Here is a 55,927-nt window from a genome sequence, read left to right as displayed (position 1 = left end):
AACTCAAGCCCTCTCGCGGTGGACCTCGGCTCCCCGTGACGACCGAGTTGAGGAAGAATTCCTCGCCGAAGGGTGCGCAGGCATGACTGGTTGTGGACGGGCAGACGGCAGGGCGGCGATGAGCCGGGCGGCCTCGCGATGATCGCGCTTCATACATCGACGGGCGAGGTGCGCGAACTTCACGCCGCCGGCCCCGGACCGCGACAGGAAACGCGCACCGAAACGCTCGATCCCGCCATCGTCTGGATCGATATGCACAGCCCCACCAAGGCCGAGGATACGCTGGTTGAAAGCCTGCTCGGCATTTCCGTGCCGACGCGCGAGGATCTGAAGGACATCGAGCCCTCGAGCCGCCTTTACACGGAGAACGGCGCCGTCTTCATGACCGCCTCCATCCTCTGCGGTGCCGACCGCGACCGCCCGACGCTGACCGACGTCGCCTTCGTGCTCACGGCAAGCCGCGTCGTCACGGTGCGCTACGACGATCCGCGCGCCTTTTCCCTCTTCAAGGCGGCGCTGAAGCGCAGTCCGCAGGGCTGCGCCACCGGCATCGGCCTGCTGCTGCGCCTGCTGGAGACCATCACCGACCGCACGGCCGAAATCCTCGAACACGCCGCGATGAAGCTCGACGATCTCTCGCACCGCGTCTTCGACACCCCGCCCGGCAGCCGCCGCCGCGATCCGCATTATCTGGAAGAGCGCTTGCGCGAGGTCGCCGCCCAGCACCGGCTGGTGGCCCTTGCCCGCGACAGCCTGAGTTCGCTCGGCCGCCTGCTGACCTTCCTCTACACCGTGCCGGACACGCAAGCCGATCACGACATGAAGGAACTGTCGCGCACCATCTCGCGCGATGTCCAGTCGCTCTCCGAGCACGCCGCCTTCATCTCCGGCAACATCGCCTTCCTGCTGGATGCCTCGCTTGGACTCATCAATGTCGAGCAGAACGCCATCATCAAGATCTTCTCGATCGCCTCGGTTGTCTTCCTGCCGCCGACGCTGGTCGCCTCGCTCTATGGCATGAACTTCCGCGTCATGCCGGAACTCGACTGGACCTTCGGCTATCCTTTCGCGATCGTCCTTATGGTCGTTTCCGCCATTATCCCCTATCTCTTCTTCCGCTGGAAAGGCTGGCTGTGAGGCGCTCGATGATCGAGTGCCCGAAACGCCGCTAGGAGCATCCATGGGTCACGCAGCAGACCATTCCCACGTCAGCAGCCATAACAAGCTGAAACGTTTTCTCATTCTGGCCCTTGGCTCCGTCGGCGTCGTCTATGGCGATATCGGCACCAGCCCGCTCTATGCCTTCCGCGAAGCCATGCGCCCCATCGCGGCCGATGGCGTGGCCCGCGAGGAGGTCGTCGGCCTCATCTCGCTGATGATCTGGACGCTGACGATCATAGTGACCCTCAAATACGTGCTCTTCCTGCTGCGCGCCGACAACCACGGCGAAGGCGGCACGCTGTCATTGCTGGCCCTGCTGATGAAGAAGGGCGGCGCCCATATGCCGCTGCTTTTCTTCATGGGCATTGCCGGAGCGGCGCTGTTCATCGGCGACGCCATGATCACGCCGGCGCTCTCGGTGCTCTCGGCCGTCGAGGGCCTGAAGCTCGTCACGCCGCATCTCAGCGAATATGTGGTGCCGATCACCGTCGTCATCCTTGTCGGCCTCTTCGCCGTGCAGTCGCGCGGCACGGCGGCGGTGTCGAATTTCTTCGGCCCGATCACGGTCGTCTGGTTCCTGGTGCTGGCCGCCGGCGGCATCAGCCATATCGGCGATGATCTCGCCATCCTCTCGGCCTTCAATCCCTTCCACGCCGTGCATTTCATGATCATCGAGGGCTATCTCGGCATCATCGTGCTCGGCGCCGTCTTCCTGACGGTCACCGGAGCGGAAGCGCTCTACGCCGACCTCGGCCATTTCGGCCGCCGGCCCATCCAGTGGGCCTGGATCTGCCTCGTCTTCCCCTCCTTGACGCTGAACTATCTCGGCCAGGGCGCGCTGGTGCTGAAGCACCCGGAAACGCTCTCCGACCCCTTCTACCTGATGTTCCCGGAATGGGCGCTGCTGCCGGTCGTGCTGCTTGCCACTGCCGCCACCATCATCGCCAGCCAGGCCGTCATCACCGGCGCCTTCTCGCTGACGCGCCAGGCCATTCACCTGGGCTTCCTGCCGCGCATGGCCATCGTCCACACATCCGAGACCCACACCGGCCAGATCTACCTGCCGAGCGTCAACACGCTGCTGCTCTTCGGCGTGATGCTGCTCGTCTTCGTCTTCGGCTCGTCGGAATCGCTCGCCACCGCCTATGGCATCTCGGTCACCGGCGCCATGGTCGTCACCACCGTGCTCGCCTTCGCGTTCGTGCGCACGCGCTGGAACTGGCCGATGTGGCTCGCCATCGTCGTGCTGGTGCCGCTCCTGGCGCTGGAACTCGTCTTCCTCGGCGCAAACCTCCTGAAGATCCACGACGGCGGCTACGTGCCGGTGATGATCGCGCTCGCCTGCGTCGTCATCATGTGGACCTGGCGCCGCGGCACGGCGATCCTGCACGAAAAGACCCGCCGCACGGATATCCCGCTCGAGACCTTCGTCAAATCGGTGGAGCGCAAGAGCGAGCATGCCCCGGTCGTCGTGCCCGGCACCGCGATCTTCCTGACCAGCGATCCCCACTCGACGCCGGCCGCGCTGATGCACAACATCAAGCACAACCACGTGCTCCATCAGCAGAATTTCATCCTGACGATCCGCACCGCCAATACGCCGCGCGTGCGCAAGGAAGACCGCGTCTCGGTCCAGCCGCTGTCGGAACGCTTCCAGATTCTCGAAATGACCTTTGGCTTCATGGAGACGCAGAACGTGTCCCAGACGCTGGGGCTCTTCAAGAAATCCGGCCTGAAGTTCGACATCATGTCGACCTCCTTCTATCTCGGTCGGCGCAAGCTGGTGCCGGACGCCCAGTCCGGCATGCCGCACTGGCAGGACCTGCTCTTCATCGGCCTCGCCAACGCCGCCATCGACCCCTCCGACTATTTCCGCCTGCCCACCAACCGCGTGGTCGAACTGGGCTCCCACGTCATCATCTGACGCAGCCATCAAGGGGGAATTGAGCCCGCCGGAACGCCGGCGGCTCTCCGGGGTCGGGCCGCCATGCGGATCAGCCCCAGGGCATGTCTTCGCGATCCGGGACACGCCTCGACCGTGGGCCTGATCCCATCCGGCATCACGCATGGACGCGGTCATCGAAGGGGCAGGCGGGATCGCGCGCCCAGTCCGCCTTCGGGATCTTTGCTATCAGCCGCCCTTCAGCGGCTTGAACGTCATCCGGTGCAGGCCTGAGGGGCCGAGCGTGCAGATCGCCTCCAGATGTGCAGCCGTGCCGTATCCGGCATGCTTTGCAAAGCCGTAGCCCGGAAAGCGTGCGTCCGCCGCCGCCATCATCCGGTCGCGGGTCACCTTGGCGACGATGGAGGCCGCAGCGATGGAGAGGGAGCGGGCATCGCCCTTCACCACGGCGCGCCCGGGGCAGGGCAGGCCGGGCGGCACGTCTCGACCGTCGACGATGGCCGCGGCGGGCGACACCGACAAGCCGCGCACCGCGCGCGCCATGGCCGCGAGATTGGCCTTCAGCACGTCGGTCCGGTCGATCTCGGCGGGCGACGCACTCGCCACGCAAACGGCGACCGCCTTCTCGAGGATCAGCGAAAACAGCGCCTCTCGCTTGGCCGCCGTCAGCTTCTTGCTGTCGTTCAGGCCCGGCGGCACATGGTCGGGATCAAGGATCACCGCCGCCGTCACCACCGGCCCCGCCAGCGGCCCGCGCCCCGCCTCGTCCACGCCCGCCACCGGCCACAGTCCCTCGCGCCGCAAGCCGTCCTCGATGGAAAAATCGGGGGCGAGGATAACGGGAAAGAGATCCGGTATTGCGGGCGGTGTCTTCTTGCGGGCCATGACGTGGATGTGCCATGCGGGACGCGCAAACGGCAAGGGGGATGGCGGCTGCTGACCTCTCAGCCCCGCCGTTGCAGCACCTTCTCCGGATTCATGATGCCTGCGGGATCGAAGGCCGCCTTGATCCGCTGCATCAGGTCGATCTCGATCGGCTCGCGGATGGCGGCCAGTTCGTCGCGCTTCAGCTGGCCGATGCCGTGCTCGGCGGAAATCGAGCCGCCGTGGGCCCGCACGATCGCATGCACGCGGTCGCTGACCTCGTGCCAGCGGTCGAGGAAGGCCTGTTTATCGGCTCCGGCGGGCTGGGAGATGTTGTAGTGGATGTTGCCGTCGCCCATGTGCCCGAAGGCGCAGATCCGGGCGCCGGGCATCATCGCCATCACCGCCGCATCGGCTTCGGCCATGAAGGCCGGGATGGCGGCGACCGGTACGGACACGTCGTGCTTGATCGAGCCGCCCTCCGGCTTCTGGGCCAGCGACATGCTCTCGCGCATGTGCCAGAAGGCGCGCCGCTGCGTCTCGTTCTGGGCGATCACCGCATCGGCGACCAGTCCCTCCGACAGTGCTTCTTCAAGGATCCCGGTGACGATCGCTTCGGCGCTCTCCTGTCTGTCGGCGCTCGAAATGTCGATCAGCACATACCAGGGCTGCGGTGTTTCCAGCGGCTCCCGCACACCCGGAATGTGCCGCACGGTGAAGTCGATGCCGATCCGCGCCATGATCTCGAAGCCGGTGAGCGCCGGCCCGCCGCGCCGCGTGGCGATGGAAAACAGTGTCAGCGCCGCCGCCGGATCGGCAACGCCGGCCACCGCCACCTGATGGCCTGCCGGGCGGGGGAAGAGCTTCAGCACAGCAGCGGTAATGACGCCGAGCGTGCCTTCCGCGCCGATGAAAAGATCGCGCAGGTCATAGCCCGTATTGTCCTTCTTCAGGCGCCGCAGCCCGTTCCAGATCTCGCCGGTCGGCAAAACCACTTCGAGCCCCAGGCACAGCTGCCGCATGTTGCCATAGGCGAGCACGGCCGTGCCGCCGGCATTGGTTGAAAGATTGCCGCCGATCTGCGCCGTCCCCTGCGAGCCGAGCGAAAGAGGAAAGAGCCGGTCGACCTTCTCCGCCGCCGTGTGGATATCGGAAAGGATGGTGCCGGCCTCCGTCACCAGCACATTGCCGACCGGGTCCACGTCGCGGATGCGGTTCATGCGCTCCAGCGACAGCACGAAGTCGTTGAGCCCAGTGCGCGGCACTTGTCCGGCCACATGGCCGGTATTGCCGCCCTGCGGCACGATCGGGGTTGCGGTGTCGCTTGCCAGCTTCAGGATCGCCGCCACCTCGGCCGTCGAGCCCGGTTTCAGGATCGCCGGTGTCTGGCCGGTGTAAAGCCCGCGCGTGTCGTGGATGTAGCGCTCATGCTCGGCCGTGTCCGTCACCACGTTGCGCGCGCCGAGAATGGCGCGGAAGCGGTCGATCAGGGCGTCATCGGTCATGGTCCATGTCCTTGCTGGGAAAGCGTCGCTGTCAGGGCCGGGGGGCTGCAGCCCGTTCGATGCGGTCGTGAATGGCCTCGCCAAGCCCGTGGCGCGGAATGGGCCCGAAGGCGATGCGCCGCGCGCCGGTCGCATCCGCCTGCTTCATCACGTCGAAAAGGCTGGCCGCCGCCTCGCGGAGATTGCCGCCGGGGCTGAGGTTGAACACGGCATGCGCGTGCTCTTCCCCCGCTATCGGCTCCGGCCCGAAGCGGATCAGCGCCTCGCCGGGCTCCACGTGGCTGGCCTCCAGCCGGACGGGCGCATCCGGCGCGTAATGCGAGGCGAGCATGCCGGGCGCGACGATGGCCGCGCCCGCCGTTTCCGGCCGCTCGACGGCCATCCCCGTCACCGCCTCGATCTCGGTGGCGTCGAGGCCGCCGGGACGCAGCAGGCGGATCCGGCCATCCTCCACCTTCACGATGGTCGATTCGAGCCCGACCACGCACGGGCCGGCATCGAGGATCAGCGCGATGCGGGAGCCGAGATCGGCGTCCACATGCGCAGCACTCGTCGGGCTGATCCGGCCCGATGTATTGGCGCTCGGCGCCGAGAGCGGCCGTCCAAGGGCCGCGATCACCCGGCGCGAAAAGCCGTCCGGCATGCGCATGGCAACGGTGTCGAGTCCGGCCGTGGCGAGAGGATGGATCGTGCTGGTTTGCGCAAGCGGCAGAACCAGAGTCAGCGGTCCCGGCCAGAAGCGCTCGGCAAGCTGTCGGGAAAGCGGATCGAACACGGCATGCTGCTCGGCCATGGCGAGATCGGCGACATGGGCGATCAGCGGATTGAAGCGCGGCCGGCCCTTCACCTCGTAGATCCGGGCGACAGCCTCCGCCTCCGTCGCATCGGCTGCCAGCCCGTAGACGGTCTCGGTGGGAATGGCGACCGGCAGCCGGCGGCCGAGCACGTCGAGCGCGGCGGCAATCGCCTCGTCCGGGTCGCGTCTCACATCGATGATCCGTGCCATGCGTCGCACCTGCTAGGCTTCAAGGGGCGGGCGCCGGAAAGCGCGTCCCCGGTGGCATCGGCGTCTGCAACCCGCACTCCGCAGCGCGAACCCCTCTGCCGTCAGCGGCGCCAATCGCCACCGTCGTCATCCTCGGGCTTGCCCCGAGGATCCACAGCCAGGGATGCGGACGCCGCGTGGACCCTCGGAACAAGCCCGAGGATGACGGAGAGAGCGGATGCAGAGCGCACCAATCGGGGAGCACCGCAAGGCGCCCTTTGCACCATCACCTAGCGCATTCGAGGACAAAGAAAAATGCCAAAGACTGAAAAGGGAGCCATCCGCTCCGCACCGCCCGCGGGCGGGTGCGAGGCAATTTCACAGCGCCTTGACGATCTTGCGCAGTTCCTCGTTGCGGGCGCCGAGCAGCAGCACGTTCTTCAGCGCTTCCTTGGGGTCGTGGGTGCGGAAGAGCAGGCCGTTCGGCCGGAACCGGCGATTGATCGTGAAGTCCTTGCCGGTCTCGCTGGCCTCGGTGGCCACGGCGAAATACATGCGCGAATAGGAGAGGCTGACGCGGCGGAAGAACTGGTCGTCGGCCTCGCCGATATCGGCGAAGAAATTGGCGAGGTAGAAGGACCAGGTGATGTCGCCGGCGCTGCCGGGAAAGCGCGTGCGCGCCGCCGTCACGTGGCAGTAGCCCAGGTGCGGACTGTCGGCCAGCGTCCGGTGAAAGATGATCTTCGGAAAGCGGATCGCCTTGTGAAAGCCGTTCAGCCGCGCACAGGTGGTCTCGCCGGCCGTTTCCAGCCGCTTTCCGGTGCGCGCCGCCACTTCGCTATGGGTCAGGTAGCGGCGTTCCTGATGGTTCCAGTCCTCCGGCGCGCGGTCAATGCGGCCGGTGCGCAGGAACTCGGTATAGATGGCGCGGCCAACCCGCGCGGCCTTCGACTTGGAGGCGTTGTCGTAATATCTGAGCTTGCTCATGCTCGTCGTCATCCACAACCACCGGCCGCATTCCGTCGGCCACGATGCTCCAATGTTAGAAGATGCAAATTAACGAGGCCTTGCCAGCCGCCCCGCGCGGCTGTGGTAACGTCAGTTGGCCATCACCCAATCATGCGGGCATGGTCCGAGGCTTGCGTGGCAGCCGCGGTGCCGCGTCACATGGCAGGACTATCGTCGCAATCGGCTGTTTCTGCGGCATATGCCCATCTCTTGAGCGCGACCTTGCCCGCCGCGTGCGCAGCGGAAAAAACCCGCCATTTGAACCGGTTAGCCGTGGCGATCAAACATCTCGCAGCCTGTCGTCAAAAGCGTTGGGCTTGGCGCAATCAGGATATTGCGACGCCTGCCTCTGCGATTAGATGGAGCCATTCGAGGTGCCGCCCCGAGGGAGGGCGGAGAATTGGGAAGCCGGTCAAAAATCCGGCGCTGCCCCCGCAACGGTAGCAGAGCACGACGAACGGCAGGAGGCCACTGGGATCCCCGCAATCAGCGGATGACCTGGGAAGGCGCCGTCCGGGTCCCCACGAAGGGACGGCTCTGGAGCCCGGAAACCAGCCTTGAAGCGAAACGACCGGCTGCGGTGGGCGGCTGGAGCGGCGGATGCTCCATGCCCGGAGCCATCCCACTGCTCCGCCTTCCTCCAGGCCAAGACGAAGAGATCACGCCCCGGACCGGCCCGTGCCGTTTCCGCCGGCCAGCGAGGAATGACGACATCATGACGATCCGCGGCGACATGCTCCAGCGCCTCAAGGGCCGCAAGCCTGGCTACAGCCTCGAACAGGCCTTCTACACCGATCCCGATTTCTTCAAGATCGATCTGGAAGAAGTCTGGTACAAGGACTGGCTCTTCGTCGGCCATGACTGCGAGGTCGCCAAGCCCGGCTCCTATTTTACCCTCCAGGTCGGCGAATACCCCGTCGTCATCGTCCGCGACCGTCAGGGCGTGATCCGCGCGTTGCACAATTCCTGCCGCCATCGCGGTTCGCGGGTCTGCACCCAGAAGAAGGGTACCTCGGCCAAGCTCGTCTGTCCCTATCACCAGTGGACCTACGAACTCGATGGCAAGCTCCTGTTCGCCCGCCAGATGGGCGAGGATTTCGACAAGACCACCCACGGCATGAAGCCGATCGCCTGCGAGACCGCCGGGGGCTACATCTTCATCAACCTTTCCGAACGTCCGATGGATTTCGCGCCGATGCGCGAGATGATGGAGCCCTATTTCGCGCCCCATAACCTCAAGGACACCAAGGTCGCCTTCGAAAGCACCATCATCGAGAAGGGCAACTGGAAGCTCGTCTGGGAAAACAACCGCGAGTGCTACCACTGCGCCGCCAACCATCCGGAACTCTGCCGCACCTACCCGGAAGCCCCGACGGCCACCGGCGTGCAGGGCGCCAAGGACGATCCGGTGATTGCCGAGCACTGGGCGAAATGCGAGGCCGCCGGCCTGCCGAGCGAATTCCGCATGCACCCGACCGGCCAGATGCGCGTTGCCCGCATGCCGCTGATCAATGATGCGGAAAGCTACACCATGTCCGGCCGCCCGGCCGTCCGCCGTCTGATGTCGGATCAGGTCACGCAGAGCCACATCGGCACGCTGCTGCTCTTCCACTACCCGACGACCTGGAACCACGTTCTGACCGACCACGCCATCACCTTCCGCGTGCTGCCGCTCGGACCCGAGCTGACGGAAGTCACCACCAAGTGGCTGGTCCACAAGGATGCCGTCGAGGGCGTGGACTACAATCTCGAGGAACTCACCCACGTCTGGACCGAAACCAACGACCAGGATCGCCAGATCGTGGAGGAAAACGCTTTCGGCATCCGCTCCCCGGCCTACGAGCCCGGCCCTTATTCGCCGGAACACGAAGGCGGCGTCATGCAGTTCGTCGAATGGTACACGACCTTCATGACCCACCGCCTGCAGGGCGAAACCACCTCCATCGCACGGGTTGCCTGACCATGACGATTGCGTCGACCTTCCGCCATTTCGACGAACTCCAGCCGTTCAACGATCGCCAGCACCGGCTGGAATGCATCGCCGTGACGGCGGAAACGGCCGACGTGATGACCTTCGTGTTCAAGGCCGACAAGCCGGGCTGGTTCCGTTACCTGCCCGGCCAGTTCGTGACGCTGGAACTGCCCGTCGGCCCAGAGCCGGTCATGCGCACCTACACGCTCTCCTCCACGCCCTCGCGGCCCTTCACGGTGGCGGTGACGGTAAAGGCTCAGGCGGGCAGCATCGGCACGCGCTGGATGTTCGAGAACCTGAAGCCCGGCATGTCGCTGAAGGCCTTCGGCCCGCTCGGCGACTTCACCTTCGCCCGCCATCCGGGCGAAAAGTACCTCTTCGTCTCCGCCGGTTCCGGCATCACGCCGATGATGTCGATGACCCGCTGGATGGCCGATTGCGCGCCCTTGAGCGATGTCGCCTTCCTCACCTGCGCCCGCACGCCGGGCGATATCCTCTTCCGCTCCGAGCTCGAAAGCCTCTCGGCCAACATGCCGAACCTCTCGCTCGGCTTCGTGGTCGAAGGCCACCAGCCGCGTGATGGCTGGCACGGCCTGCGCGGCCGCATCGATATCGAGAAGCTGAAGCTGCTCTGCCCCGATTTCCGGGACCGCACCGTCTTCTGCTGCGGCCCGGAGCCCTTCATGCGCGGCGTCAAGGGCGCGCTGGAAGCGAACGGCTTCGACATGGGCCGCTACCACGAGGAAAGCTTCCAGCCCGCAGCCCCCGAGCCCGTCGTGCTGCCGGAAGGCGAGCCGGGCGCGCCCGCCGCCATCGTCAGCTTTTCGCTGGCCGGCAAGGACGTCGCCTGCGCGCCCGGCCAGACGATCCTTCAGGTCGCACGCGCCCATGGCGTGCGCATCGGCGCGGCCTGCGAAGGCGGCATCTGCGGCACCTGCCGCGTGATGAAGCTCTCCGGCGAGGTCGAGATGAACCACAATGGCGGTATCCTCGATGACGAGATCGAGGAAGGCTACATCCTCGCCTGCTGCTCGCGCCCGCTGGGTGCGGTCACGGTCGAAGTGTAAGGCAGGCGGTGGCCGGCCGTTTAGAGCGGCCGGCAATCGAGGTGCAGTTCCGCCTCGCGCACCGACTGGCAGCGCCGCAGCACCTTCTTCGGCTTCTCCTGCACCGTCTCGGTCTTCTGCTCGACCACGACAGGCCGTGTTTTCTCGATCACCTTGCGCACCGGCGTCGTCTGCCGCTGCTGGATGACGGTCTTGGTCCGCTCGCGAATGCAGATGCCGGCGGCAGACAGGACGCGGCCGGCGGGGCAGGTGCGCGCCACGCAGACGCCGTTGCGCTCCCGTTCTCCAACGCCGCAGACAAGCGGGCAGACCCGGCCCGGCACGCTGGCAAGTGCTGCCAATAGCGCCTCGGACGGCGTCTCGGCACCGGCGGGAAGGGCGCGCTGCTTGCGGTAGGCGGCAAGGGCCGCCTCCGACTGCGGCCCCCAATGGCCGTCGGCCCGCGCCATCAGGCAGCCCGCACCGCGCAGCCGCTCCTGCACGTCCCGGATCAGGGTCGTATTGACCAAGGGTTCGGCGGGAACCGTGACAGGCAGCGCAAGCCCGGCCTCCGGGGCGGGGGTGATCGCCGCCACCTCCGAAGCCTTGCCGGCGGCGTCGGTCGCGGCCTGCTCAGCTATCTCGCCGGCCTTTGCCGCGTCCCCGGCGGCCTTGTCGGTAAGCGCTAGTGCCGTTTCGGGCGGCGTTGCGGTTTCAGCGACAACAGGCGTTCCGGCCTCCAGCGCCGCCAGCCGTCGCGCGGCAATGCCGGCAAAGGCGCAGGTGGGGAAGCGCTGCAGATGCTCGCGGTAGAGTGCTGCGTCGTTCTCACCGGAAATGGCCTGCCAGTGCAGGGCGGCGTCTCCACAAGGGTCGGCGGGCGTAACGGCACTCTCCGCCACCGGCGGCTTCAGATAGATGCTCACCCCCGGCAGCCGGCCATACTCGAACGGCGTCTGGCGACCCTTGGTACGCTCCTGCACGCGGTCGGCGATCTGCCGGAACATGAGGTTCACTTCCAGCCCCGGCGTTTCCAGATAGTGCAGCAGCGCCTCGGTATAGGGGCTGTGGCCGCTGTCGGCATCGCCGTCATCGGCCGTCGTGCCGGCGGCCGCGGCGTAGCTCACCAGCATGCCGGGCTTCGGCTCGACGCGGGCAAGGCCGCGCCCGATGGAGCGCTCGGCCCGGCTGGGCTTCATCGTCGCGGCAAAGGGATTGTTGCGGCATGCGTCGAGCAACACCAGCCGCAGGCCCTTCACGTCGGTGATCGAGGCGAGGATATCGGTGAGGCCCACGGTCTCGAAGCCGATGCGCCGGTCGGTCGTCAGCCGCGCATCGGTGGGGATCAGATAGTTCTCGCCGTCGAGTTCCATCCCGTGCCCGGCATAAAACAGCACGGCCTGTTCCGCCCCCGTCGCATGGTCGGCGAAGTCGGCAAGCGCCGTCTCGAGCGCCGCCTTGCCAAGGTCGGTGCGCAGCGTCACCGCAAAGCCGAGCCGTGTCAGCGCTGCCGCCACCGCCTCGCTGTCGGCAATCGTGTTGCGAAGCGGCGTGGCATTGCGGTAGGCGGCATTGCCGATGACAAGGGCAACGCGCCCTTCGGCAAGCGCCGCGTGCGGCACGGCAAGGCACAGCAGCACAAGGAGGCCGGCGAGACTGCGCAGCAGAGCCGTCCCGCCCGTCGAATGGCCTGCCATCCCGTTTCTCTTCCGTCCCGCCACGCGCGCCCCCCGGCGTTCCCCCGCCATTGCCCAGAGTTGCCGACTTCGCGGCGCAAGGCAAGCGGCCGACCTCTGCCGCTTGCATCCTTGCGAATGACGCGTGGGCCGGCACGAAAATTCGCCGCTCGCGTTTCCGTGATGGACGACGAACGGAACATCGGGCCGAGCCGCGCGTTTCAGCGCCATCACAAGAAACACGTGCAGGGAGTGACATCATGCTCGCAGTGACCAAGAAGTGGATCGCAATGGCCGTGTCGGCCGTCGTCGTCGCGTCGGCCGCCGTGCCCGTCCAGGCAATGCCCATGAACGTGCCGGCCCCGGTGACGGCGTCGAGCGGCAGCCAGGACAATCTGGTGCAGCAGGTACAGTATGGCCGCGGCTACTATCTGCGCGGCGGTCGCCACTACTATAATGGCCACCGTGGCTATCGCGAATATCGCCGCGGCTACCGCCAGTATAACGGCTGGTGGTTCCCGCTCGGCGCCTTCGCGGCCGGCGCGATCATCGGCGGCGCCCTGAATGACGGTCGCCCGGTCTATCGCACCAACCGCCCGGTCCGAGTCGGCGGAAGCCATGTTGCCTGGTGCCAGAACCGCTACCGGTCCTACCGCGCCTATGACAACACCTTCCAGCCCTATAACGGCCCGCGTCAGCAGTGCTACTCGCCCTATAGCTGAGAGAGCGGCAACCGCAGAATGATCTGGAGAGAAGGGTCGGGACATTCCCGGCCCTTTTCGCATGTGCAAAACGCAACTGCATCAATTCGCACTGATTATTTAAGCGTCGTGTAATTTTTGAAGCTTATAGAAAAGCCAGTCCACAAGGCATGACGCCTTGCTTTCGATCCTCTATTGAAGCGACCGGCACCGGAGCGACGCCTGAACCCGAGGCTTCGCCCTTTGAACCTGCCCGTCGAGGCTCGCTGGCTGCGACAGGACACCTGTCCGCGCGGCTTGGATCATTCAGGAAACCGCGGATTTACATGCAGGCGCGCCCTCTGGCGCCCGCAGCCCTGCACCTGTGCCGTGTCTCACGAGAGCGGATCTTTCGCCTGACGTCAGAGCGTCGCGGAAGACGACGCGCCGCAGGCCGCCGCGTGGCGGATGATGGCGCCATCGTGCACGCCCGGCCTGCTGATTGGAGTGATGTGATGGGAGAGATCCCGAGAAGTTCTCCGCGCCGCCGCATGCTGAAAGGCGTGAAACTGGTCATGAACGGCGGCCATTCGACGATTGACGCCATCCTGCGCGACGTGTCCGGGACGGGCGCTCGCATCAGGGTCGAGAACACCATCTCCCTGCCGGAGACGCTGGAGATCATGTTCGAAGACCACTCGCGCCGGCCCTGCCGCATCGTGCGCCGGACCATCAACGAGATCGGCGTGGTCTTCACCGACCTCTGACGCTTTCGTCAGAGAATGCCGATGCGTCTGAGGATCAGCCAGGCAACGCCCATCGAACCCAGAATGATGCTGAAGGCAACCAGCGTGCCGTGCAGTGCGAGCTCGCCTGAAAACGGCATGCCGCCCGTGTTCATGCCGAAAAAGCCGGTGACCAGCGTCGGCGGCAGCAGGAAGGCCGTCATCAGCGAGAGGATGTAGAGATGCCGGTTGGTCTCGGCCGAGACCTGGCTGTCGATCTCTTCGTAGAGCAGGCGGGCCCGTTCCTGCAGGGCGAAAACGTCGCGATCCACGGCCTCCAGCCGGTCGGCCAGCCGTTCGGCGAGGTCGATGAAGCCGTCCGGCACCTCGTCCTCCTCGGCCGATGCCGCGCGGCGCAGCAGCGCCAGAACCGTGCGCAGATGGCGGTGCAGGCGAACGGCGGTGCGGCGCAGCGGCGCCAGGCCCGGCTCGTGCATGCCGCCGGTCTCGCCATAGACATGGTCCTCGATGGCGTTCAGCTCATGGGTCAGTTCCAGCACTAGCGCGATCAGCGTGCGCTGGAATTCGCCGACGATCATGCCGAACAGGTCGATCGGCCGCTGACAGCGCGCATTGCGCTCCACCACGGCCTTCACCCGGTCGATGCTGCGCAGCGGATGTAGCCGCGTCGTCACAATGATGCGGTCGGCAACGGCAAAATGCAGCCAGGCGATCGTCTTGGTCTCGGAATCGAAGGTCCGCTCGAAATCGACCAGCGTTCCATGCACCACGTCATTGTCATGGGCGATGGAGGCCTGCGTGTCGTTGCTGATGAGCGTGGCGCGAGCATCCGCCGAAAGGCCGGGAATACGCTCGATAAGCCCCGGCGTGCGCGCGTCGCTCAGCGCCATGTGCAGCCACACCCAGCCATCGCCGGGCAGCACGGCATCGAACGGCGCATCGACCGGAATGCGCTGGCAGCGGTTTTCTCCGGGAAAGAAGCGATAGCCCCAGACAAGGCCGGGAATTTCCTGGGAGATGAGGCTCATAGGGCCCTCCGGACGGCGTCGGTCTTCAGCCCGCGGGGGCGGTCCGGTTGTCGATCTACAGGCTTGCGCGACGGTTGAAAAGGGCAAAGGATGCAGTGCGGCAGAGAGCCTTGCTGGCGCAAGGGGAGGAGGGGGATCACCGATCCGCTCTGCCGAAAGCGGTGCCCGCGCCATGTGACACCGTGATGACGGTTCGGCGGCGGTCTGCGGCTGGGCGCGATGTGGGATTAAGTCCGGCAGGGCCGTGATCCGCCACCCGCCATCCGCGCTTACGTCACCTGTTTTCCACGCTCCGCCACCGCAATCCACCGGACCCATGCGATGCACCATTTGTCGCGTTGACGTTTACGTAAAAATCAATATTCTTCGCCCCACATGCGGCGTCGGGAAGCGCCGCGGCAGCCGCCTGGCCCGTGCCTGGCGCCAGCTGTCACAACATGGTTCGCGCGATGGCGGGCGGTGCGGCAGGAGGCCCGCCGAAAGCCGGCAGCGCCCGAGGAGGATCACGATGTACAAGGCCCCTGTTTCCGAAATCGCTTTTGCGCTGAAGCATGTCGCCGGCCTGTCCGCTGCGCTCGACGCCGGCCGCCTGGGCGATCTCAGCGAAGATCTGGTCGATGCCATTCTGGAAGAGGCCGGCCGCTACGCCACCGACGTGGTCGCCCCGCTCGGTCCCATCGGCGACAAGCAGGGCTCGCGCCTTGTCGATGGCGCGGTGGTGACGCCCGAGGGCTGGCGCGCCATGTATCGCGACTGGATCGCCGGTGGCTGGAACGGGCTTACGGCGCCGGAGGAATTCGGCGGCCAGGCCCTGCCGCACATGCTGCATGTGGCCGCGCTCGAAATGTGGAATTCCGGCTCCATGGCCTTCGCGCTGGGGCCTACCCTGACGATGGGCGCCGTCGAGGCGCTGGAAAAGCACGGCTCGGATGCCTTGAAGGCCGTCTACCTGCCGAAGATGGTCTCCGGCGAATGGACCGGCACCATGAACCTCACCGAACCCCATGCCGGCTCCGACCTCGGCGTGCTGAAGGCCCGCGCCGAGCGCGCTGGCGACGGCACCTACCGCATCTTCGGCCAGAAGATCTTCATCACCTGGGGCGAACACGATTTCACCGACAACATCGTCCACCTCGTCCTCGCCCGCCTGCCGGATGCGCCGGCCGGCACGCGCGGCATTTCGCTCTTCCTCGTGCCGAAGTTCCTCGTCAATGAGGACGGCTCGCTCGGCGCGCGCAACGATCTCTTCTGCCATTCGGTGGAGCACAAGCTCGGCATCCATGCCTCGCCCACCTGCACCATGATCTATGGCGACGGCCGCTTCGGCGACGAAAAGGGCGCCATCGGCTATCTCATCGGCGAGGAAAACCGCGGTCTCAACTGCATGTTCACGATGATGAACAATGCCCGCCTCGCCGTCGCCATGCAGGGGGTCGCCATCGCCGAGGCCGCCACGCAGAAAGCGATCGCCTATGCCCGCGAGCGCACGCAGGGTAAAGCCCCGGGCTGGACCGGTAGTGGCATGAGCCCGATCATCGAGCATCCCGATATTGCCCGCACGCTGCTGACCATGAAGGCGCTGACGCAGGGCTCGCGCGCCATTGCCTATGCCTGCGCCCATGCGGTCGACATGGCCCATGCGACTGAAGGCGAGGAAAGCCGCCACTGGCAGGAGCGCTCCAGCCTGCTCACGCCCATTGCCAAGTCGTTTGCCACCGATGCCGGTGTCGATGTGGCCTCGCTCGGCGTGCAGGTGCATGGCGGCATGGGCTTCATCGAGGAGACCGGCGCGGCCCGCCTGCTGCGCGACGCCCGCATCGCCCCGATCTATGAGGGCACCAACGGCATCCAGGCCATCGACCTCGTCACCCGCAAGCTGCCCCTGTCGGAGGGCAGCCAGGTAAAGGGCTACATCGCCGAACTCGGCGAGATCGCCGATGCCGTCGCCGCTTCCAACCGCCCGGCCTTCGGCGAGACGGCCGGCCGTCTCAAGGCAGCCATTGCGGATCTCGCTGAGACCACCGACTGGCTGCTTGCCCGTCTGGCAGCGGGTGAAACCGCGACCGCTCTGGCCGGCGCCACGCCCTACCAGCGCCTTTTCGGCCTTGTGCTGACAGGCGCCTATCTCGCCCGCGCCGGCCTGATCGATGCCGGTGACGGTGCGGCCGAAGCCCGCGTTGCGCTCGCCCGCTTCACGGCGGAAAACCTGCTGGCCGAGACGGCGGCGCTGAAGGACCGCGTCATTGCCGGTGCTGAAAGCCTTCAAGCCGCCCGCCTGGCACTTGCCTGACCTGAAACCGAAAGAGCCGATCAGAACCATGACCGATCACGTCATCATCGAGCGTCCCGAAGCCCATCCCGGCGTTCAGGTCATCCGCTTCAACCGCCCGGAAAAGAAGAACGCCATCACCCGCGCCATGTACGCGGCCATGACGGCAGCGCTTGCGGCCGCAAACACCGATCCGGCCGTGCGCGTCACCGCCTTTCTCGGCACCGAGGGCTGCTTCTCCGCCGGCAACGACATGGCCGATTTCCTGGCCTTTGCCATGGGCGGCAGCATGGGCACGGAGGTCATCGACTTCCTGAAGGCGCTGGCGACCCATGAAAAGCCGCTGGTCTCCGGCGTCGATGGCCTCGCCATCGGCATCGGCACCACCATCCACCTTCATTGCGACCAGACGATTGCGTCGGACCGCAGCCAGTTCCGCACCCCCTTCGTGGATCTCGCTCTGGTGCCGGAGGCCGCGTCCAGCCTCATCGTGCCGCAGGTGATGGGCCACCAGCGCGCTTTCGCGCTGCTGGCTGCCGGCGACGCCTTTTCGGCGGCGGAAGCGCGCGAGGCCGGGCTGATCCGCGCCGTCGTCGCCCCCGCCGAGGTGGAGACCGCAACGCTTTCGCTCGCCGACCGTCTGGCCGCCAAGCCACCGGAAGCCCTCGCCATTGCCCGCAAGCTGCTGCGCGGCGAGCAGTCCGCCGTGCTGGCGCGCATCGAGGTCGAGGCGAAATTCTTCGCCGAGCGGCTGCAGAGTGCTGAAGCCCGCGCCGCCTTCGAAGCCTTCATGCGCCGGTGATGATAGGACGGCAGGATGGCCTGCGCCATGCGCATGGCTGCTGCGCTGCGGGATCTCCGCCTTGTCCGCGCCTGCTTTGGAGCCATATAGTGGTCACGCGCGGAGTTCGGTCGGGAGGGCCGGGGGAGGGGCGTCTCACGCAGTCTCGAAAAGGGCCCGCCGCATCATGCCGCCAAGCAGTTTCCGCAAGTCCATGTCGCGCCTCCTCAAGCAGCAGAAGCGCTGGGAAAAGGGCCTGACGCGCATGGCTCGAGCCTCGCGCGCCGTCATCGCCTTCCAGGCCGACACGCTCGCGGCCTTTTCCCGCCCCGTGCCGCCGCCCAGGCTGACGGAGATCACCGGTTTCGGCACCAATCCCGGCGGCCTGAAAATGTTTGCCTATGTGCCGCCGGCCCTGCCGCGCCATGCGCCGCTCGTCGTCGTCCTGCATGGCTGCCGGCAGAATGCCGAGGTCTATGAGCGCGGCGCCGGCTGGACCCATCTCGCCCGCGAGCGCGGCTTTGCCGTGCTCTATGCCGAGCAGCGCCGCGCCAACAATCCCAATGTCTGCTTCAACTGGTTCCGCCCGTCCAACGTCACGCGCGATCGCGGCGAGGCGGGCTCGATCCGGCAGATGATCACGCGCATGGTCGCGCTCCACAAGCTCGACCGCCGCCGCATCTTCATCACCGGGCTCTCGGCCGGTGGCGCCATGACGGCCGCGATGCTGGCCGCCTATCCCGAACTCTTCGCCGGCGCCGGCATCATCGCCGGCCTGCCCTTCGGCGCCGCCCGCGATGTTTCCCGCGCGCTCGACGCCATGGCCGAGCCGCCGCAGCGCACGGCACGGGAATGGGGCGACCTCGTGCGCAAGGCGACGGACAAGCCGCTGCCGAAGCGCCTGCCCGCCGTCTCCATCTGGCACGGGACCGAGGACAGAACCGTCGCCTTCGCCAATGCCGAAGCGCTCGCCGCCCAGTGGCTCGACGTTCACGGGCTGCCGCCGGAAGGCGGGCGAACGGAGAAGGTGGATGGCCACCAGCGCACCGTCTGGACGGACATGAGGGGCGAGCCTCGCGTCAGCCTCTACCGCATCGAGGGCATGGACCACGGCACGCCGCTGAAAGCCGGCACCGGCCCCCGCGCCCGCGAAATCGCCGGCGACTACATGCTCGATGCCGGCATCTCCTCCACCCGCCATCTGGCCGATGCATGGGGCCTGAAGAAGCCAACCCTTGCCGCCGTGCTACAGCCGGGGCGGTGAGGGGGCAGCCCTGCTTTCCGTCACAAATTCTATTGTGAAGGCGCAGCGGCCAACGTCCGGAACGGTGATCCCACCACCTAACGTCATCCTCGGGCTTGACCCGAGGATCCACGCCGCAAGCTCTCAGGTTGCCGTATGGATGCTCGGGTCAAGCCCGAGCATGACGAAGGTTGCGGAAGGCGTCGCCGCAAGGTGGCCGGCTTGCCCCCTCTCGACTCCTCCGCACTTTGGCAACCCCATCACCCCTTCGTCAGCGTCGCAACCGCTTCCACATGGGTGCTCCACAGAAACTGGTCGATCGGCGTCACCGTCTGCACCCGGTAGCCGCCGGCCGTGAGGATGGCGAGGTCGCGGGCAAGCGTCGCGGGGTTGCAGGAAACGGCGACGATGGTCTTCACCGTGCTGCGGGCGATCTCGCGGCACTGGGCTTCGGCCCCGGCGCGCGGCGGGTCGAAGACCAGCGCGTCATAGGCCTTGAGTTCGGCGGTCATCAGCGGCCGGCGGAAGAGGTCGCGGCGCTCGACGCTGACGGGCTTCAGCCCCTGCGTGGCGCGAGCCGCCGCATCCAGCGCCTTCACCGCCTTCTCGTCCCCTTCCACCGCATGCACGCGGGCCTGCCGCGCGATCCGCAGCGCAAACGTGCCCATGCCGGCAAAGAGATCGGCGACCCGCTTGGCCTTGCCGAGATGGGCGAGAACCAGCTTCACCATCTCCTCCTCGGCGCGCGCGCTCGCCTGCGCGAAGGGGGCCGGCGGCGGCACGACGGAAACGCCGCCGAAATCCACCGTCGGCTTGCGCGGCTCCACGAGAATCTCGCCGTCGATGACGACGCGGGCCACGTCCGGCGCCTTCAGAACCGCGTCCACCGCCTGCCGGCGCTGCGCCTCCGACAGCTTGCGCTGGCCCTCGAAGGAAAGGTCGAGGCCGGTCAGCGTGTCGAGCACGGTCACCTTGAAGGTCTCGCTGCCGGTCGCAACGGCGGCGGCGATGCGCCGGATGACGGGAAGGCGCGCCACCAGCGAGGGCAGCGCGACGGGACAATCGTCGATATCGACCAGCGTGTGGCTGCCCATGCTGTTGAAGCCGAGCACGAGCCCCTTTTCGGTCCGCCGACAGCTGAGCACCAGCCGCCGCCGCTCGCCGGGCGCGGCCGTCACCAGCGGCGCGACGGTCACGGCCGGCGTGAGGCCGGAAAGCGCGTCCGTCACCGTGCGCTGCTTGAACGCCTCGTAGACCGGGGCCGCCACATGCTGCAGCGTGCAGCCGCCGCAGGCTCCGCCCGGCGCATCCGGACCGAAATGCCGGCAGGCCGGCGCGATGCGGTCGGGCGAGGGCGTCTTTAGCGCCATCAGCGTGCCATCCGTGCCGTTGATCGCCGCCGTCACCACATCGCCAGGTGCGGTGAAGGGCACGAAGACCGGCCCTTTCGGGCCGGTTGCCACGCCATCGCCCTTCGGGGCAAGTGCTGTGATCTCAAGCGTTTCCGCGCTCATGGCTTTCGTCCTGCCAGAAGAAATTCCACATTGCCGTCGCCGCCCGCAATCGGCGAGGGGATGAGGCCGAGGCTTTCCCAACCCATCTCGTCAACCAGCCAGCGCTCCAGCCCGGCCGCGACATCCGGTGCCGAGGCCGGATCTTTCAGCAGTCCGCCCTTGCCGATCGCCTCGCGGCCGGCCTCGAACTGCGGCTTGACGAGCAGCGCGCAACGGGCGCCCGGCTCGGCGAATTCGAGCGCCGGCGGCAGCGCCAGCCGGATGGAGATGAAGGAGACGTCGGAGACGACGAAGGTGATGGCGCGCTCGCCGATATCCTCCCGCTCCATGGCCCGCGCATTCAGCCCTTCCAGCGAGGTGACGCGCGGATCTTCGGCGATCGAGGGATGCATCTGCCCATGGCCGACATCGACGGCCGTGACATGTGCCGCGCCCCGCGACAGCAGCACCTGCGTGAAGCCGCCGGTGGAGGCGCCGATGTCGAGGCAGTCGCAGCCGGCCGGATCGAGCCCGAACCCGTCCAGCGCCGCGATCAGCTTGAGCGCCGCGCGCGAGACGTAATCCTTCGCCGGATCGGCCGTGGAAAGGTCCGCCTCGGGCGAAACGGTCGTGCCGGGCTTGGAGACGATCGTCCCATCGACGCGGACGGTGCCGCGCAGGATCGCATCGCGCGCCCGCGAGCGACTGGTGGCGAGGCCGCGATCGACGAGAAGCTGGTCGAGGCGAACCTGAAAATTTTTTGCAGAGGTCATGGCCTTCTCATGCCGCCTCACGCGTGCGCATGCAAGCGGCTTGTTGCGCGATCGGCGGTCGCAACCGGGGCCGCCGCCGGTTTCCGGCGCTCTTGAATTGCAATTTTCTCCTACAGGTTTATCTAATGAAGTAATCGCCAGGAATGTGCAGCGCAATATAGTATAGATGCGAAATAACGAATATCAATTTCAGGATCACCAAATCTGGTAAAGGACTTTACATATTCTTGGTTGGTGAATGTAATTTTTATATTACATTAATGAAGTCTGGCTAACCATAAGCTCCGAAAATGCAGGGTGTTCGCTGTGCAGCGCGACAGCCTGCCTGTCCTCGATCATGATGATCATCCCACAGTATTTGCAGAATTCCTGAACAACCCGTTCGGAGGAGCTTTATGTCACGTCCCTCGATCAAGACATCTTTGATTATGGTCTTTTCCCTGATCGGCCTGACTGTCGCCGGTTTCACTGCCATCTCGCTGCGCGCTGCCTCCTCCATCCAGGCGTCGTCCGAGGAGATCGCAAGAAACTGGCTGCCGAGCGTCATCGCGAGCCAGGATTTCGAACGCAGTCTGCTCAGCCTCCGGGTCTCCTATCTGGGCCATATCGCCGCCAGCCAGACGGCTGACATCGCCGCCGCCGACAAGGTGGTCGAGGGCGCCAAGAAGGACCTCGCCGAGAAGATCGCCGCTTATGAACCGCTCGTGACGTCCACGCGCGAAAGCGAACTGCTCGACCAGATCAAGACGGGCGTGAAGGCCTACCTCGACATCGGCGAGGTGATGCTGGATCTGTCGCGCGACAATTTCGACCTCAAGGCCGGCGAAAAAGCCGCCGACATGCGCAAGATCGCCGAGGGCATTCTGACTGCGTCCCACGCGCTCATCGCGTTCAACAAGGAAGGTGCGGCGGCTGCCGTTGCCGCCGGTGCCGCAGCCAAGCACATGGCGATGCTGCAGATCATGGGCATCGTCGCCTTTGTCGCGCTGGTGATCGTCGCCGGTACGTTCTTTGCCTTCTTCGGCATTGCCCGCCCGATCGGAAACATCACCTCTGCGATGCGCCGTCTGGCCGAGGGCGATACCGACAGCGCCGTGCCCTATGCGGGTCGCGCCGACGAGATCGGTGCAATGGCCGGTGCCGTCGAAGTCTTCCGCCAGGCTGCGATCGCCAATCGCAAGCTGGAGAAGGACGCTGAAGCCGCCCGCCATGCCGCCGAGGCCGACCGTGTCCGCCTGCAACAGGAAGCCGAAGCGTCCGCCCAGGCCCGCCTGCAACAGGCGACCGCCGGCCTTGCTGCGGGCCTGCGCCGTCTGGCCGATGGCGACCTGTCCTTCCAGCTCGATGAACCCTTCGCACCCGATTTCGAGCAGCTGCGCCATGACCTGAACGCCGCCGTCGGCCAGCTCGGCCAGACGCTGCGCGCCGTCGCCCATGCCACCGGCTCCATCGATGGCAATGCCCGCGAAATCAGCCAGGGCGCCGAAGACCTGTCGAAGCGCACCGAGCAGCAGGCCGCCTCGCTGGAGGAAACCGCCGCCGCGCTGGACGAGATCACCGTCAACGTTGCCAACTCCTCCAGGCGCAGCGAAGAGGCCCGCGCGGTCGCGACCCGTGCCAACGAGACGGCAGCCCAGTCGGGCAAGGTGGTTGCCAATGCCGTCGATGCCATGCAGCGCATCGAGCATTCCTCCAACCAGATCTCCAACATCATCGGCGTCATCGATGAGATCGCCTTCCAGACCAATCTGCTGGCGCTGAACGCCGGCGTCGAGGCCGCCCGTGCCGGCGAGGCCGGCAAGGGCTTCGCCGTCGTCGCCCAGGAAGTGCGCGAACTCGCCCAGCGCTCTGCCCAGGCCGCCAAGGAGATCAAGGAGCTGATCCGCAACTCCGCCGTCGAGGTGGAGAGCGGCGTGAAGCTGGTGCGCGACACCGGCACGGTGCTGACCACCATCGAAGGCTACATCGTCACCATCAACCAGCACATGGAGGCGATCGCTACCTCGGCCCGCGAGCAGTCCACCGGCCTTGCCGAGGTCAACACCGCCGTCAACCAGATGGACCAGGTGACCCAGCAGAATGCCGCCATGGTGGAGGAGACCAACGCCGCCTCCGCCACGCTCGCCAACGAGGCGAACCGCCTCCAGCAGCTCATCGGTCAGTTCAGCCTCGGCATGGGAAGCCCCGGCGAGGCAGCCGCCGGCCTGCGCCGCATGGCCGCCACCATGGCCGAACCGGCTCGCACGACGCCCGCCCGCGCACCGGCCGCCCGTGCGCAGCGCGGTGCCGCCCAAGCCGCAACGGCCACCAAGACAGATGACTGGCAGGAATTCTGAGGCGGTCGCAAACCTCGCCCGAAGGCCTTTCCATACACGAACCCGGCGCAGCGATGTGCCGGGTTTCTTGCGCCCAGCGAAGGCGCTTGGCGCGCGGGCGGGCATCTGGCACAACGGGGGAGAATGATCGCGAAGGGGGGCGTTCGATGCTGAAGAGGTGGACGGGTGGTTTGATCGCGGCCGGGCTTGCAACCGCGCTCGGGACAACGGTGGCGGGCGCCAACGACACGCTTGCCGAACTTCACACCGGCGGCCTTGTCTTCATGCGCTCGGATGCGGTGGAGATGGCCAAGGAAGACCTCTACATCTCCCCGACCGAGATCCGCGTCGACTACGTCTATCGCAACACGACGGACAAGGATGTCGACAGCATCGTCGCTTTCCCCATGCCTGATATCCAGGGCTCGATGGAGGGCGACTTCAACGTCGACAATCTCGACAAGGACAATTTCCTGAACTTCACCACCACCCAGGACGGTGCGCCGATCAAGGCGGATCTCCAGCAGCACGCCACGGTCTTCGGCATCGATGTCACCGCCGATCTCAAGGCGGCCGGCATTCCGCTGATGCCCTATGGAGAGACCACATCGGCGGCACTGCTGAAAGTGCCGGCCGACACCATTGCCGACTGGGTCGCCCGCGGCATCGTGATGAAGAACGAGTGGGATGATGGTAATGGCGTGATGAAGAGCGAGGTGGTGCCCACCTGGAAGCTATCGTCGGTCTACTACTGGCGCACGCGCTTCCCGGCCGGCAAGACCGTGACCGTCAACCACCGCTACACGCCAAGCCTCGGCGGCACCGCCGGCATCAGCTTCCTCGACGACGGCAAGGCGACGCCGGACGCAACCGCCGAATACCGCCGCAAATACTGCATGGACAAGGATTTCATCGCGCTCGGCGCCGATCTCTTCCGCAAGGCGAGCGAGGACAACCAGCCATACTACACCGAGACCTGGATCTCCTACATCCTGACGACAGGGTCCAACTGGTACGGCCCCATCAAGGACTTCACCCTCACCGTCGACAAGGGGGACAAGAAGAACTACGTCAGCTTCTGCGGAGAAAACATCAAGAAGATCGGCGAAACGACCTTCCAGATGAAGGCCACCGACTTCTACCCGCAGGAAGAACTGAACGTCCTTATCCTGCAGTATAACGATCCGATCCAGTGAGACGGTGCGCGAGATGACGCCTTAAGGCGCCACGGGCACGCCGAAAGCTCTCCCTTACGCCGAAGCCCCGATCGTCAGCGCCTTTTGTCCGAGCGCCTTGAAGACGGTCGAGACGATGCCGGCACGGTCGAGGCCGGCGCGGGCATACATGGCGGCGGGGCTGGCCTGTTCGGTCCATTCGTCAGGCAACGCCATGGGGCGCACCTTCAACCCGTTGTCGATCAGCCCTTCCGTGGCGAGGAAGGTCAGCACGTGACTGCCGAAGCCGCCGACGGAGCCTTCCTCGATGGTGACCAGCACCTCGTGGTGGCGGGCGAGCTGGCGGATGAGGTCGTGGTCGAGCGGCTTGGCGAAGCGGGCATCGGCAACCGTGGTGGAAAGACCGGCGGCATCGAGGTCTTCCGCCGCCGCCAGACAATCCGCAAGCCGCGTGCCGAAGGAAAGCAGCGCCACTTTCGAGCCCTGCTTGACGACGCGGCCCTTGCCGATGGCAAGGATCTCGCCGCGTTCCGGCAGCTCGACGCCCACGCCTTCGCCGCGCGGATAACGGAAGGAAATCGGGCCATCGTCATAGGCGGCTGCCGTGCGCACCATGTGCTTCAACTCCGCCTCGTCGGCCGCCGCCATGACGACGAATCCGGGCAGGCAGGCGAGGAAGGCGGTGTCGAAGGAGCCGGCATGGGTCGGGCCATCGGCCCCCACGAAACCGGCACGGTCGATGGGAAAGCGGACCGGCAGGCCCTGCAGCGCCACATCATGCACCACCTGGTCGTAGCCGCGCTGCAGGAAGGTGGAATAGATCGCGCAGAACGGCTTGTAGCCCTCCGTCGCGAGCCCCGCCGCAAAGGTCACCGCGTGCTGCTCGGCAATGCCCACATCGAAGGTGCGGGAGGGAAAGACATCGGCCAGCTTGTCGAGCCCCGTGCCGGACGGCATGGCGGCGGTGACGCCGACGATCTTCTCGTCGAAGCCGGCTTCCTGCACCAGCGCATCGGCAAAGACGCTCGTATAGGCCGGGGCGTTCGGCTTGGCTTTCGCCTGAGCGCCGGTGATGACGTCGAATTTGTTGACGCCGTGATACTTGTCGGCCGCCGCTTCGGCCGGCGCATAGCCCTTGCCCTTCTGCGTGACGACATGGATCAGCACCGGGCCCTTGGCATTGTCGCGCACATTGCGCAGCACCGGCAGCAGATGCTCGAAGGAGTGCCCGTCGATCGGCCCGATATGGTAGAAGCCAAGCTCCTCGAACATGGTGCCGCCGGTCACATAGCCGCGCGCATGCTCAACCGCGCGGGTGATTGCCCGGTCCACCGTCTTGCCGAGATAGGCCGTCAGTTTCTTGCCGATCTCGCGGAAGCCCATATAGGTCCGGCCGGAGGCAAGCCGCGCCAGATAGGCGCTCATGGCGCCTGTCGGCGGGGCGATCGACATGTCGTTGTCGTTGAGGATGACGATGAGGCGCGCGTCCAGCGCACCGGCATTGTTCAGCGCCTCATAGGCCATGCCGGCCGACATGGCGCCGTCGCCGATCACCGCGATCACATTCTTCGGCTCGCCGGAAAGCTCGCCCGCCACCGCCATGCCGAGACCGGCGGAAATCGAGGTGGAGGAATGCGCCGCGCCGAAGGGATCGTAGGGGCTCTCGGCACGCCGCGTGAAACCGGAAAGCCCGCCCTCCTGGCGCAACGTGCGGATCCGGTCGCGCCGGCCTGTGAGGATCTTGTGCGGATAACACTGGTGGCCGACATCGAAGATCAGCTTGTCCTTCGGCGTATCGAACACCTTGTGGATCGCGATCGTCAGTTCCACGACGCCGAGCCCGGCGCCCAGATGCCCGCCGGTGCGCGAGACGGCGTCGATCATCTCGGCGCGCACTTCCTCGGCCAGTTGCGGCAGATCCTTGTCCTCGACCTTCTTCAAGTCTTCGGGCAGATGCACCCGGTCGAGCAGGGGCGTGGAAGGGGCCTGAGGGGCGCGCTGATCCGTCACTTCGAAACCTTTGTCATTCATGGCGCGCCGGCAATCGCCGCGCACCGTAAAAGGGGCCTTCCTCAAACCGGAGCGGGCCGACTTTTGCAATCATGAACAGGAATTTAGTTGCTCCGATGGCGAATGGAAACGCCTTGGTCGCAATCTTCTTGGCTCAGCGACAAGAATTCCGGTCTTTTCTGGGGTTTAACCGGCCGGCAGCGGCACGAATTCTTCCTCGTCGCCGGGAACGATGTCGAATCGCCCAGTGCGCCACTCGTTTTTCGCCTGTTCTATGCGTTCCTTCGAAGACGAGACGAAATTCCACCAGATGAACCGCTGCGAACGCATCGCCGCGCCGCCGAACAGCATGACATGGCAGCCCTCCGGTCCCGCCTTCAGCGTGATCGCATCGCCCGGACGGAAGACCAGAAGCTGGTTCGGCTGAAAGACATCGCCGGCGACATCGAGCGTGCCGGAAAGAATGTAGAGCGCGCGCTCCTCCCAGTCGGCGGCAAGCGGCGCGCTCTTTCCCGGCGCGAGCGTCAGATCGGCATAAAGCGTATCGGAAAACACAGGCACCGGCGCGGTTGCGCCCTCATAGGTGCCGAGCACCACGCGCACGTCCACGCCCCGGTCCGAAAGGAAGGGCAGGGCGTCACATTGCGTATGGGAAAAGACCGGGTCGATCTCCTCCTTCTCGTCCGGCAGCGCCAGCCAGGTCTGGAGCCCGGAGAGCGAATGCGGTCGCCCGCGCAGGTTTTCCGGCGAGCGTTCCGAATGCACGATGCCGCGCCCGGCCGTCATCAGGTTCACGTCGCCGGGGCGGATCACCATCTCGGTGCCGAGACTGTCGCGATGCTTGATCTCGCCGTCGAAGAGATAGGTGACGGTCGACAGCCCGATATGCGGATGCGGCTTCACATCCAACGCCTCGCCCGCCCGGATCAGCGCCGGCCCCATCCGGTCGAAAAAGATGAACGGCCCCACCAGCCGCCGCTTCGCCGTCGGCAAAGCCCGCCGGACCTCGAAGCCGCCAATATCGCTCGTGCGCGGAATGATCAGCTGCGACAGCGCCTCACAGGAAAAGCGATCGCCGACTTCGGGGTCTGGGCCGGGAAAGAAAGACATGGGGGCTCCTGTCGGGGGGCGGTGCGCTTCTAGCGAAGCCGAGCTTGGATGGCAGACGACATCCGTCTAAACGACCGAGATCCGCTCCTGATCCTCGGAAAACCGGCTCAAGAATGCGACGATATCCCGCTTGAGGCCGGGTAGGCGCTGTGTCGCGATCAACCAGTTCATGCTCTCTGTTATCGTATCGTAGTCATGGCGCAGCCGGTTGCCGATGGCACGAATGGCGATCCAGTCGTGATCGGGAAAATACGTTGCTGCATCTGGCCCGATCTTCACGGCCGCTTCCGAAATGCGGCTCAGGCACCGTTCGACAGCGTCGATTACCATCTGTGAGCGCAGAAAAGCTGTTTCGTCCAAACCTTCGATATGACTTTCGATGCGTTCGATGTTCTCTACGATATCGCGCATGCGGACGAGCGGACGATCAGAAGGCAACGATACGGTCCTTCTCAATGTTGGCCCGTACGTGTGCCTTGCGTAAGGGCTCCGCCACGACATCCACCTTCTTGGCACCGGTGATGTGCGCAATCTTCTCCGTGAGAATTTCGAGAGCGCTGTAATACCCGAAGCCGGATGCCAAAACCGGCGGCGTCAGCGTCACGAGAATGTCCAGGTCGGAGTCAGGGCCATTTTCGCGTCTCGCGACAGACCCGAAAACAGAAAGATGCTGCGCGCCCGCAGCTTCAAGCTCGCTGCGGTGCTCTTTAAGCTCGGCAATGATGCGCTCTCTGTTCATGGCTAGATTTTATCACGGTAGGTGCGCCCCGTCACGCCCCGTCGAGCGGCTCCGTCCCGGCGGGCTTGCCGGCGCGGTCGAGGCGGATTTTCTCGATGCGGTCTTCGGCGGCCTTCAAGAGCGCCTCGCAATGCTTCTTCAGCGCTTCGCCGCGCTCGTAGATCTCGATGGAGCGGTCGAGCGCCACGTCGCCGCGTTCGAGCGCGGAGACGATCTGTTCCAGCTCCTCGACGGCCTTTTCGAAGCTCAGTGTCTTGACGTCGGCGGCCATGCTCATCCCCTCATCAGGCGTTCAATATGGAGCCCGGCGGATTCGGCGAGCCCTTCGAGGTCGTAGCCGCCTTCCAGCAGGCTGACCAGTCGGTTGTTGGCGCTGCGGTCCGCCACTTCCAGCAGCTTGCCCGTCGCCCAGTCGAAATCCTCGCCCGTCAGGTTGATCTGCGCCAGCGGATCGCGGTGGTGTGCGTCGAAGCCGGCGGAGATCAGCACGAGGTCGGGGCGGAAATTGTCGAGCGCCGTCAGCACACGGTCGCGGAAGGCCTCGCGGAAATGGTCGCTGCCGTCGTTGGGCGAAAGCGGCGCATTGACGATCGTGCCGTGGGCTCCAGTCTCATCCTTCGCCCCGCTGCCGGGGTAAAGCGGCATCTGGTGGGTCGAGCAGAACAGCACGGAAGGATCGTCCCAGAAGATGTCCTGCGTCCCGTTGCCGTGGTGCACGTCCCAGTCGACGATCGCGACGCGCTCCACGCCATGGGCCTGCCGGGCATGCCGGGCGGCAATGGCGACATTGTTGAAGAAGCAGAAGCCCATGGCCTTGGTCTTCTCGGCGTGGTGGCCGGGCGGGCGCGAGGCGACGAACACATTGTCGGCCTTGCCGGAAAACACGTCGTCGACGGCCGCAATCGCCCCGCCGATGCCGGTCAGCGCGGCCTGCAGGCTGGCGGGGCTCGCATGGGTGTCGGCCTCGAAATGGTTGATGCCCTCTTCGGGGATGACGCGCATCACGGCGCGCAGATGTTCTTCCGGATGGGCAAGCAGCACGTAATCCTCGTTGGCCTGCGGAGCTTCCTTGCGCACGAGCCGCGCGAAACGCTGGTGCTCCAGCGCAAGGTTCAGTGCCTTCAGCCGGTCCGGCCGCTCCGGATGCCCCTCGGGCACCTTGTGCTCGAGAAAAACGGGATGTTCGTAGAGAACCGTCGTCATGGACCCAATCTCCTGAAGCCGGAGGCAGTGTCTGGCGCCGGCTCCACGGTTTTAGGGCGGCGACCGTGTCGCGTCCATGAAGGGCGGCAAAAGAGCCGCGCTTTTCAACAGCCGCGACGGTGCATCCGCCGCGGCCGGAAGGCGTGCCGTCAGGCCCGGCGCGGCAGCATCGGGTAGCCGGCGAGAACGGCGCGGGCGGCAAGCGTTGCGATCGCCGCCTTCACCAGGTCGCCCGGAATGAAGGCGAGGTTGCCGTAAAGTGCTGCGCCGATCGGCGTGCCCGTGACGAAGGACAGCCACGGAATGCCGCAGGCATAGACCACGCCGATGCCGCCGACGAGCGAGGCGACGGCGAAGCCCGCAAACTGCTTCGCTTCGCTCGCCCCGTTGCCCACCATCCGCTCGGCGATGAGGCCGGTCACGAAGGCGCCGATGATCCAGCCGAAAATGTAGCCGGCCGTCGGGCCGGAGAGAATGGCAAGACCGCCATGACCGCCCGCCAGCACCGGAAGCCCGATGGCAACCATCAGCACCAGCAGCGCAAACGACGCCGCGCCGCGCTTGGCCCCGATGATGCAGCCCGCCAGCATGACCCCCATCGACTGCGCCGTGATCGGCACCGGAATGAAGCCGAGCGTGATCGGCGGCATGAGGCCGAGCACGATGACGATGGCGGTAAAGAGCGCCACGAGCACGATGTCCCTGGTGGTCATAGGAGGTCTCCTTCTGTCTGGTCACCGGCCTCCGCAGGCGCGGCGTGCAGGCGTGTTACACAATCACGCATGCTTGATTATCGCAATTTCCTCGCAGCACAAGCCGTAACCGCAGGGCTACGGGGCGCCTATCCGCCCCTTTCCCCGCCGCAGTCCCCGCGCGTCGATCGCCGCCGCGATGGCATCGGCGTCCTTCAGCGTCAGGATGATCAGCGGTCCGAGCAGGGTGGACCATTTGGGTTTCAGCCCGCGCGCCAGATGCGCCTCGCGGATCGCGCCGTAGCGGTTGAAGATGTCGGGAACGAAGCGCAGCACGAGGCCGAGCGCCAGCGCGACGTCTTCGGCCCGCAACAGGCCCAGCCGCTCGATCGGGCGAAGCAGCCGGGTGATCTCTTCCATGAAGGCCGCGATCGTCGTCGTGGCGGTCACGGTGGCGGCGAGCAGCACGAGCATGAGCAGCCGCAGAGCCACGACCAGCACGTCGAGCGCCGGCTGCAGCAGCAGGTTGACGGCAGCAAGGATGGCGATGGTGACAAGCACTGGGCGCAGCCGGCCAAGCGCCGTCCGCAGCGGCAGTCCGAGCGTGAAATAGAGGAGCGCCGCGACCGCAAGCCCGCCGCCGAGCAGCAGCGGCGATTGGGTCAGAAAGCCAAAAACGCCGGCAAGCAGCAGGATCGCGAGCTTCGGCCGCGTCGAAAGCCGGTGAAAGAGACTGTTGCCCTCCACATGCAGGCTCGTCAGCACGCGGCGATCTCCCGGTAGCGGGTGATGCTCGCGGCAGGCTTGCCGTCATAAACGAGGCGGCCGCCGTCGAAGAGCAGCACGCGATCGTAATCCACGAGAAGATCGAGGTCGTGCGCGACAGTGATGACCGTCTGCGGAAGGCGCGCGACAGCCTCCATGACCTGACGGCGGTTGCGCAGGTCGAGCTGGTTGGTCGGCTCGTCCAGAATGAGGATGCCGGCACCCGTCACCAGCACGCTGGCCATGGCCACGAGCTGCGTCTCGCCGCCGGAAAGTTCGTGCACCCGCCGCCGCGCCAGATCGGAAATGCCGAGGCTGGAAAGCATCGCGTCCACGCGCTCCGCGATCTCCGCCTTCGAGAGGCCGCGCCCCGTGAGGCCGAAGGCGATGTCTTCGGCAACGCCGGGCATGATCAGCTGGTTCTGCGGGTTCTGGAACACGAAGGCGACACGGCCGAGCACGGCATCGGCATCCTTCACCGTATCCAGACCATCCACCGTCACGCAGCCCGTGGTGGGCTTCACGAGCCCGTTGATCAGCTTGGCGAAGGTCGTCTTGCCGGAGCCGTTGAGGCCGATCACGCCGATGCGCCTTTCGGTCAGCGACAGCGTCAGTGGCTGAAGCGCCGGGCGTCCCTCGAAGCTGACGCCTGCCGCGTCGAAGCGGATATCCACCGATGAAGTCTCCCCGCGCAATCCCGTCTCTGCGCCCGCTCTATACTGACCTTTGCGCCCTTTGCGAAGCGGCGGGCAGATGTGTCTTGAACAAAAGAAGAACACGCCTATGCTTCATCCATGCCGACTCGTCTCTCGCTCCCCGATGCCCGTCTCGTCTTCCTGAACCGGCAGGGCCTGGCTGCCCCGCCGAACCGGGCGCTTGGCAAGGCGGGCCTGCTGCGGCTCATCGACGATCTCGGCTTCGTGCAGGTCGATAGCATCCAGTGGGTCGAGCGCGCGCATCACCAGATTCTCTTTGCCCGCAACCAGACCTATCGGCCCGCCGATCTGAAGGCGCTGCTGGAAGAGGACGGCGCGCTCTTCGAGCACTGGACGCATGATGCCTCGATCATTCCCTGCCGCTTCTTCAAATACTGGAAGCATCGTTTCCGCTGGGAGGAGGAGACGATTGTCGCCCGCTGGCAGCGCTGGCGTGGCGAGGGCTTCCACGAAAGCTTCGAGGAAACCTATGCCCGCATCCGCGAGGGCGGGCGCGTCCTGTCGCGGGATCTCAAGACCGACGACCATGCCTCGGGCGGCTGGTGGAACTGGCATCCCTCCAAGACGGCGCTGGAAAGCCTGTGGCGCATGGGCAGGCTGGCGATTGCCGGCCGCGAGAATTTCCAGAAGATCTACGACCTCACCGAACGCGTCATTCCCGCCCATCACTACGAGGAAGAGGTCAGCCGCGCCGATTTCATCGACTGGTGCTGCCGCGCCGCGCTGGAACGTCTGGGCTTTGCCACGCCGGGCGAGATCGCCGCCTTCTTCGATCTCGTGACCCCGGAGGAGGCGAAGGCCTGGCTGATGGAAAACCGCGATCGGCTGGAGGAGGTCCTGATAGATCCCGGTGACGGAAGCCGTCCGCGTGCGTGCCATGCACTTGCCGGCTTCGCCGACAGCCTGTCGGGCCTGGAAACGCCACCCGCCCGCATCCGGGTGCTGAGCCCCTTCGACCCGCTGATCCGCGACCGCAACCGCGCACACCGCCTTTTCAGCTTCCACTATCGCATCGAGGTCTTCGTGCCCGAGCCGAAGCGTGTCTATGGCTACTATGTCTTTCCCTTGCTCGAAGGCGACCGCCTGATCGGCCGCATCGACATGAAGGCCAACCGCCGTGCCGGCAGCCTCGATGTGCGCCGCTTCTGGCTGGAGCCCGGCCTGCGGGCAAGCGCCGGCCGGATGGAGCGGCTGGAGGCCGAGCTGGTCCGGCAGGCACGCTTTGCCGGTCTTCAATCCGTTGCCTGGCCTGATGACGCGCGTGCCCCGGCGCCGGCCATCTCCCTCCCGCCTGTCTGACGTCGTCTGCGAGGCTTGTCCGTGGACCGACGGCTGGCCGACATCGGCGCCGGACTCCCGCTATAAACCCTTGTTTACTCTGCATTTACCTTGTCGCCCTTCTGTGCCGAAACAGGACGGAGGGAAACTTGTCAGCCGAGAAACACGCCTAGTTATTGCCGCAACGAGCACATCCGACGATGGATTCAGGCAGGATTGGGGCAGCCTTTAGCAAAGCATTAAGCTTGCCAGTCTAGCTATATGAATGAAATCGTTTTTTCAAATCAACGTAGAGATCGCCTTTTGTAAGAGCGAAGTCCCCAAGGCTAAAGCGGAGCCACAATGCGCAACCTTCCCATCAACGCAAAGATCCTCGTCATTCTCGGCGGCTTCGCCACCTTCGCAGGAGGGGCAGCCTTCTACGCGTCCTCAACGATGAGGACAGTCGATCAGCGCTACTCTGATCTGATTTCGCACGAAATGCAGGCCAATGTCTCGCTGGCCAAGGCCAACCGCGCCCTGCAGCTCGCCCGCGCCTCGATGGCGGACATCATCATGCTGCGCGACCCCGACGCGATCGCTGTCGCTGACAAGGAGCTTGCACGCTCCAGGGATGATTTCTCGCGTCTGATGAACGAAGCGATCGTCGCCTTGCCGGACGCCGCACCGTTGAAGGAATTCCTGCAGGAAGGCACCGCCATTCTCGATACGGCCTGCACCAATGCGGTGGCCGCCGGCCGCGCCACGCGCAATGCCGAACAGGTCCTTGCCGCGACGGATCTGTTCGCGAAGGAATGCCAGCCCGGCTTTCCGGCTCTCAGCGACAAGATCCGCACCTTCGCGAACGAACTTCTGAAGCAGGCGAATGACAAGAGCGCCGATCTGACAAGTGATGTGAACGCCATGACCTCGGGGCTGCTGTTAGGCATGCTGGGCGTCACGCTGCTGGTGCTCCTCGGTGCCTACCTGGCAGTGCGGACCTGGCTGACCCGTCCGATCAACGCCCTGCGCGAAACCATGGGTACGCTGGCCAAGGGTGACTACGCCGTCACGGTTCAGGAACTCGACCGCCGTGACGAGATCGGGCAGATGGCTGCGACCGTCGAAGTCTTCAAGCGCAACGGGCTGGAAGGTCTCGCCCTTCAGAAACAGACGGAAGAGATGCGCGGTGAAGCCGAGCGCAAGCGGCTTGCCGATCAGGAGCGCACCGAGCGTGAAGCCCAGGAGCTGCGCGTGGCCGCCGAAGCGCTGGGCGACAGCCTGCAGCGTCTGGCCGCCGGCGACCTGACCTGCCGGATCGAGACGCGGTTCGCCGAGGTCTATGAAAGCCTGCGCGGGAATTTCAATGCCACCGTCGAGCAGCTGTCGCGCACCGTCGGTGCGGTCAACGCGGCCGTTCTCAGCATGGAAGGCGGCACGCGCGAAATCGCTGTCGGCGCCGAGGATCTGTCCAAGCGCACCGAGCAGCAGGCCGCATCGCTTGAAGAAACCGCAGCCGCCATGGAGCAGATCACCTCGAACGTCACCCAGTCGAGCAAGCTGACCGGCGAAGCCCGGGCGGTCGCCGAGCAGGCAAGCAGCAGCGCCACCAATTCGGTGCGTGTTGTCGCCGAGGCGGAAAATGCCATGCAGCGCATCGAGGAAAGCTCGCAGCAGATCGCCAACATCATCAGCGTCATCGATGAGATCGCCTTCCAGACCAACCTTCTGGCGCTCAATGCCGGCGTCGAGGCCGCGCGTGCCGGGGATGCCGGGAAGGGCTTCGCGGTCGTCGCCCAGGAAGTGCGCGAACTCGCCCAGCGCTCCGCCAGCGCCTCCAAGGAAATCCGCAGCCTGATCCAGAACTCGACGGCAGAGGTCGACAACGGCGTCAAGCTGGTGCGCGACACCGGCGCCGCACTGAAGATGATCGTGGATCATATCGCCCACATCAACAAGCACATGCACACCATCGCCACCTCCGCCCAGGAGCAGGCGACCGGCCTGTCGCAGGTCAACGTCGCCGTCAACCAGATGGACCAGGCGACCCAGCAGAACGCCGCCATGGTCGAGGAAACCACGGCGGCTGCCTCCAACCTCGCCATGGAAGCCGCCCGTCTCAAGGATCTCGTCAGCCAGTTCGTGCTGGAAGGCTCTGCAACCGGCTCCGTCACGGCCCTGCGCCACACCGCCCAGGCCATGGCGACAGCCACCGCGCCCCGCCGCCAGCCGACGTTGGCCCAGCCCGCGTCCCTCAAGACAACGCCCGCCCAGCCCGCACGCCGCGCGCCGGCCCGCACGGCATCTGCCACTGCAGCCGCTGCCGCAGCCGACAACGACTGGCAGGAGTTCTGATCTTCGTGCCGGCGCCCCCCGCCGGCCGGTTTAGCACGTACGGAACCAAAACGCCGATCCGGGGAACCGGATCGGCGTTTTGGTTTGAAGAAGGTTCAATGACGGGTCAGCCAGCCTTTTCCAGCAGCTCGACCATTTTTTCGCGCCAGTCCGGGTCTTGCTGCCAGCGCTGGAGCACGGACCGGGGCAGTCGGAGGGTGATCGCTTCCTCCGGATCGTCAGCGGCATTCCCGTGTGGCCGTTTCCACATGGGATGATCTGCTGCCCGCAGGGCGGACAGCGAAACGGCGGATGCCACCTCATCGCTTGTCAGCGGACGCTCGATGGAAGGATCGGGGCCAATCAACGTGCCCGTCGCTGTTTCAACCCACCACCCGTCCGCATCCTGATGGACGCCACCTCGGGCGATCAGCGCTTTCATCTCACGGTCGTATACCATCCAGCGGCGAAGCATCTCTGCCGCATCGTCTGCACTCTCGCCGAGATCTTTCGTGATGAAGGATGGCCATTGTCTCGTCATAGCCTGCTCCTCTCTGCTGTGCTTGCTCGCCGCATCGAGATGATCGATATCGCTTCTGCGCCAAGCGGCCTGAAGATGACCGCGATGACAGCCACCTCTTCAAGACGTCCGATCGCCATAAATCTCTGGTCACGGGTCAATTCGATCCGCGCCGCTTCGAAGAAGTCGATCGTCAATGCGCCGAAGTCAAAACCGTGCTTGGCGAGGTTGGCCTGGCGTTTCGGTTCGTCCCACAAAATCTTCATGCAGAGCTTAGCAGATCGGTCAACAGGGGCCAACCGCAACGAAGAGCGTTACAGCAGTCCTGTCAAGAGTGGCACGAAGCATTCCCCCTACCGCTGCCGCCCCGTCTGGCCGCGATCGCGCAGATAGTGGTCGGCCAGCGCGCAGGCGACCATCGCTTCGCCGATCGGCACGGCGCGAATGCCCACGCAGGGGTCGTGGCGGCCCTTGGTGCGCACATCGACCTCGTTGCCGTCGGCATCGATCGAGCGGCGCTCGGTGAGGATGGAGGAGGTCGGCTTGATGGCGAAGCGCGCGACGATCGGTTCGCCCGTCGAGATGCCGCCGAGGATGCCGCCGGCATGGTTCGACAGGAAAACCGGCTGGCCGTTCGGGCCGATGCGCATCTCGTCGGCGTTTTCCTCGCCTGTGATTTCGGCCGAGGCAAAGCCGTTGCCGATCTCCACGCCCTTGACGGCATTGATCGACATGAGGTTCGAGGCGATGTCCTGGTCGAGCTTGGCGTAGACCGGCGCGCCGAGCCCCGCCGGCACGCCCTCGGCAATCACCTCGATGACGGCGCCGACGGAGGAGCCCGCCTTGCGGATGCCGTCGAGATACTCTTCCCAGACCGGCACGATGGCGGGGTCGGGGGCGAAGAAGGGGTTGTTGTTCACCTCCGCCCAGTCCCAGTTGTCCCGGTTGATGCGATGCTTGCCGATCTGGATGAGGGCGGCGCGCACCTCAACGCCCGGCAGCACCTTGCGGGCCAGCCCGCCGGCCGCCACGCGCGCCGCCGTCTCGCGCGCGGAGGAGCGCCCGCCGCCGCGATAGTCGCGAATGCCGTATTTCACGTCATAGGTATAGTCGGCATGGCCTGGCCGGTAGCGCCGCGCGATCTCGCCGTAATCCTTGGAACGCTGGTCGGTGTTCTCGATCATCATCGAGACCGGTGTGCCCGTAGTGATCATCGTCTCGCCGTCGTCGTCGAGCATCACGCCGGAGAGCACCCGCACCAGATCGTCCTCGCGCCGCTGCGTCACGAAACGCGACTGGCCGGGCTTGCGCCTGTCCAGCCACACCTGGAGTTCGGCAAGTGTGAAGCGGATGCCGGGCGGGCAGCCGTCCACGACACAGCCGAGCGCGGGCCCGTGGCTCTCGCCCCAGGTCGTGACACGGAAGAGGTGACCGAACGTATTGTGTGACATCAGGAAAACCGTGGGCCGGAGGTGGCGGGGGAGGGGGCCGTGTGCCCTCTCGCGTTCGGCCGCTCTCATACTGCGAAAGAAGAGGCACGGAAAGCCCTTGCCGGCTCATAGCCGACGCTCTTGGCCTTGCGGTGCTCAGGCCACCTTGCGCTGGTGGCCGAGGGCGAAGTCGATCAGGGAGTCGGCGCTCATCGGCCGGGCGAAGGCATAGCCCTGCAGCAGGTCGCAGCCGAGCGTGCTCAGCATTTCCGCATGCGTCAGCGTTTCCACCCCTTCCGCCACCGTTTCGATGCCGAGCGAGCGGCCGATGTCGATGATGGAGCGCAGCAGCGCCTGCTCCGTCTTCGCCCCCAGCACCGGCGTCACCAGCTGCCGGTCGATCTTCAGCCGCTTCGGCTTCAGCTTCAGAAGGCTGACGATGGACGTATAGCCGGTGCCGAAATCGTCGAGCTCGATGTCGATGCCCAGCTTCTTCAGACCTTCGATATTGGCGATGACTACATCGTCGCTCTCGTCGAGGAAGATCGATTCCACCAGTTCGAAGGCGATCCGGCCGGGCGCCAGTCGCATGTCGCGCAGCGTGTCCAGAAGGGCTCCGTCGCGCAGACGCCGCGCCGAGACGTTGACGGACACCTTCGGCATGTAAAGGCCGCGCGCGGCCCACACGGCGCTGTCCAGCATGGCGCGTTCGAGCACGATCCGGTCGAGCGTTGCCATCATGTCGATTTCTTCCGCCACCTTGAGGAAGCGGTCCGGCGTTAGCAGTCCCTCGCGCGGATGCTGCCAGCGGATCAGCGCCTCGACGCCGGCCAGCTTGTGCGTGGCAGCCTCGAACTGCGGCTGGTAGAAGGCGACGAACTCGCCCCGCTCGATCCCTTCGAGGATCTCGTCGGCGATGCGCTTGCTCGTCACGATCTGGGACTGCAGCGTCTCGGTGAAGAATTCCAGCCTGTTTCGGCCGCTTTCCTTGGCGCGGTAGAGCGCGATGTCGGCATTGACGAGCAGCTGCTGGCTGTCGATCGACCCGTCGCGCGCCCGGGCGATGCCGATCGAAACACCGAAGCGGCAGGGAAAGCCGTTATAGTCGACGGGCTGGCGCATCTGGTCGATGATCCGCTCCGACATGGCGGTCAGATAGCCGTCGGCCGGCACGTCGCCCACGACCACGAGGAACTCGTCGCCACCGATGCGGCAGACGATGTCGCCGGCCCTCGAGTTGATCTTCAGGATGGACGCCGCATGGACCAGCATGGCGTCGCCGGCGGCATGGCCGAGCGTGTCGTTGATCTGCTTGAAGCGATCCAGGTCGATATGCAGGACGGCCACGCCCTCCAGCGTCCCGCCGCGCTCCCCTGCCAGGCGGGACAGCTTCTCGTCCAGCATGCGGCGGTTGCCAAGCCCCGTCAGAGGGTCGTGAAGGGCGTTGTGCTCGATGCTGTCCTTGGCAATGGCGAGTTCGATGTTGCGTGCATCGGCAATCGCCTTGGCGGCCTTCAGGCTTTCGGTCAGCTCGACATCGCTCGTCACATCGAAGGACAGGCCGATCAGGCGCCGGCGGCCATCAAGCCCCACATGCGTCTTGCCGACAGACTTCACATGCCGGACCGTTCCGTCGGGCAGCACCACGCGCGACTGGCAATTGTAGGGCAGGTCGTTGGCGATGCAATGATTGACCCTTTCCAGCGCCGGCTCGCGGTCGTCCGGATGCAGGGAGTACAGCCACTGGTCGCCCGTGGTGATGCCGTCGCCATAGGGCACGCCATGCAGCTGGTGCATGCGATGATCCCAGAAGGTGCGGTCCGTATCGAGCTCGGCCTCCCAAAGGCCACACTCGTAGGATTCCAGCGCCAGTTCCAGCCGGCGCATCGTCTTTTCGAGCTCGCTTGCCTGCTCGTCCGATTGCCGCTTCGCGTCGATCAGCCGCGCGTTCAGCAGCACGTCTTCCGTCACGTCCCAGCAGACGCCCGTCAGCGTCTGCATGCCGGACTCGCTTTCGTGGATGGAGCCGACGCCACGCATGTGGCGGACGGCGCCGGACGGCATGACGACGCGATACTGGGCACGATATTCGATGCCTTCCCGCAGCGAGAGAAGGATCGCCTTGTAGACGCTGGCCCGGTCATCCTCGTGCATGTTGTCGAGCCAGTGCTCGATCCGATGTCCGTACCGGTCGTCGGTCATGCCGTGCATGGCGCGCATGCGCGCATCACCCTTGCCGGATTGTGTGTTGACGTCGATTTCCCAGGTGCCGATGCGCGAGGCGTTCAGCGCCATTTCGAAACGGCGCGACAGCGTCAGCAGTTCGTCATCGCGCTTGCGCAGGGTGGCAAGGTTGCGCTGCCGCTCCTGGAGAATGGCACCGAAGACGAAGATCGAGCCCAGCACCAGAACAAGTGCCGTGGATGTGACCATGCGGATGCGGCCCACATCCGGCGAGGGCTGGTTCCAGCCCTTTCGGGGCTGCGCGGCCAGCTCCCACACACCGCCCGGCAGACCGAGGCGCACGAGGTTGGGCGAATCGGTGAAGATGTCCGCATCGCCGAAGAACGGATCGGCAAGGGTCTGCGTGACCGACGTGTCACGGATGGCGATGCGGATATGGGGGTCGTTCTGGCTGAGGCCGGCGCGTGCGTAAAGCTCGGCCTCTCCGATCGAGGCACGCATGACGCCCCAGAAGACGGCCTTGTCCTTCACACTGGTGAAGATGGGAACGATGATGTTGAAGGCGCGCTCGCCGGAAGGCAGCCGCACCGGGCCATCGACGATCGCGCTGGCCTTCTTGCGCGCGCGCTCAAGCGTGGCGACCTGATTGGCAAAGCGGTCGAGCCTCTGCCCGTTCGACCCCGCCCACTCGTCGCGCGGATAGGTCATCGAGACAATGCCTTGCGGCGCGACGCTGACACGCAGCAATTGCGGGTTCTGCAGCAGCAGCTTCTGCGCATGCTGCTCGAACAGGGCCTCGGCCACGCGGGGGCTCACGGAGAAGATGTTGCCGATGCCCTTGACGGCGACGATGCTGCGATTGATCTCGCCTTTCAGTGACAGGCTGATCTGGTCGAGTTCGGACTGCGTGTTGAGCCTGAGTTCATTGCGAAACGCAGTCTGGTTCTGCTCCTGGATAGCATAGCCCGTGAAGAGAATGGCAGCCGTTGCGAGTGCAGCCGTCAGCAACGACGGACGCAGTGAGTCCATCGCGTGTTTCGCCTGCTCGATTATCCACGTTACAGTCACGGAGCACTGTCCCCTGCTCTTCGTTTTATGACTGTAGTGTGACCTGTATTAATAAGGGTTTAGTGGACGACTTGGAAATCTGGGATTCATGCGGACGCAAACCCTTGCCAAATCGGGCCGCGCCGGGGCACGGTATGAAAGGGCCGGACGTCCGCCGGCTGGGTCCATGTCACGCGGCTGTGCATTGTTCGAAGCGGCAGCCAATTTCGCCACAATCGGAGAGCATTAGCCAAATGCCTCGTGCCCAAGCCACGCCAGCAAGCAGGACAGCAGCAATGCGCATTATCATTGCCACACTTCTCGCCACCGCAGCGTTTTTCTCTCCCCTTTCGGCCATGGCCGAGAGCGGCGATGTGGAAGCGACAATCACCAAGGTGGATACCGAAAAGCTCAGCCTGTCGCTGGATGACGGCAAGAATTACCAGGCACCGGAAGAGTTCAATTTCGAAGGGCTGAAGGCGGGCGTGAAGGTCATCGTCTTCTACACCGAAGTGGACGGCAAGCGCGTGATCAACGACCTGCAGATCGCGCAGTAACCTGCCGGAAGCAGGCGGTCCCGCCGCAGGGACTGCCGGGGACCACAGGTCCGGCCCAGCCTTCTGCGTCTATCAGCGTTTATACTTTGCTGGACAGAAAAAGCGGCCTGCCGGCTTTCAATCGCCGCCTTGCAGGCACTCTCTCAGACCCACTGGGCGCTGCCCTCATCGATCTTCAGGATGCGATCCTGCGGGATCGGTGCGACGGCGGCATCGCCGCCGCTCATCAGGTCCTTGATACGGAACACCGAGCGGATCACGCCGCCATGCGCGACGCACACGGTGGGACGATCGACCGTGGCGAGCCAGGCGGCAATCCGCCAGGACAGGATCTCGTAGCTCTCGGCCGATTCGCCCGGTGGAATGAAATCCCACTTGGAGGCCTCGCGCACGGCTATCGCATCCGGGTGGCGCTCCTCGATCTCGGCCAGCGTGTGGCCTTCCCAGTCCCCGAACGAGATTTCGCGCAGGCGCTCGTCCATGCGGTAGGCGCCGACATCGAGCCCGAGCTCGCCGCGAATCGCCTCCATCGTCTGGCGACAGCGCGTCAGCGGACTGGAAACGAAGTCGTAATCCGCGACATGAGCGCCGATCAGCGTCTTCAGCGCGCGTCCGTTGGCAGCGGCCTGTCGCTCGCCCACACGGTTCAGCGGAATGTCCTTCTGGCCCTGGAGCCGCCCTTCGGCGTTCCAGTCGGTCTGCCCATGACGCACCATGTAGACGAGCAAGGTGACCTCCGCTGGATCGGTAGACGAGGGGATTGGCCGGCGCCGGGGCGCGATTGGCCTGCGGTGCAGGCGCGCCTCTTTTGGCCGAAAGGGGCAGAAAAGAAAAGGGCGCGGATCGAAAAACCGAACCGCGCCCCGAATGTCATTCCTTCACGACGGAAATGTCCGGCGCATCCACCGCCTTCATCCCGACCGTGTGGTAGCCCGAATCGACGTGATGGACCTCGCCGGTGACGCCGGTGGAGAGATCGGAAAGCAGGTAGAGTGCGGAATTGCCGACTTCCTCGATCGAAACCGTGCGCTTCAGCGGCGCATTATACTCGTTCCACTTCAGGATATAGCGGAAGTCGCCGATGCCGGAGGCGGCGAGCGTCTTGATCGGACCAGCCGAAATGGCGTTCACGCGGATGCCGCGATTCCCAAGGTCGACGGCGAGATAGCGTACGCTCGCTTCGAGGGCTGCCTTCGCAACGCCCATGACGTTGTAGTGCGGCATGACCTTCTCGGCGCCGTAATAGGTCAGCGTGATCATCGAGCCGCCATCATTCATGATGCGGTCGGCGCGCTGAGCCACGGCCGTGAAGGAGTAGACGGAAATATCCATCGTCCGGGTGAAGTTTTCCCGGCTGGTGTTGAGGTAGCGGCCCGTCAGCTCGTCCTTGTCGGAAAAGGCGATGGCATGCACGACGAAGTCGATCTTGCCCCAGGCCTTTTCGACATTCTCGAAGACGGCGTCGATCGTCGCAAGATCGGTCACGTCGCAGTGGCCGGCCATCATCGCGCCGAGTTCCTGCGCCAGCGGCTCCACGCGCTTCTTCAGGGCATCGCCCTGCCAGGTCAGCGCCAGTTCCGCGCCGGCATCGGCCAGTGCCTTGGCGATGCCCCAGGCGATTGACCGATTGTTCGCCACGCCCATGATGACGCCGCGCTTGCCCTTCATCAGACCCGATGCAACTACCATTAAAGTCCCCAATCTCGGCACGGCCCGCAAAATCGGGCGACGCCTGAAGAAAGACGCATGCCGGAAAGCGCGCAAAGGCGCCCATGCGTCAATATGACAGGCCAGCCCTATGACATAGGGTGATGGGGGGTTCAAGCGCGCAGCAAATCAGGAACTGTTAGTCCCCGTAATAATGGGTCAGCGTCATGGACTTGTCACAAAGCCTTGACCCGTCACAGATAAAAGCCGTGCTTCATCGAGCGCATGAGGTCGGTGACCTTTTCGTCCGGCTTTTCGAAGAGCACGATGCGCAGTTCGACGACGAGATCGCCACGCGTGCCGTCCACGCCCATCAGCCCGCGGCCGGCGATGCGGACCGCCTTGTCGGAGCCGGACCAGGCGGGAACCTCCACCGTCACGGCGCCATCAAGGCTTTCCACCGTCCGCTCGCAGCCGAGCACGGCGTCCTGGATGTCGATCGACAGCGTGGTCACGAGATCCAGTCCTTCGATGCGGAAGGTCTCGTCGCGCTGCACGCGCAACACCGCCACCGCGTCGCCGCGCTTGGCGCCCGCAACCCGGTAGCCCTGTTCGCGAAGCCGGATCGGTTGCCCGTCGACGGCGCCTGCCGGCACCGCGACCTTGACATTCTCGCCTTCCGGCAGCGCCACGCTGACGCGCTCGCGGCGGAACACCTGCGCCACCGTCACGGGAACGTCCACGACGAGATCTGGCGTTTTCTCGATCGTGCGGCCTCGCAGCCGCTTGACCAATGCGCTGACGAGTTCGGCCGCCGGTGCGGCCGCGCGCCTCAGCAGGAAGCCCCTGCCTTTGCTGCTGTCGGCCCGCTCGCTGTCACCATCGTCCGCCCAGTCGCTGCGCTCGCCGGATGTCTGGAGGGTCGGGCGGGCCTCGCCGCGCGGTTCGGCGCGGGCGGCAAAGGCCCGCTCCTCGGCGCTGGTGCGCGGCCGCGCCTGCGACTGCTGCTGCGCCTGGCCGTGCTGCTGGGATTGGGTCTGCCCCTGGCTCTGGCCTTGGTTCTGCGAAGAGGAGGGGCCGGCGGTGCGCGCCTTGCCCTCGCCGAACAGGCGATCCACCACTTCCTCCGCCGTCTCCGGCCCGATCGGCTTTTCGGCCTCGGCCTGCGCGGCGGCATTCGCCGCCTGCATCTTCGCCTTCAATTCTTCCATGCGGCGCAGGTCCGCCTCGCGCCGGGCCTGGTCATAGCGGCTGCGCAGCTTCGGATCCTTCAGCACCTCATAGGCGCGGCCGATCTCGGCAAAGCGCTCGGCGGCTTCCGGGTCGTTCTGATTGTGATCGGGATGCGCGGATTTCGCCGCGTTGCGCCACGCCGCCTTGATCTCGTCCATGCCGGCATTGCGCCGGACACCGAGTGTCGCATAGGGATCACGCATCACAAATTCACCCCGTGGCTGCGCTTTCCCTCCTGCCGGTTCCTGGAAAGCGGTCCGATCCTGGCCGCGCGTGTCATGCGCGGTCCCGTCGCAAATGCTGGGTCAAACTTGCTAATGTGAGGTTAGAAAAGGGCCCGCTCCGCGGGTGCTCTGACCGGAATTGGGGCACATGAGGGCGACTTTGACGAAGAATGGTTAATTTCGTCTTACGTTTCGCCTATCCCTGCGGCGCAAATTTCACGAGGTTCCAGCGATCGTCGGACACCTTGCAGGCGCTGCCTTCGAAGCGGGCGATACCCTCGTAGGAGTGACGGGTCGTCACGAAGGTGCGGCAGGTGAGGCCCGAATCGGAATTTTCGCGCACGGCGCTGATCACGCCTGCGCTTCCCGAACGTGTGTTGGCCCACGGAATGGCGGTCTGGCCGAGGCTTTCGAGATCGGCGGCAGACACCGCATTGCGCACGGCGGCCTCGTCGGTCGTCTCGTCGAGCGCGGCCGGCACGGAGGAGGTGGTGAGGTTGCGATCGACATTGTCCATTTTCAGGACATCGCCGGCCGTGCCCATGCAGCCGGACAGCGAAAGCGAAATGGCGGCAGCCAGCAGCACCCGCGACGCTGCGCCACGCCGGGGCAGGCGATCCGTCATTGTCTCTTCGAGCGACTTTGCTATGTCTACCACGGCAATCCCGTCCGGTTCGAAGGCGGCTTCGATACGCGCATCATTGGCGTTTACCGTCGCTGTCTGTCCCGAACCATGCGGTCGCAACGACATCAGGTCAGGCGCAGAAAGCAGCATCGGAAGACGATCATGGATGACAAAGGGTTAACAACAGGTGACTTCACGCAAGCGGCCGAGCCCTTCACCCTCTTCGGTGCCTGGCTGGAGGAGGCGACGGCCAGTGAAATCAACGATCCGAATGCGCTCTCGCTGGCAACCGTCGATGAAGACGGCCTGCCCAATGTGCGCATGGTTCTCCTGAAGGGTTTCGACACGGACGGCTTTGTTTTCTACACCAACTACGAAAGCCAGAAGGGACGCGAAATTCTGGGCAGCGGTAAGGCAGCCATGTGTTTTCACTGGAAATCGCTACGCCGGCAGGTGCGCCTGCGCGGCCCCATCGCCTCCGTTAGCGATGCCGAAGCCGACGAATATTACCGCACCCGCCCGCGCGGCAGCCGTATCGGCGCCTGGGCTTCCAAACAGTCCCGCCCGCTCGAGAGCCGCTTCGCGCTGGAAAAGGCGGTTGCCGAATACACGGCCCGCTACCCGATCGGCGAAATCCCGCGTCCGCCGCACTGGTCCGGCTTCCGCCTTGCCCCGACTTCGATCGAATTCTGGCACGACCGTCCCTTCCGCCTCCATGATCGCGTCGAATTCCGCCGCGCCACGCCGGACGGCGGCTGGGAGAAGGTGCGGATGTATCCGTAACGACATCCACGGATGAGGCCCCAGGCGGCCGGAATGACGCGTGGACCGACAGAGCATGCGTCCTGTAAGGAAGCCGGGAGCGGCGATCTCGATCTGTCAGGGCGAGTTGATTGCTGACGTGAGGGCGCCTTCAACGCAGGCATTCCCTTGCCCGGAAGGGCAGGGGATACCCGCCCGTCGGCACAGCTTGGCGAAGCATCACCCGCCGGCCATCAGGCGGAACGGGATGCCCGAGGCCAGTGCGCGCACATAAAGCGCCCGCTGGTAGTAGCCGTTGAGGGAAATCCGCGGCTGCAAGGTCAGCGCCGGTCGGGTGGCCACGATGCCGGGTCGGGTGGTGACGGCGGTCAGGAAACCCGCCTGTTCAGCCAACCGCTGCTCGCGGATGGAGACGGCAGAGCGGTCGCCATAGGGGTAGGCGAAGCTGCGCGGTCGCGTTCCCGTGATGGCTTCGATCGCATCGGCGGACGCGACCATCTCGCCAAGCGCCGTTGCCTCGGGAAGCCGGGAGAGGGCCGCATGCGTGACCGTATGCGCCCCGATCGTCGCGCCCTTGACGGCGGCGAGCGCCGCAATCCCGTCGCTGCAGAGCGTAAGCCGCTCGGTGATCGCCACCGGATCGATGCCATGCGCCCGCGCCGCGGCGTCCAGCCGTGCCACCGCCTCGGCTTCGCTGAGCTGGCCTGTCGTGCCACGAATAAAGCCGGCGATATGGTCGAAGGCCTTGTCGCGGGCAGCGTAATCATCCAGCGCGAAGCTGCGCGGTCCGTCGCCGAAATCGAGCGTGACGCGATTGTTGCGCGTCAGCAGTTCCGTCGCGGTTTCCCACCACAGCGTGTGGCTGCGATGGATGAAACCGGCCGTGACATAGACGGTGAAAGGCACGCCATGCCGGGCAAAGACAGGCGCGGCATGCTCCAGATTGTTGCGATAGCCGTCATCCAGCGTGAAGCAGGCAAAGGGACGCGGATCGCCATCCTCGGTGATCGTGGCAAGCGCGTCTGTAGAAATGAACCGGTAGCCTTGCGACTTCAGCGCCAGGATCGCCGTTTCGAGAAAGTCCGGGGTGATCTCCAGATGGCCGTTCGGCGCAAAGGGCCGCGACGCTTCCGGGCGGACATGATGGAGAGTGAAGACCGCGCCGCGACCGCGCGCCGCCTTGAGCAGCCCTGCACGCGACAGCGCAAAGGAGGCAATCAGCCCACCGCGGATCGCGGTGTGGCGCGCCACCATCCTCGCTCTCGTCACAATCGACATCGGGTTTCCCTTGTGCCTTCGGTGTCCGGCCGCACGGCTGAACGTCAACCCTGACTAGCACCCATGCCTTAAGCCTTGTTGAACCGATGGGGAAGGAACCTTCCACAAACGACCGGCTACCTGTCTCGTTTCGTCGCAGGCACTGGCCTGACGGAGGAGAATCGCGCAGAACAAAAGAGAAACAAGCGGAGTGACCATGTTCGCCCACCTGATCGAGCGTTTCGAGACCGCCTCCCGAACCTATGCCGGCGACAATGGCATCGCTCGTGACCCCGACTGGTTCATCCTCAAGCTGCAGGAGGAAACAGGCGAGGTGACGCAAGCCTGGAACCGCCTTACCGGCCGCGGCCGCCGCAAGGGGCTGGACGAGGCCGCCTGCCGCCAGGCGCTGGCCGATGAACTCGCCGATCTCCTCGGCCACGTCTTCCTTCTCGCCGGCCAGCAGGACATCGACCTTCCGGCCGCCATCGCGCGCAAATGGCGCTTTCATCCGGAAGCAGAGACGAGGGCAGGGATCCGCTGACAGCGGGACCCGAACGCCACCCATCCGGCCCGCATCATCCCTGCGCTTGCGCTTGTGGTCTTGGGCGCGCGCCCGTCGCCTTACGCCTGCGTACCGCCCACGGTGATCGCGTCCATACGCAGGTGCGGCTGGCCGACGCCGACCGGCACCCACTGGCCGGCCTTGCCGCAATTGCCGATGCCGGTATCGAGCTTGGTGTCGTTGCCGACCATCGTCACGCGGCGCATGGCGTCCGGCCCGTTGCCGATCAGCATCGCGCCCTTCACCGGCGCGCCGATCTTCCCGTTCTCGATGAGGTAAGCCTCGGTGCAGCCGAAGACGAACTTGCCGGAGGTGATGTCCACCTGCCCGCCGCCGAAGGAAACGGCATAGATGCCCTTCTTCACCGACGCGATGATCTCGTCGGGCGTATGGCTGCCGGAGAGCATGTAGGTATTGGTCATGCGCGGCATGGGCACATGGGCATAGCCCTGGCGGCGGCCGTTGCCGGTCGGCTTCATGCCCATGAGGCGCGCATTCTGCCGGTCTTGCATGTAGCCGACCAGCTTGCCGTCCTCGATCAGCACATTGTAGGCAGAGGGCGTGCCCTCGTCATCGATGGTGATCGAGCCGCGCCGTTCGCCGATCGTGCCGTCATCGACGACGGTGACGCCCCTGGCCGCGACCTGCTCGCCCAGAAGCCCGGCAAAGGCGGAGGTCTTCTTGCGGTTGAAGTCGCCTTCCAGCCCATGGCCGACCGCCTCGTGCAGCATGACGCCCGGCCAGCCGTTGCCCAGCACCACATCCATGGTGCCGGCCGGCGCATCGACGGCCTCGAGATTGACGAGAGCCTGGCGCAGCGCCTCGTCGGCGCCCGCCTGCCAGTTTTCCGTGGCGATGAAATCCGCAAAACCGCGCCGCCCGCCAATGCCGTAGGAGCCCGACTCCTGCCGGTCGCCTTCGCCGGTGACGACGGAAATGTTGAGCCGCGTCATCGGCCTGACATCGCGCATGCGATGGCCGTCGGCGCGGATGATCTCCACCACCTGCCAGCTTGCGCCGATCGTCGCCGTCACCTGCCGCACCTTCGGATCCTTGGCGCGCAGATAGGCGTCGATCTCGGTCAAGAGGGCCACCTTCGCCTCGAAACTGGGTTCGCCGATCGGATTGCCGTCCCCGTAAAGCCGCGCATTCGTGCCTTGCGGCGCGGCGGCATAGCAGCCCGAATAGCCCCGCGTCACCTGCGCCACCGCATCCGACGCCCGCTTCAGCGCCGAAAGCGAAAGGTCGCCCGAATGCGCATAGCCGACAGCCTCGCCGGCCACCGCCCGCAGGCCAAAACCCTGGTCGGTGTTGAAGCTGCCCCCCTTCAGGCGGCCATTGTCGAAGGACAATGATTCCGCCTGCGCATGCTCGAGGTAAAGCTCCCCGTCATCGGCGCTGGAAAGCGTCTCGCGCAGCACCGCCTGCACGGTCGCTTCGTCCGCATCGAAGAGGGAAAGAAGATCGGTGTTCATCGGCAGGCTCCTGAAGGCGTCATTCCCTCTCATGTAGAGATGCGGCGCGTGCAGGGCAAGTTGCGGAAGGGCGCAGGCGGTTGCCGCCCCTCACGGCAGCGCGTCATACCCTTCGCCGAACCCCTTCAGATCGACAGGAATGCCGATTCCTTCTTCCGGCGACTGGAAGACGATGAAGGTGGCGGTCTTGCCGGCGCGGAAGGTCTTCAGAAGCTCTTCTTCCAGCACCACCTCGGCATAGCAGCCGTCGGAGAAGCAGCGCACGAAATAGGCGCGGCCGATATCCTTGCCGTCCACATTCAGCCCGAGCCCGTTGGGCAGGAGCACGCCGAGCGGCGCCAGCACGCGCAGGATCTTCGCCTTGCGGTCGGCGGTCTTCAGCACGACGACGGAAAGACCGACTTCCGGGCGGTCTTCGGCAATCACGTTCTGCATCAGCGCGCACTGCTCGGCAGTGGCGCCGGCCGGCTGGTCGCAGACGATCGACCAGGCGCCGTGATTGGACTTCACCGTGCCCGGCTGCGTCGCCTGCGCGGCGGCCGTGTTGAACGTCACGAGCACCGCAAGCGCGGCAAAAGCCGCCGCGACGGGCAGGGAATAGGAGCGACGGCCCATGCACACCTCGAAACTACGAATCATGAGGCTATTCTTTAAGGCCGCGGGTGCGGATGAAAAGCCCCGCGGCGCACATTAAGACTGCGTATGGCTGAATTATGAAGTCGCCGAAGCCATGATGCCACCCCCTGGCGGTCTGCGATGTAGCGGCGGCATGTGGATAAATCCGGCAAAAATCCCCGTCATCGCCCCAAGCCTGCGCAGGCCTTGCGTTTGGGCAAAAATGCCGCATGGGCTTGAATGGACAGATGTTGCGGCATGGATCAAACTGTGGTTTGAAGCGGTTCAGTATCGCAGGGATTCTGCGCAACGCTTTGATCCTGATCAAGCGCGCATTTGGGAGACACGATTGTGATGAAAAGAGCTTATGCAGTTCTGGCAGCCCTTGCCTGTCTGCTCTTTGCTCCGGCCGCCTTTGCCGACAAGCCGGAGCCGTGGCAGACGACGCTTCAGCCGGCCGCCACCGGGATCATGGAGGAAGTGACCTGGTTCGAGCACTACACACTGTGGTTCATCGTTCCGATCACGCTCTTCGTTCTGCTTCTGCTCATCATCGTGGTCGTCAAGTTCCGCGAGGGCGCCAACCCGGTTCCCTCCAAGACCAGCCACAACACGGCGATCGAGATCGTCTGGACGCTCGGCCCGGTCATCATCCTGCTCTTCCTCGCCATTCCCTCCTTCCAGCTGCTGAACGCCCAGCTCACCATGCCCGAGAAGGCCGACCTGACGGTCAAGGCCACCGGCAACCAGTGGTACTGGAGCTACGAGTATGAGGTCGGCGAGACGCCCGTCTCCTTCGACAGCCTGATGCTGAAGGAAACCGACCGCACCGCCGCCGGCAAGGAAGACGTTGCCGCCTATCCGCGCCTGCTGGCCGTCGACAACGAAGTCGTCGTTCCCGTCGGCGCCAATGTCCGTCTGCTCGTCACCGCCGCTGACGTCATCCACGCCTTCGCCATGCCGGCCTTCGGCGTGAAGATCGACGCGATCCCGGGCCGCCTGAACGAAACCTGGTTCCGCGCCGAGAAGGAAGGCCTCTATTACGGCCAGTGTTCCGAGCTGTGCGGCAAGGACCATGCCTACATGCCGATCGCCGTACGCGTTGTCGCCAAGGACAAGTACGACGCCTGGATCGCTGCCGCCGCCACCAATCTGGGCGAGGCCAACAAGGCTCTGATGGCCGCCGTCGACGGAGCCAAGTCGCTCACCGTCGCCGACAACGCCAAGTAATCTGGAGGGGACAACCATGGCCGGATCTTCCGCCCACCACAATCACGATCATGCCGGGCACGATCATGCCGCGCATGGCCACGGTCATGACCATGACCACGCCCATCAGCCGCTCTCCTTCTTTGCGCGTTGGTTCCTGTCGACCAACCACAAGGACATCGGCACGCTCTACCTGATCTTCGCGATCATCGCCGGCCTCATCGGCGGCACGCTGTCGATCATCATGCGCATGGAGCTCGCCGAGCCGGGCATCCAGATCTTCCACGGCCTGGCCTCCATGGTCTACGGCTTCGAGGGTGATGCGGCCATCGACGGCGGCAAGCACATGTACAACGTCTTCACGACGGCGCATGCGCTCATCATGATCTTCTTCATGGTCATGCCGGCCCTCATCGGCGGCTTCGCCAACTGGATGGTGCCGATCATGATCGGCGCGCCCGACATGGCGTTCCCGCGCATGAACAACATCTCCTTCTGGCTGATCGTTCCGGCCTTCCTGCTGGTGCTTCTGTCGATGTTCGTCGAAGGCCCGGCCGGCGCCTACGGCTCGGGCGGCGGCTGGACCATCTATCCGCCGCTGTCGACGTCCGGCCAGCCCGGCCCGGCCATGGACCTCGTGATCCTCGGCCTGCACATTGCCGGTGCCTCGTCGATCCTCGGCGCCATCAATTTCATCACCACCATCCTGAACATGCGCGCTCCGGGCATGACGCTGCACAAGATGCCGCTCTTCGCCTGGTCGGTTCTGGTCACCGCCTTCCTGCTGCTGCTGTCGCTCCCGGTTCTCGCCGGCGGCATCACCATGCTTCTGACGGACCGCAACTTCGGCACCACCTTCTTCGCGCCCGAAGGCGGCGGTGACCCGGTTCTCTTCCAGCACCTGTTCTGGTTCTTCGGTCACCCGGAAGTGTACATCCTGATCCTGCCCGGCTTCGGCATCATCAGCCACATCATTTCCACCTTCTCGAAGAAGCCGGTCTTCGGCTACCTCGGCATGGCCTATGCCATGGTCGCCATCGGCGCCGTCGGTTTCGTCGTGTGGGCGCACCACATGTACACGGTCGGCCTGTCGCTCGACACGCAGCGCTACTTCGTCTTCGCCACCATGGTGATCGCGGTGCCCACCGGCATCAAGATCTTCTCCTGGATCGCGACCATGTGGGGCGGCTCGATCCGCTTCGCGACCCCGATGGTCTGGGCTATCGGCTTCGTCTTCCTCTTCACCGTCGGTGGCGTGACGGGCGTCCAGCTCGCCAATGCCGGCCTCGACCGTGCCCTGCATGACACCTATTACGTCGTGGCCCACTTCCACTACGTTCTGTCGCTCGGCGCCGTCTTCGCCATCTTCGCGGCCTGGTACTACTGGTTCCCGAAGATGACCGGCTACATGTACTCCGAGTTCATCGGCAAGCTGCACTTCTGGGTCATGTTCATCGGCGTGAACCTGGTCTTCTTCCCGCAGCACTTCCTGGGTCTGGCCGGCATGCCGCGCCGCTACATCGACTATCCGGATGCCTTTGCCGGCTGGAACCACGTCTCGTCCTACGGCTCCTATATTGCCGGCGTCGGCGTGCTGATCTTCCTCTACGGCGTCTTCGAAGCCTTCGCCAAGAAGCGCGTCGCCGGCGACAATCCGTGGGGTGTCGGTGCCAACACGCTGGAATGGCAGCTCTCGTCGCCGCCGCCGTTCCACCAGTGGGAACAGCTGCCGCGCATCAAGTAAGCAAAAAGGAAGAAGGCCGCACGGGTTGCGGCCTTCTTCCGGACAGAAAGACGGCGCTTGGGATGCCGGGGAGATCCCGAAGGCGCTGGTGTAGCAGGGTTAAGAACATGACGGTTATCGACGCAACGAGCAGCACGACGGGCGCAGTCGCCCTTTCCGAGGCGAGCCCCCGTGACTTCTTCGCGCTGCTGAAGCCGCGCGTCATGTCGCTCGTCGTCTTCACCGCGTTGGCCGGGCTCGTCATGGCACCGGGCCATATCAATCCCTTCATGGGCTTCATCGCCATTCTCTGCATCGCGGTTGGTGCCGGCGCGTCCGGCGCGCTCAACATGTGGTACGATGCCGATATCGACGCACGCATGACCCGCACCGCGACGCGCCCCATTCCCGCCGGCCGCGTCAGCCCGCAGGAAGCGCTCGCTTTCGGTCTTGTTCTGTCCTTCTTCTCGGTCGGCATCCTCGGCCTTGCGGTCAACTGGGTGTCCGCCGGCCTTCTGGCCTTCACCATCTTCTTCTATGCCGTCATCTACACCATGTGGCTGAAGCGCTGGACCTCGCAGAACATCGTCATCGGCGGTGCAGCAGGCGCCTTCCCGCCCATGATCGGCTGGGCCTGCGTGACGGGCGGCGTCTCCGTCGAGAGCGTCGTTCTCTTCCTCATCATCTTCCTGTGGACGCCGGCGCATTTCTGGGCGCTCGCCCTCTTCAAGATGCGCGAATATGGCGCCGTCGGCGTGCCCATGCTGCCGAATGTGGCGGGCGAGGGCGCCACGAAGCGCCAGATCCTCGCCTATGCCGTGCTGACGGCTGCCATCGGCGTCGTGCCCACCATCCTCGGCTTCTCGAGTCTCGGCTACGGTGTCGTCGCCGGCCTGCTCGGCCTCTGTCTTGTCTGGTCGTCGGTCGGCGTGCTGCGCATGCCCGATGGCGACGAGCGCATGGTGCCGGCCAAGAAGCTCTTCGGCTATTCCATCCTCTATCTCTTCGCCATCTTCACCGCGCTGATGGTCGACCATCTCGTTGCTCCGCTCCTGGCGGGCCTTGCAGGAGGCCTGTGATGGAAACCGTGACGCTCACCGACAAGCAGAAGAAATCCCGCCGCGGCCGCAATATCGCGCTCGGCCTCGTTCTCGGCGGCCTCGTCGTCCTCTTCTACGTCATCACCGTCATCAAGTTCGCAACGGGGACGATGGCGCTATGACCGACGCCCCGCGCACCGAAGCGCAGACGGAAACGAAGGACGCCCGCCGCGAGCGCAACAACGGCATCATCGTGGCGAGCTGCGTCACCTTCGTCGCCGCCATGGTCGGCGCCTCCTATGCCGCCGTGCCGCTCTACGATCTCTTCTGCCGCGTCACCGGCTATAATGGCACGACGCAGCGCGTCGAGCAGGTCTCCGACACGGTGCTGGACCGCACCATAAAGGTGACCTTCGACGCCAATACCGGCGGCGGCCTGCCCTGGTCGTTCAAGCCGGTCGACCGCGATGTCGAGATGCGGATCGGCGAGACGGTCCAGATCAATTACCGCGTGAAGAACCTTGCCGACCGTCCGACGACGGGTCAGGCGACCTTCAACGTCACGCCCATGCAGGGCGGGGCCTATTTCAACAAGGTCGCGTGCTTCTGCTTCACGGAAACGACGCTGCAGCCGGGCGAGGAGCGCGACATGCCGGTCGTCTTCTTCATCGACCCGGCCATCGTCGACCAGCCGGAAACGCGCGATATCAAGCTCATGACGCTGTCCTACACCTTCTACCCCCGCGAACCGTCGAAGCCGGTCGCCGAGGTGAAGACCGGGACAGAGGTCAAATCGAAACTGTGAGGATGGTCGCTTCGGGTTTACCGGGGCGGCCTGAGAGAGGACTATCGGGGATCACTGACATGGCCGATGCACACCAGAAAAACCACGACTACCATATCATCGACCCGAGCCCGTGGCCGCTGCTGGCCTCCATCGGCGCCTTCGTCATGGCCTTCGGCGGTGTCGGCTACATGCGCTATCTCTCGGGCGGCTCGTTCAAGCTGTTCGGCCTGGAAATGGCCAATCCGTGGGTCTTCTTCATCGGCCTCGCGCTGGTCATCTACACCATGTTCGGCTGGTGGGGCGATACGATCAAGGAAGCCCACGAGGGGCACCACACGCGCGTCGTGTCGCTGCACCTGCGCTACGGCATGATCATGTTCATCGCCTCGGAAGTGATGTTCTTCGTCGCCTGGTTCTGGGCCTATTTCGACGCCAGCCTCTTCCCTGGCGAAGCGATCCAGGCCACCCGCGCCACCTTCACCGGCGGTGAGTGGCCGCCGAAGGGCATCGAGGTCATCGATCCCTGGCACCTGCCGCTCTACAACACCGTCATCCTGCTTCTGTCGGGCACGACGGTCACCTGGGCGCACCATGCGCTGCTGCACGGTGACCGCAAAGGCCTCGTCAACGGCCTGACGCTGACCGTGCTCCTCGGCCTGCTATTCTCCTTCGTGCAGGGCTACGAATATGTTCACGCGCCCTTCGCCTTCAAGGATTCCATCTACGGTGCCACCTTCTTCATGGCCACCGGCTTCCACGGCTTCCACGTCCTCGTCGGCACGATCTTCCTGATCGTCTGCCTCATCCGGGCACTGCGCGGCGATTTCACGCCGAAGCAGCACTTCGGCTTCGAGGCCGCCGCCTGGTACTGGCATTTCGTCGACGTCGTCTGGCTCTTCCTGTTCTTCTCCATCTACATCTGGGGTGGCTGGGGCGCGCCGCTTCACCAGGGCTGAGCCGCGGGTGATCTGACGGGACCATCATGGGGGCGGCTTGCGGTCTGCAAAGCCGCCCCTTTCCATTGCAGCGCCTGCCCTGTCACAGGGCGGGCCGGGAGACAGTGACGAAGGCCGGGCGGCCGCGAGGTCGCCGGCAGGCTGATGCGACACCTGCGTCACATCCACGCGGTGTGTCGCGCGGCGGTTCGGGGTAGGGTCCGGACGGGAGACGCCGCAGGAGCGAGGAGAACGACATGTCTGATGACCACGCCCATTTCGCGCCGGTCGATCCCGTGATGACCGGCCTGCGCGGCCTGTGCCCGCGCTGTGGCCAGGGCAAGCTGTTCGACGGTCTCGTCAAGCCGAAGCCGCGCTGCACGGCCTGCGATCTCGATTACGGCTTCGCGGATGCCGGCGACGGTCCGGTGGTCTTCGTCATTCTCATCGTCGGTTTCGTCGTGGTCGGCGCGGCGTTGTGGGCGGAGATCAACTGGCAGCCGCCCCTCTGGCTGCATTTCATCGTCTGGATCCCGATGGCGACCATCCTCAGCCTCGCGCTCATGCGCATGCTGAAGGGCGTGCTGATCAACCTGCAATACCGCAACAAGGCAGGGCAGGGGCAGATCGACCGTGACTGAGG

At 65.2% G+C, this 55,927-nt stretch carries 52 protein-coding genes and 1 riboswitch (1 of these 53 only partly in view); of the genes, 24 read left to right on the top strand and 28 right to left on the bottom strand.

The window, feature by feature from the left end; genetic code table 11:
• The first annotated feature begins 138 nt into the window (after positions 1 to 138).
• Together ACED18_RS13215 and ACED18_RS13210 are read left to right on the top strand one after the other, a co-directional pair.
• Positions 139 to 1,137 (top strand): magnesium transporter CorA family protein, encoded by a 999-nt coding sequence (locus ACED18_RS13215; RefSeq protein ID WP_377292913.1) that lies wholly within the window; start codon positions 139 to 141, stop codon positions 1,135 to 1,137.
• A gap of 43 nt (positions 1,138 to 1,180) precedes the next feature.
• On the top strand, positions 1,181 to 3,085 hold the full coding sequence (locus ACED18_RS13210; protein WP_377292911.1) for a potassium transporter Kup: 1,905 nt from the start codon (positions 1,181 to 1,183) through the stop codon (positions 3,083 to 3,085).
• 207 nt (positions 3,086 to 3,292) lie between these two features.
• Here ACED18_RS13210 and ACED18_RS13205 read toward each other — a convergent pair whose 3' ends face one another.
• From ACED18_RS13205 to ACED18_RS13190, 4 genes are all read right to left on the bottom strand, one after another.
• Entirely contained in the window at positions 3,293 to 3,949 is a 657-nt protein-coding gene (locus tag ACED18_RS13205) for a ribonuclease HII (RefSeq protein WP_377292909.1), read from the bottom strand.
• 59 nt (positions 3,950 to 4,008) lie between these two features.
• Positions 4,009 to 5,433 carry an FAD-binding oxidoreductase gene (locus tag ACED18_RS13200; protein WP_377292907.1) on the bottom strand — a complete coding sequence of 475 codons (1,425 nt, stop codon included), beginning with the start codon at positions 5,431 to 5,433 and terminating at the stop codon, positions 4,009 to 4,011.
• A gap of 31 nt (positions 5,434 to 5,464) precedes the next feature.
• Entirely contained in the window at positions 5,465 to 6,439 is a 975-nt protein-coding gene (locus tag ACED18_RS13195) for an L-threonylcarbamoyladenylate synthase (protein WP_377292905.1), read from the bottom strand.
• Between the two features lie 357 nt (positions 6,440 to 6,796).
• Complete coding sequence (locus ACED18_RS13190) at positions 6,797 to 7,405, bottom strand: DUF6656 family protein (protein WP_377292903.1); 609 nt, start codon at positions 7,403 to 7,405, stop codon at positions 6,797 to 6,799.
• Between the two features lie 376 nt (positions 7,406 to 7,781).
• A riboswitch (cobalamin riboswitch) is annotated at positions 7,782 to 8,001 on the top strand.
• Positions 8,002 to 8,141: 140 nt separating this feature from the next.
• Between ACED18_RS13190 and ACED18_RS13185 the strand changes: the two genes are divergently transcribed.
• Positions 8,142 to 9,386: an aromatic ring-hydroxylating dioxygenase subunit alpha gene (locus tag ACED18_RS13185; protein WP_377292901.1), complete on the top strand. Its 1,245-nt coding sequence runs from the start codon at positions 8,142 to 8,144 to the stop codon at positions 9,384 to 9,386.
• Positions 9,387 to 9,388: 2 nt separating this feature from the next.
• Positions 9,389 to 10,465 (top strand): 2Fe-2S iron-sulfur cluster-binding protein, encoded by a 1,077-nt coding sequence (locus ACED18_RS13180; protein WP_377292899.1) that lies wholly within the window; start codon positions 9,389 to 9,391, stop codon positions 10,463 to 10,465.
• A 20-nt stretch (positions 10,466 to 10,485) separates the two neighbouring features.
• On the opposite strand, the gene ACED18_RS13175 is transcribed toward ACED18_RS13180, so the two are convergent.
• The gene (locus ACED18_RS13175) at positions 10,486 to 12,141 is read right to left on the bottom strand and encodes a caspase family protein (RefSeq protein ID WP_377292897.1); all 1,656 of its coding nucleotides are present in this window, start codon (positions 12,139 to 12,141) and stop codon (positions 10,486 to 10,488) included.
• A gap of 239 nt (positions 12,142 to 12,380) precedes the next feature.
• Between ACED18_RS13175 and ACED18_RS13170 the strand changes: the two genes are divergently transcribed.
• Complete coding sequence (locus ACED18_RS13170) at positions 12,381 to 12,842, top strand: BA14K family protein (RefSeq protein ID WP_377292895.1); 462 nt, start codon at positions 12,381 to 12,383, stop codon at positions 12,840 to 12,842.
• A 473-nt stretch (positions 12,843 to 13,315) separates the two neighbouring features.
• Positions 13,316 to 13,567: a PilZ domain-containing protein gene (locus ACED18_RS13165; protein WP_377292893.1), complete on the top strand. Its 252-nt coding sequence runs from the start codon at positions 13,316 to 13,318 to the stop codon at positions 13,565 to 13,567.
• Between the two features lie 8 nt (positions 13,568 to 13,575).
• Here the strand turns inward: ACED18_RS13165 and ACED18_RS13160 are convergent, their stop codons facing one another.
• Positions 13,576 to 14,574 carry a transporter gene (locus ACED18_RS13160; RefSeq protein ID WP_377292891.1) on the bottom strand — a complete coding sequence of 333 codons (999 nt, stop codon included), beginning with the start codon at positions 14,572 to 14,574 and terminating at the stop codon, positions 13,576 to 13,578.
• Between the two features lie 508 nt (positions 14,575 to 15,082).
• Here ACED18_RS13160 and ACED18_RS13155 point away from each other — a divergent pair.
• The 3 genes from ACED18_RS13155 (at position 15,083) to ACED18_RS13145 (ending at position 18,888) form a co-directional block, all read left to right on the top strand.
• Positions 15,083 to 16,864: an acyl-CoA dehydrogenase gene (locus ACED18_RS13155; protein ID WP_377292889.1), complete on the top strand. Its 1,782-nt coding sequence runs from the start codon at positions 15,083 to 15,085 to the stop codon at positions 16,862 to 16,864.
• 28 nt (positions 16,865 to 16,892) lie between these two features.
• On the top strand, positions 16,893 to 17,645 hold the full coding sequence (locus tag ACED18_RS13150; RefSeq protein WP_377292887.1) for a crotonase/enoyl-CoA hydratase family protein: 753 nt from the start codon (positions 16,893 to 16,895) through the stop codon (positions 17,643 to 17,645).
• 166 nt (positions 17,646 to 17,811) lie between these two features.
• Entirely contained in the window at positions 17,812 to 18,888 is a 1,077-nt protein-coding gene (locus ACED18_RS13145) for an alpha/beta hydrolase family esterase (protein ID WP_377292885.1), read from the top strand.
• Between the two features lie 239 nt (positions 18,889 to 19,127).
• Here ACED18_RS13145 and ACED18_RS13140 read toward each other — a convergent pair whose 3' ends face one another.
• A complete protein-coding gene (locus ACED18_RS13140) occupies positions 19,128 to 20,381 on the bottom strand; it encodes a class I SAM-dependent RNA methyltransferase (RefSeq protein WP_377292883.1) in 1,254 nt (417 codons plus the stop codon).
• Entirely contained in the window at positions 20,378 to 21,133 is a 756-nt protein-coding gene (locus ACED18_RS13135; protein WP_377292881.1) for a TlyA family RNA methyltransferase, read from the bottom strand. Before ACED18_RS13135 ends, ACED18_RS13140 begins: the two co-directional genes overlap by 4 nt.
• A gap of 395 nt (positions 21,134 to 21,528) precedes the next feature.
• Between ACED18_RS13135 and ACED18_RS13130 the strand changes: the two genes are divergently transcribed.
• Positions 21,529 to 23,469, top strand: a complete 1,941-nt coding sequence (locus ACED18_RS13130; RefSeq protein WP_377292879.1) for a methyl-accepting chemotaxis protein — start codon at positions 21,529 to 21,531, stop codon at positions 23,467 to 23,469.
• Positions 23,470 to 23,615: 146 nt separating this feature from the next.
• Entirely contained in the window at positions 23,616 to 24,644 is a 1,029-nt protein-coding gene (locus tag ACED18_RS13125) for a DUF4424 domain-containing protein (RefSeq protein ID WP_377292877.1), read from the top strand.
• A gap of 54 nt (positions 24,645 to 24,698) precedes the next feature.
• Here ACED18_RS13125 and dxs read toward each other — a convergent pair whose 3' ends face one another.
• The 9 genes from dxs to ACED18_RS13080 form a co-directional block, all read right to left on the bottom strand.
• The gene (gene dxs / locus ACED18_RS13120; RefSeq protein ID WP_377292875.1) at positions 24,699 to 26,654 is read right to left on the bottom strand and encodes a 1-deoxy-D-xylulose-5-phosphate synthase; all 1,956 of its coding nucleotides are present in this window, start codon (positions 26,652 to 26,654) and stop codon (positions 24,699 to 24,701) included.
• Positions 26,655 to 26,819: 165 nt separating this feature from the next.
• A complete protein-coding gene (locus ACED18_RS13115; RefSeq protein WP_377292873.1) occupies positions 26,820 to 27,743 on the bottom strand; it encodes a pirin family protein in 924 nt (307 codons plus the stop codon).
• A gap of 66 nt (positions 27,744 to 27,809) precedes the next feature.
• Positions 27,810 to 28,154, bottom strand: a complete 345-nt coding sequence (locus ACED18_RS13110; RefSeq protein WP_377292871.1) for a DUF86 domain-containing protein — start codon at positions 28,152 to 28,154, stop codon at positions 27,810 to 27,812.
• Positions 28,155 to 28,170: 16 nt separating this feature from the next.
• Positions 28,171 to 28,482, bottom strand: coding sequence for a nucleotidyltransferase family protein (locus ACED18_RS13105; RefSeq protein WP_377292869.1), 312 nt, complete (start codon positions 28,480 to 28,482; stop codon positions 28,171 to 28,173).
• Positions 28,483 to 28,513: 31 nt separating this feature from the next.
• The gene (locus tag ACED18_RS13100; protein ID WP_377292867.1) at positions 28,514 to 28,753 is read right to left on the bottom strand and encodes an exodeoxyribonuclease VII small subunit; all 240 of its coding nucleotides are present in this window, start codon (positions 28,751 to 28,753) and stop codon (positions 28,514 to 28,516) included.
• A gap of 2 nt (positions 28,754 to 28,755) precedes the next feature.
• The gene (locus tag ACED18_RS13095; RefSeq protein WP_377292865.1) at positions 28,756 to 29,685 is read right to left on the bottom strand and encodes a histone deacetylase family protein; all 930 of its coding nucleotides are present in this window, start codon (positions 29,683 to 29,685) and stop codon (positions 28,756 to 28,758) included.
• 149 nt (positions 29,686 to 29,834) lie between these two features.
• Positions 29,835 to 30,398 carry a biotin transporter BioY gene (locus ACED18_RS13090; protein WP_377292863.1) on the bottom strand — a complete coding sequence of 188 codons (564 nt, stop codon included), beginning with the start codon at positions 30,396 to 30,398 and terminating at the stop codon, positions 29,835 to 29,837.
• A gap of 117 nt (positions 30,399 to 30,515) precedes the next feature.
• The gene (locus ACED18_RS13085) at positions 30,516 to 31,142 is read right to left on the bottom strand and encodes an energy-coupling factor transporter transmembrane component T family protein (RefSeq protein WP_377292861.1); all 627 of its coding nucleotides are present in this window, start codon (positions 31,140 to 31,142) and stop codon (positions 30,516 to 30,518) included.
• On the bottom strand, positions 31,136 to 31,816 hold the full coding sequence (locus ACED18_RS13080; protein WP_377292859.1) for an energy-coupling factor ABC transporter ATP-binding protein: 681 nt from the start codon (positions 31,814 to 31,816) through the stop codon (positions 31,136 to 31,138). The genes ACED18_RS13085 and ACED18_RS13080 overlap by 7 nt, the downstream gene beginning before the upstream one ends.
• Before the next feature lie 120 nt (positions 31,817 to 31,936).
• On the opposite strand from ACED18_RS13080, the gene ACED18_RS13075 reads away from it, so the two are divergent.
• Positions 31,937 to 33,157 (top strand): winged helix-turn-helix domain-containing protein, encoded by a 1,221-nt coding sequence (locus ACED18_RS13075; RefSeq protein WP_377292857.1) that lies wholly within the window; start codon positions 31,937 to 31,939, stop codon positions 33,155 to 33,157.
• Between the two features lie 321 nt (positions 33,158 to 33,478).
• Positions 33,479 to 35,470: a methyl-accepting chemotaxis protein gene (locus tag ACED18_RS13070; RefSeq protein WP_377292855.1), complete on the top strand. Its 1,992-nt coding sequence runs from the start codon at positions 33,479 to 33,481 to the stop codon at positions 35,468 to 35,470.
• A 106-nt stretch (positions 35,471 to 35,576) separates the two neighbouring features.
• Here the strand turns inward: ACED18_RS13070 and ACED18_RS13065 are convergent, their stop codons facing one another.
• The 4 genes from ACED18_RS13065 to ACED18_RS13050 all read right to left on the bottom strand — a co-directional run bounded on the left by ACED18_RS13065 (position 35,577) and on the right by ACED18_RS13050 (position 40,612).
• Entirely contained in the window at positions 35,577 to 35,990 is a 414-nt protein-coding gene (locus tag ACED18_RS13065; protein WP_377292853.1) for a hypothetical protein, read from the bottom strand.
• On the bottom strand, positions 35,987 to 36,235 hold the full coding sequence (locus ACED18_RS13060; protein ID WP_377292851.1) for a BrnT family toxin: 249 nt from the start codon (positions 36,233 to 36,235) through the stop codon (positions 35,987 to 35,989). Before ACED18_RS13060 ends, ACED18_RS13065 begins: the two co-directional genes overlap by 4 nt.
• 87 nt (positions 36,236 to 36,322) lie before the next feature.
• Positions 36,323 to 37,420 carry a chorismate synthase gene (aroC, locus tag ACED18_RS13055; protein WP_377292849.1) on the bottom strand — a complete coding sequence of 366 codons (1,098 nt, stop codon included), beginning with the start codon at positions 37,418 to 37,420 and terminating at the stop codon, positions 36,323 to 36,325.
• A gap of 135 nt (positions 37,421 to 37,555) precedes the next feature.
• On the bottom strand, positions 37,556 to 40,612 hold the full coding sequence (locus ACED18_RS13050) for an EAL domain-containing protein (RefSeq protein ID WP_377292847.1): 3,057 nt from the start codon (positions 40,610 to 40,612) through the stop codon (positions 37,556 to 37,558).
• Positions 40,613 to 40,926: 314 nt separating this feature from the next.
• Between ACED18_RS13050 and ACED18_RS13045 the strand changes: the two genes are divergently transcribed.
• A complete protein-coding gene (locus ACED18_RS13045) occupies positions 40,927 to 41,187 on the top strand; it encodes a DUF1344 domain-containing protein (RefSeq protein WP_377292845.1) in 261 nt (86 codons plus the stop codon).
• 143 nt (positions 41,188 to 41,330) lie between these two features.
• Here ACED18_RS13045 and ACED18_RS13040 read toward each other — a convergent pair whose 3' ends face one another.
• From ACED18_RS13040 to ACED18_RS13025, 4 genes are all read right to left on the bottom strand, one after another.
• On the bottom strand, positions 41,331 to 41,915 hold the full coding sequence (locus tag ACED18_RS13040) for a histidine phosphatase family protein (protein WP_377292843.1): 585 nt from the start codon (positions 41,913 to 41,915) through the stop codon (positions 41,331 to 41,333).
• A 142-nt stretch (positions 41,916 to 42,057) separates the two neighbouring features.
• The gene (gene fabI, locus ACED18_RS13035) at positions 42,058 to 42,876 is read right to left on the bottom strand and encodes an enoyl-ACP reductase FabI (protein ID WP_377292841.1); all 819 of its coding nucleotides are present in this window, start codon (positions 42,874 to 42,876) and stop codon (positions 42,058 to 42,060) included.
• Positions 42,877 to 43,088: 212 nt separating this feature from the next.
• Entirely contained in the window at positions 43,089 to 44,270 is a 1,182-nt protein-coding gene (locus tag ACED18_RS13030) for a DnaJ C-terminal domain-containing protein (protein ID WP_377292839.1), read from the bottom strand.
• A gap of 217 nt (positions 44,271 to 44,487) precedes the next feature.
• Positions 44,488 to 45,066, bottom strand: a complete 579-nt coding sequence (locus tag ACED18_RS13025) for an RT0821/Lpp0805 family surface protein (protein ID WP_377292837.1) — start codon at positions 45,064 to 45,066, stop codon at positions 44,488 to 44,490.
• Positions 45,067 to 45,078: 12 nt separating this feature from the next.
• On the opposite strand from ACED18_RS13025, the gene pdxH reads away from it, so the two are divergent.
• Positions 45,079 to 45,699 (top strand): pyridoxamine 5'-phosphate oxidase, encoded by a 621-nt coding sequence (pdxH, locus tag ACED18_RS13020; RefSeq protein ID WP_377292835.1) that lies wholly within the window; start codon positions 45,079 to 45,081, stop codon positions 45,697 to 45,699.
• A gap of 198 nt (positions 45,700 to 45,897) precedes the next feature.
• Here the strand turns inward: pdxH and ACED18_RS13015 are convergent, their stop codons facing one another.
• A complete protein-coding gene (locus ACED18_RS13015; RefSeq protein WP_377292833.1) occupies positions 45,898 to 46,956 on the bottom strand; it encodes a polysaccharide deacetylase family protein in 1,059 nt (352 codons plus the stop codon).
• Positions 46,957 to 47,152: 196 nt separating this feature from the next.
• Between ACED18_RS13015 and ACED18_RS13010 the strand changes: the two genes are divergently transcribed.
• Positions 47,153 to 47,479, top strand: a complete 327-nt coding sequence (locus ACED18_RS13010) for a MazG nucleotide pyrophosphohydrolase domain-containing protein (RefSeq protein ID WP_377292831.1) — start codon at positions 47,153 to 47,155, stop codon at positions 47,477 to 47,479.
• A gap of 80 nt (positions 47,480 to 47,559) precedes the next feature.
• Here ACED18_RS13010 and tldD read toward each other — a convergent pair whose 3' ends face one another.
• On the bottom strand, positions 47,560 to 48,975 hold the full coding sequence (gene tldD, locus ACED18_RS13005; RefSeq protein WP_377292829.1) for a metalloprotease TldD: 1,416 nt from the start codon (positions 48,973 to 48,975) through the stop codon (positions 47,560 to 47,562).
• A gap of 90 nt (positions 48,976 to 49,065) precedes the next feature.
• A complete protein-coding gene (locus ACED18_RS13000) occupies positions 49,066 to 49,614 on the bottom strand; it encodes an invasion associated locus B family protein (protein ID WP_377292827.1) in 549 nt (182 codons plus the stop codon).
• A gap of 327 nt (positions 49,615 to 49,941) precedes the next feature.
• On the opposite strand from ACED18_RS13000, the gene coxB reads away from it, so the two are divergent.
• From coxB to ACED18_RS12960, 8 genes are all read left to right on the top strand, one after another.
• Positions 49,942 to 50,820, top strand: a complete 879-nt coding sequence (coxB, locus tag ACED18_RS12995; protein WP_377292825.1) for a cytochrome c oxidase subunit II — start codon at positions 49,942 to 49,944, stop codon at positions 50,818 to 50,820.
• A 16-nt stretch (positions 50,821 to 50,836) separates the two neighbouring features.
• Positions 50,837 to 52,543 carry a cytochrome c oxidase subunit I gene (gene ctaD, locus ACED18_RS12990; protein ID WP_377292823.1) on the top strand — a complete coding sequence of 569 codons (1,707 nt, stop codon included), beginning with the start codon at positions 50,837 to 50,839 and terminating at the stop codon, positions 52,541 to 52,543.
• 107 nt (positions 52,544 to 52,650) lie between these two features.
• Positions 52,651 to 53,601 carry a heme o synthase gene (locus ACED18_RS12985; protein WP_377292821.1) on the top strand — a complete coding sequence of 317 codons (951 nt, stop codon included), beginning with the start codon at positions 52,651 to 52,653 and terminating at the stop codon, positions 53,599 to 53,601.
• On the top strand, positions 53,601 to 53,744 hold the full coding sequence (locus ACED18_RS12980; protein ID WP_377292819.1) for a hypothetical protein: 144 nt from the start codon (positions 53,601 to 53,603) through the stop codon (positions 53,742 to 53,744). Before ACED18_RS12985 ends, ACED18_RS12980 begins: the two co-directional genes overlap by 1 nt.
• Positions 53,741 to 54,367 carry a cytochrome c oxidase assembly protein gene (locus ACED18_RS12975; protein ID WP_377292817.1) on the top strand — a complete coding sequence of 209 codons (627 nt, stop codon included), beginning with the start codon at positions 53,741 to 53,743 and terminating at the stop codon, positions 54,365 to 54,367. Before ACED18_RS12980 ends, ACED18_RS12975 begins: the two co-directional genes overlap by 4 nt.
• A gap of 59 nt (positions 54,368 to 54,426) precedes the next feature.
• The gene (locus tag ACED18_RS12970) at positions 54,427 to 55,305 is read left to right on the top strand and encodes a cytochrome c oxidase subunit 3 (protein WP_377292815.1); all 879 of its coding nucleotides are present in this window, start codon (positions 54,427 to 54,429) and stop codon (positions 55,303 to 55,305) included.
• Between the two features lie 236 nt (positions 55,306 to 55,541).
• Entirely contained in the window at positions 55,542 to 55,925 is a 384-nt protein-coding gene (locus tag ACED18_RS12965) for a DUF983 domain-containing protein (protein ID WP_377292813.1), read from the top strand.
• Positions 55,918 to 55,927, top strand: partial view of an SURF1 family protein gene (locus ACED18_RS12960; RefSeq protein ID WP_377292811.1) — the 5' end (the start) only. It continues 782 nt past the right edge of the window; only the first 10 of its 792 coding nucleotides appear in the window; it begins with the start codon at positions 55,918 to 55,920; its stop codon lies off the right edge, out of view. The genes ACED18_RS12965 and ACED18_RS12960 overlap by 8 nt, the downstream gene beginning before the upstream one ends.

The organism is Rhizobium sp. SG2393 (assembly GCF_042610495.1).
Classification (GTDB): Bacteria; Pseudomonadota; Alphaproteobacteria; order Rhizobiales; family Rhizobiaceae; genus RU20A.
This window is presented reverse-complemented; position numbering and strand designations above follow the sequence as displayed.

What these genes read in the sequence shown, in the direction of transcription:
- tldD (WP_377292829.1), bottom strand. Translation starts at nt 48,975, where the DNA reads ATGAACACCGATCTTCTTTCCCTCTTCGATGCGGACGAAGCGACCGTG.
- ACED18_RS13200 (WP_377292907.1), bottom strand. Translation starts at nt 5,433, where the DNA reads ATGACCGATGACGCCCTGATCGACCGCTTCCGCGCCATTCTCGGCGCG.
- ACED18_RS12965 (WP_377292813.1), top strand. Translation starts at nt 55,542, where the DNA reads ATGTCTGATGACCACGCCCATTTCGCGCCGGTCGATCCCGTGATGACC.
- ACED18_RS13050 (WP_377292847.1), bottom strand. Translation starts at nt 40,612, where the DNA reads ATGGACTCACTGCGTCCGTCGTTGCTGACGGCTGCACTCGCAACGGCT.
- ACED18_RS12985 (WP_377292821.1), top strand. Translation starts at nt 52,651, where the DNA reads ATGACGGTTATCGACGCAACGAGCAGCACGACGGGCGCAGTCGCCCTT.
- ACED18_RS13130 (WP_377292879.1), top strand. Translation starts at nt 21,529, where the DNA reads ATGTCACGTCCCTCGATCAAGACATCTTTGATTATGGTCTTTTCCCTG.
- ACED18_RS13110 (WP_377292871.1), bottom strand. Translation starts at nt 28,154, where the DNA reads ATGCGCGATATCGTAGAGAACATCGAACGCATCGAAAGTCATATCGAA.
- ACED18_RS13045 (WP_377292845.1), top strand. Translation starts at nt 40,927, where the DNA reads ATGCGCATTATCATTGCCACACTTCTCGCCACCGCAGCGTTTTTCTCT.
- ACED18_RS12980 (WP_377292819.1), top strand. Translation starts at nt 53,601, where the DNA reads ATGGAAACCGTGACGCTCACCGACAAGCAGAAGAAATCCCGCCGCGGC.
- dxs (WP_377292875.1), bottom strand. Translation starts at nt 26,654, where the DNA reads ATGAATGACAAAGGTTTCGAAGTGACGGATCAGCGCGCCCCTCAGGCC.
- ACED18_RS13100 (WP_377292867.1), bottom strand. Translation starts at nt 28,753, where the DNA reads ATGGCCGCCGACGTCAAGACACTGAGCTTCGAAAAGGCCGTCGAGGAG.
- ACED18_RS13160 (WP_377292891.1), bottom strand. Translation starts at nt 14,574, where the DNA reads ATGAGCCTCATCTCCCAGGAAATTCCCGGCCTTGTCTGGGGCTATCGC.
- ACED18_RS13215 (WP_377292913.1), top strand. Translation starts at nt 139, where the DNA reads ATGATCGCGCTTCATACATCGACGGGCGAGGTGCGCGAACTTCACGCC.
- ACED18_RS13010 (WP_377292831.1), top strand. Translation starts at nt 47,153, where the DNA reads ATGTTCGCCCACCTGATCGAGCGTTTCGAGACCGCCTCCCGAACCTAT.
- ACED18_RS13105 (WP_377292869.1), bottom strand. Translation starts at nt 28,482, where the DNA reads ATGAACAGAGAGCGCATCATTGCCGAGCTTAAAGAGCACCGCAGCGAG.
- ACED18_RS13065 (WP_377292853.1), bottom strand. Translation starts at nt 35,990, where the DNA reads ATGACGAGACAATGGCCATCCTTCATCACGAAAGATCTCGGCGAGAGT.
- ACED18_RS13205 (WP_377292909.1), bottom strand. Translation starts at nt 3,949, where the DNA reads ATGGCCCGCAAGAAGACACCGCCCGCAATACCGGATCTCTTTCCCGTT.
- ACED18_RS13070 (WP_377292855.1), top strand. Translation starts at nt 33,479, where the DNA reads ATGCGCAACCTTCCCATCAACGCAAAGATCCTCGTCATTCTCGGCGGC.
- ACED18_RS13150 (WP_377292887.1), top strand. Translation starts at nt 16,893, where the DNA reads ATGACCGATCACGTCATCATCGAGCGTCCCGAAGCCCATCCCGGCGTT.
- ACED18_RS12970 (WP_377292815.1), top strand. Translation starts at nt 54,427, where the DNA reads ATGGCCGATGCACACCAGAAAAACCACGACTACCATATCATCGACCCG.
- ACED18_RS13210 (WP_377292911.1), top strand. Translation starts at nt 1,181, where the DNA reads ATGGGTCACGCAGCAGACCATTCCCACGTCAGCAGCCATAACAAGCTG.
- aroC (WP_377292849.1), bottom strand. Translation starts at nt 37,420, where the DNA reads ATGTCACACAATACGTTCGGTCACCTCTTCCGTGTCACGACCTGGGGC.
- ACED18_RS13000 (WP_377292827.1), bottom strand. Translation starts at nt 49,614, where the DNA reads ATGATTCGTAGTTTCGAGGTGTGCATGGGCCGTCGCTCCTATTCCCTG.
- ACED18_RS13025 (WP_377292837.1), bottom strand. Translation starts at nt 45,066, where the DNA reads ATGCTGCTTTCTGCGCCTGACCTGATGTCGTTGCGACCGCATGGTTCG.
- ACED18_RS13115 (WP_377292873.1), bottom strand. Translation starts at nt 27,743, where the DNA reads ATGTCTTTCTTTCCCGGCCCAGACCCCGAAGTCGGCGATCGCTTTTCC.
- ACED18_RS13075 (WP_377292857.1), top strand. Translation starts at nt 31,937, where the DNA reads ATGCCGACTCGTCTCTCGCTCCCCGATGCCCGTCTCGTCTTCCTGAAC.
- ACED18_RS13125 (WP_377292877.1), top strand. Translation starts at nt 23,616, where the DNA reads ATGCTGAAGAGGTGGACGGGTGGTTTGATCGCGGCCGGGCTTGCAACC.
- ACED18_RS13165 (WP_377292893.1), top strand. Translation starts at nt 13,316, where the DNA reads ATGGGAGAGATCCCGAGAAGTTCTCCGCGCCGCCGCATGCTGAAAGGC.
- ACED18_RS13095 (WP_377292865.1), bottom strand. Translation starts at nt 29,685, where the DNA reads ATGACGACGGTTCTCTACGAACATCCCGTTTTTCTCGAGCACAAGGTG.
- ctaD (WP_377292823.1), top strand. Translation starts at nt 50,837, where the DNA reads ATGGCCGGATCTTCCGCCCACCACAATCACGATCATGCCGGGCACGAT.
- ACED18_RS13015 (WP_377292833.1), bottom strand. Translation starts at nt 46,956, where the DNA reads ATGTCGATTGTGACGAGAGCGAGGATGGTGGCGCGCCACACCGCGATC.
- ACED18_RS13180 (WP_377292899.1), top strand. Translation starts at nt 9,389, where the DNA reads ATGACGATTGCGTCGACCTTCCGCCATTTCGACGAACTCCAGCCGTTC.
- ACED18_RS13170 (WP_377292895.1), top strand. Translation starts at nt 12,381, where the DNA reads ATGCTCGCAGTGACCAAGAAGTGGATCGCAATGGCCGTGTCGGCCGTC.
- ACED18_RS13145 (WP_377292885.1), top strand. Translation starts at nt 17,812, where the DNA reads ATGCCGCCAAGCAGTTTCCGCAAGTCCATGTCGCGCCTCCTCAAGCAG.
- fabI (WP_377292841.1), bottom strand. Translation starts at nt 42,876, where the DNA reads ATGGTAGTTGCATCGGGTCTGATGAAGGGCAAGCGCGGCGTCATCATG.
- ACED18_RS13135 (WP_377292881.1), bottom strand. Translation starts at nt 21,133, where the DNA reads ATGACCTCTGCAAAAAATTTTCAGGTTCGCCTCGACCAGCTTCTCGTC.
- ACED18_RS13185 (WP_377292901.1), top strand. Translation starts at nt 8,142, where the DNA reads ATGACGATCCGCGGCGACATGCTCCAGCGCCTCAAGGGCCGCAAGCCT.
- pdxH (WP_377292835.1), top strand. Translation starts at nt 45,079, where the DNA reads ATGGATGACAAAGGGTTAACAACAGGTGACTTCACGCAAGCGGCCGAG.
- ACED18_RS13060 (WP_377292851.1), bottom strand. Translation starts at nt 36,235, where the DNA reads ATGAAGATTTTGTGGGACGAACCGAAACGCCAGGCCAACCTCGCCAAG.
- ACED18_RS12975 (WP_377292817.1), top strand. Translation starts at nt 53,741, where the DNA reads ATGACCGACGCCCCGCGCACCGAAGCGCAGACGGAAACGAAGGACGCC.
- ACED18_RS13195 (WP_377292905.1), bottom strand. Translation starts at nt 6,439, where the DNA reads ATGGCACGGATCATCGATGTGAGACGCGACCCGGACGAGGCGATTGCC.
- ACED18_RS13090 (WP_377292863.1), bottom strand. Translation starts at nt 30,398, where the DNA reads ATGACCACCAGGGACATCGTGCTCGTGGCGCTCTTTACCGCCATCGTC.
- ACED18_RS13175 (WP_377292897.1), bottom strand. Translation starts at nt 12,141, where the DNA reads ATGGCAGGCCATTCGACGGGCGGGACGGCTCTGCTGCGCAGTCTCGCC.
- ACED18_RS13190 (WP_377292903.1), bottom strand. Translation starts at nt 7,405, where the DNA reads ATGAGCAAGCTCAGATATTACGACAACGCCTCCAAGTCGAAGGCCGCG.
- ACED18_RS13155 (WP_377292889.1), top strand. Translation starts at nt 15,083, where the DNA reads ATGTACAAGGCCCCTGTTTCCGAAATCGCTTTTGCGCTGAAGCATGTC.
- ACED18_RS13140 (WP_377292883.1), bottom strand. Translation starts at nt 20,381, where the DNA reads ATGAGCGCGGAAACGCTTGAGATCACAGCACTTGCCCCGAAGGGCGAT.
- ACED18_RS13030 (WP_377292839.1), bottom strand. Translation starts at nt 44,270, where the DNA reads ATGCGTGATCCCTATGCGACACTCGGTGTCCGGCGCAATGCCGGCATG.